The sequence below is a fragment of the Paenibacillus sp. JNUCC 35 genome (genome assembly GCF_058269095.1).
Map to the genome: position 1 here is coordinate 2,011,652 of NZ_CM177771.1, position 56,936 is coordinate 2,068,587.

The window sequence follows — 56,936 nt, forward strand, 5'->3', positions numbered from 1 at the left end:
CATGAAGGCAAAGGCAAGACTGCTGCTGGAAGATGGAACGCTTTTTACGGGTAAATCGTTCGGGGCCGAAGGGGATTCGGTCGGCGAGGTTGTATTCAATACGGGAATTACGGGGTACCAGGAGGTACTGTCCGACCCGTCCTACTGCGGACAAATCGTGACGATGACTTATCCGCTGATCGGGAATTACGGCATTTCGCGGGATGACTTCGAGTCCGTGAGACCGTTTGTCCACGGGTTCGTCGTACGCCGGCACGAAGAGGCGCCGAGCAACTGGCGCGCCCAGTACACCTTGGGCAATCTGCTCAAAGAATACGGCATCATCGGTATCAGCGATATCGACACGCGCATGTTGACCCGTAAAATCCGTCATCACGGCGTTATGAAAGGTCTGCTGACCACTTCTGACCGCTCGGTTGAAGAATTGAAGGAAATGCTGCAGACGACTCCGCTTATGACCACTCAAGTATCGACGGTATCGACGCCGCATGTATTCAGCGCGCCGGGCAACCGCGAGCGTGTAGTCCTTGTGGACTTCGGAGCGAAGAGCGGAATTGTCCGCGACCTGACGAAGCGCGACTGCGACGTGGTTGTCGTGCCTCAGGACTCGACAGCGGAGCAAATTATGCGCCTTGCGCCGGATGGTGTTCTGCTTTCCAACGGCCCTGGGGACCCTAAAGACGTTCCTCATGCGGTTGAAACCGTCCGTCAGCTTCTGGGTCAAGTGCCTGTCTTCGGAATCTGTCTGGGTCATCAGCTGTTTGCCCTGGCCTGCGGCGCGGACACCGAGAAGCTGAAGTTCGGCCATCGCGGCGGCAACCATCCGGTGAAAGATCTCATTTCCGGACGCTGCTACATCACTTCCCAGAACCACGGCTATACCGTTAAAGAAGAATCCATCGCCGGTACGGACTTGATCGTTACTCACATCAACAACAACGACCGTACGATCGAAGGACTTAAACATAACCAGTATCCGGCATTTTCGGTCCAATATCACCCTGAAGCGGCTCCGGGACCTTTCGATTCGAGCTACCTGTTCGACGATTTCCTGACCATGATCCGCTCGCATCAAACCGACAACCCGCAGGCTCCGCGTCAAGCGCAAATGCTTGCCGCCTGGAAAGCCGAGCAGTCTGACAACACGTCGAAAGGAGAACTTCACTATGCCCAAAAATGAGAAGCTCAAAAAAATTCTGGTGATTGGATCCGGACCGATTGTCATCGGCCAGGCTGCGGAGTTTGACTATGCCGGCACACAAGCGTGCCAGGCTCTTAAAGAAGAAGGCTTTGAAGTTGTCCTGATCAACAGCAACCCGGCAACAATCATGACCGATACAAACATGGCCGACAAAGTATACATCGAGCCGATCACGCTTGATTTCGTTACCCAGATCATCCGCCAGGAGCGCCCGGACGGACTTCTTCCGACACTCGGGGGACAAACGGGTCTGAACATGGCGGTTGAGCTTGCACGTGCAGGCGTCCTGGAACAGGAGAACGTGAAACTGCTCGGCACACAGCTAACGGCTATCGAGAAGGCCGAGGATCGTGACTTGTTCCGCGATTTGATGCGCGAGCTGGAACAGCCGGTACCGGACAGCACCATCGTAACGACCGTGCCGGAAGCCGTGGACTTCGCTAACGAAATCGGCTACCCGATTATCGTACGTCCGGCTTACACGCTAGGCGGTACGGGCGGCGGGATCTGCCACAGCGAGGAAGAACTCGTGGAAACCGTGGCATCGGGTATCCGCTACAGCCCGATTTCCCAGTGTCTCGTCGAGAAAAGCATCGCGGGCATGAAAGAAGTCGAGTACGAAGTCATGCGCGACGCCAACGATAACTGCATCGTCGTCTGCAACATGGAAAACTTCGACCCGGTCGGCGTTCATACAGGCGACAGCATCGTCGTAGCTCCGAGCCAGACGCTTTCGGACCGCGAGTACCAGATGCTCCGCTCGGCATCGCTGAAAATCATCCGCGCGCTGAACATCGAAGGCGGATGTAACGTTCAGTTCGCCCTGGATCCGTTCAGCTTCCAATATTACGTCATCGAAGTAAATCCGCGCGTAAGCCGCTCTTCGGCGCTCGCTTCCAAAGCGACAGGTTATCCGATCGCCAAAATGGCGGCTAAAATCGCAATCGGCTACACACTGGATGAGCTCGTTAACCCGGTTACCGGCCAAACATATGCCTGCTTCGAGCCGACGCTCGATTACATCGTTTCCAAAATTCCGCGCTGGCCGTTCGATAAATTCATCAACGCCAACCGTAAGTTGGGGACGCAGATGAAAGCGACGGGCGAAGTGATGGCGATCGGCCGTACATTCGAAGAATCGATCCACAAAGCGATCCGCTCCCTGGAAATCGGCGTACACCGCCTGTTCCTGAAGGAAACCGATCTGCTGGATCAAGAAACTCTTGAGCTGCGCCTGCAGAAGCCGGACGACGAGCGTCTCTTCTTGCTTGCCGAAGCTTTCCGCCGCGGCTACACCATCGAACAGCTTCAAGACTTGACCCAAATCGACTGGTGGTTCCTGCACAAGCTGGACGGCATGATCCGGTATGAAGAAGAAATCGCTTCGGAAGAGTTTGATAACGAAGTGCTTTACGACGCCAAACGGATGGGCTTCACGGATCGTGCCATCGCCGAAATCCGCAGTCTCGCCGGCCGCAGCACATTCGTCAAAGAAGCGGAAATCCGCGAGTACCGTCTGAACCAGAACATCAAACCGGTCTATAAAATGGTAGACACCTGCGCCGCGGAGTTCGAAGCGACTACACCGTACTACTACTCCACCTATGAGATGGAGGACGAAGTGCTGGAAACCGAGAAGCAAAAGGTGGTCGTTCTTGGCTCCGGACCTATCCGGATCGGTCAGGGAATCGAATTCGATTACTCCACCGTCCATGCGGTATGGGCCATCCAGGCTGCCGGATACGAAGCGGTCATTATCAATAATAACCCGGAGACGGTTTCCACCGACTTTAACACGTCGGATCGTCTGTACTTCGAGCCGCTCTTCTTCGAAGACGTCATGAACGTTATCGAACGCGAGAAGCCGATCGGCGTCATCGTCCAATTCGGGGGTCAGACGGCGATCAATCTGGCTGCTCCGCTTTCCAAAGCGGGCGTACGCATTCTGGGCAGCGACCTGGAAAGCATCGATAAAGCCGAAGACCGCAAAAAGTTCGAAGCTCTGCTCCGCAAGCTTGATATCGCACAACCGCCGGGCGGCACGGTTACTTCCGTGGACCAAGCAGTCGGAACGGCTGCGCAGTTCGGTTACCCGGTGCTTGTCCGTCCTTCCTATGTGCTCGGCGGGCGCGCTATGGAAATCGTCTACTCCGATGAAGAACTTCTCAGCTACATGGAGTACGCGGTGAAAATTAACCCGGAACATCCAGTCCTGATCGACCGCTATATGCTCGGCAAAGAAGTGGAAGTCGACGCGATCTGTGATAAAGAAACGGTACTCATTCCGGGTATTATGGAACATGTAGAGCGTGCAGGGGTTCACTCCGGTGACTCTATCGCGGTCTATCCGCCGCAGTCCCTTTCGGACGCGATCAAAAATCAGATTATCGATATCACGACAAAAATCGGACTTGAACTTCAAGTAGTCGGTCTGGTCAACATCCAGTTCGTTATCCATAACGAGCAGGTGTACGTGATCGAAGTGAATCCGCGCTCCTCGCGTACGGTTCCGTTCCTGAGCAAAGTGACGAACATTCCGATGGCCAATGTGGCTACTCGGGTGATCATGGGGCAGAAGCTTACCGAAATGGGCTACCAAAACGGCCTTTGGCCGGAAGATAGCTTCGTGTCGGTCAAAGTACCGGTGTTCTCCTTCGCCAAACTGCGCCGCGTAGATACGACGCTCGGACCGGAGATGAAATCGACGGGCGAGGTTATGGGACGCGACGTCAACTTTGCGAAAGCTCTTTACAAGGGTCTTATCGGCGCAGGAATGAAAATTCCGGCCGCGGGAGCCATCATCGCTACCGTCGCGGACAAAGACAAGGAAGAAGCCGTGGAAATTTTCGGCGGATTCCAGCGGCTCGGTTACAAAATCATCGCGACCGGCGGTACGGCTCAGGTGCTCGAAGCCGCGGGCGTTCCGGTCACAACTGTGAACAAGCTGAGCGAAGGCTCGCCGAATATTCTGGATCTGATCCGCAGCGGGGAAGCGCACTTTGTCGTCAACACGTTGACGAAGGGCAAAACGCCTCAGCGCGACGGATTCCGCATCCGCCGCGAAGCGGTGGAAAACGGCGTCGTCTGCATGACCTCGCTCGACACGGTCCGTGCTCTGCTTCATATGCTCGAAGCGATCAACTTCTCGTCCCGCTCTATGCCGGTATACGCGTAAGCGGACGGGTTCAAACCAAATCAGGGGATGTGCGCATAACCGGCCTGCAAAGGCCGGGAGCGTAACATCCCCTCCTTATGAACGCAGGAATGAAACAAGCCATTTGAGAGGGGAATGCCGGATGGAAACCGCAAGAGCACAATCTGCCGGACGGATCATGGTAGCGCTCGATTTTGCGTCAGCAGCCGAAGCGGAGACGCTCATTCAGGAACTTCGGGGAATTCCGTGTTACATAAAAGTGGGGATGCAGCTGTTTTACGCAGCCGGGCCCCGTTTCGTAGCGCGTTTGAAGGACGAGGGCTACAACGTATTTCTGGATGTGAAAATGCATGATATCCCGAACACGGTTAAAGGCGGCTCCGAAAGCGTGACGCGCCTTGGAGTGGATATGTTCAACGTCCATGCTGCCGGAGGCATCAAGATGATGGAAGGCGCCCTGGAGGGTGTGGACAAGGCCCTTGGCGGAGGCGCAGCGAAGCGTCCGCAGATCATTGCGGTTACACAGCTGACCAGCACCAGTCAAGCGATGCTGAACGAAGAAATCGGCATTGCCGGCCGGGTGGAGGATGCAGTCGTCCGTTACGCGCGTCTGGCTCGCCAGGCGGGGCTGCAGGGCGTCGTCGCGTCACCGCTGGAAGTGACCGCCGTTAAGGAAGCGTGCGGCGCCGATTTTATCACGGTGACTCCGGGAATCCGGCCCGCGGGGGCTGCATTGGGCGACCAGAGCCGGGTCATGACGCCTGCCGAAGCTTTCGCGGCCGGAACCGATTATGTGGTAATCGGCCGTCCGATAACGGCCGCACCGGACCCGCGCCAGGCGCTGGAACAGATTTTGGATTCGCTGGAGAGCTAAGATAAGCCTCTCATTATATAAACGCAAAACTTTTATACAAGAGGAACGGAGTGATTGGATATGAACACAGCACAATCGACAGAACGTGAAATAGCGGCTTCCCTGCTTAAGATCGGAGCGGTAGCTTTGCGTCCGCACGAGCCTTTTACCTGGACATCCGGAATCAAATCGCCGATCTACTGCGATAACCGTCTGACAATGTCGCACCCCGAAATCCGCGATGCTATCGCAGAAGCGTTTGCGGCCAAAATCCGCTCGGAATACCCGCAGGCCGAAGTAGTCGCAGGCACGGCGACGGCAGGTATACCGCACGCGGCATGGGTAGCCCAGAAACTCGGGCTTCCGATGATTTACGTAAGGGACAAGGCCAAGGGCCACGGCAAGCAAAACCAGATCGAAGGCGCTCTGGCAGCAGGGCAGAAGGTCATCGTGATCGAAGACCTGATTTCGACAGGCGGAAGCTCCCTCAAAGCGGCTCTGGCCGTCAATGAAGCCGGGGGTCAGGCGCTGGGCGTACTGGCTATTTTCTCCTATCAGCTGGTCAAAGGCATTCAGGCGTTTGCCGAAGCCGGTATTCCGCTGGATACGCTGACGAACTATTCCAAGCTGCTTGAAGTAGCCGTGGAACAAGGGGCCATCGCTCAGGAAGATCTGGAGCTGCTCCGCTCCTGGCGCGAAGACCCGGCTTCCTACGGCGTGTGAAGCGGTAAGGCAGGCAGCGGGCAAGTCGGGACAGCGGATAGGGATAAACCGAGGTCCCGTGAGCATCTGCCGGCATAAAGCCGGAAGAAGGCCAGCATACGCCGCGGCGCTGACGGGGATCTGGGATAGGCGCTTCCTGAAGCAAAAGGAACTGTCCGCGGTGACCACCGTCATGCGACGATACGGCGCATGGCGAGCTGTTCGCGGTGTGAAACCTGATCCAAACAAATAGACCTCCATCCGCCGTATTACGGCGTTGGAGGTCTATTTGTTATGGGCCGGATCCTTGTGCACGGCTGCGGCCTGCTCCACCGGTAAGGCCCATCCGGTGGAGCGGTTTACCTGCGTCATACGATACCGCGCCGCGCGGGTACCCGCTCTGGTTTCTACTGCCGGTCTTAGCCTATGCGTTTGCCCATAATGATCAGATCCCGTTCGATTCCGTCCAGCTCAGCAATCCGCGGAAGCTCGGCCCATTTGGCAAAGCCGTAACGGTCGAAGAGAGCAAGGCTGTGGGCATTGTGACCGAAAATAAAGCCGAGTACGGTTTTAATGCCGAGCTCCGGACAGGCGGCGATGGCTTTCTCCAGGAGATAACGTCCCAGACCGCGGCCGCGGCACTCCCCATCAAGGTAAATGCTTACCTCGGCGGTGCCGTTATAGGCAGGACGGCCGTAGAAAGACTGGAAGCTCAGCCAGCCCCAGATCTTGCCGTCTTTTTCAAGCACCCAAATCGGGCGGGTTTCCGGATTGTGCTCGGCAAACCAGTTTTCCCGGCTCTGGACGGTCACCGGTTCAAGGTCGGCCGTAACCATTCTTCCCGGAATGGTTGAATTGTAAATGTGTACGATGGCGGGGAGATCCGCCGGTACAGCGTCTCTGAGCTTGTAAGTATCCTGCTGCATACCTGTTCCTCCGTTTTCGAGTGCGATGATTTAATTTTATCATGGTTAACGGAGTTAGGCCGCATTTTTTATCGATTGGCTAACTTTTCCCAGAAGCCGCAAACGGCCTGCAAGCCCTTGTCGAAGTTGTCCAAATCGAAATGCTCGTTGGGAGCATGGAGATTTTCGTCCGGAAGCCCGAAGCCCATCATGACGACCGGAGCCTGAAGCAGGCGTTCGAAAACGTCCACGATCGGGATAGAGCCGCCGCCACGGGTGAGCGCCGTTTTCTCTCCGTAGGCTTCTTCCAGCGCCGCCGAGGCAGCCACCATAACCGGATGGTCGGCAGGCGTCAGGAAAGGGTTGCCCTGCAGCACTCTTTTGACCGAAGCCTTCAAACCGGCCGGTGTGTGGGCCGCTACATGACGCTCGATCAGCTCGAAAATTTCATCCGGGCGCTGATCCGCAACGAGACGGCAGGCAATTTTGGCGGACGCGCGCGCCGGAACGATCGGTTTAATACCTTCACCGGCAAAACCGCCGCTTATTCCCGTTACCTCCAAAGTCGGCCGCGCCGTCGTACGTTCGGTGAACGTATACCCTTTCTCGCCGAAGAGCTCGGAGAGACCGAGGTCCTCCCGGATCTTCGTTTCATCCTGCGAGACGCGGGCCAGTTCGCCGCGTTCCTGTTCCGTCAGATGGATGACACGGTCGTAAAAGCCCTCTATCGAGACGCGGCCTTCTTGGTCGTGAAAGGAATCCAGTAGGCCTGCGAGCGCATGAACGGCATTCGGCACGCCGCCGCCGTACAAGCCGGAGTGGAGATCGTTTCTGGCCGCGAGCATTTCGATCTCGACTCCGGCGACTCCGCGAAGCCCGTAAAGCAGAGCGGGTTTGCCTTTCTCCAGCATGGGCGTATCGGAGATAACGATAGCGTCCGCTTTTAGCTTCTCCGCATGCTCTTTTACGAACGGGGCGAGGGAAGGGCTCGTAATTTCTTCCTCGCCTTCGAGAATAAATTTGATGTTCAACGGAAGGCTTCCGACCGCTTGAAGGAACGTTTCCGCCGCTTTGACGTGAATCCAGAGCTGAGCTTTATCGTCCGTCGCTCCACGCGCGTAAATTTTGCCGTCCCGGATGACGGGTTCGAACGGTTCCGAATGCCATTCGTTCAAGGGATCGGCAGGCTGGACGTCATAATGGCCGTAGACGAGGATGGTCGGTTTGCCGGGCGCATGAAGCCAGTCCCCGTACACAATGGGAAGTCCTGCCGTCGGCATGATCTCCACATTTTCCAGACCGGCATGGGTCAAGGCGCCGGACAGCCATTCCGCGCAGCGGTGAACGTCTTTCTTGTGCTCGGACAATGTGCTGATGCTCGGAATTCGGAGCAGCTCTTTCAGTTCTTCAAGATGGCGTTCTCTATGCCGGGACGCATAAGATTCGGTTTTGGCTTGCATGGTGACAGGACTCCTTTTTTGACAATGGGTTAAAAAAGCTTATCCTCATAACTTCCCCATTTTCGCTTAAAATCCTGCAAACTCTTTCAATAACGAAAGGAACCGCCGGAACTGAGGCAGGAAAAATAATTTTTTGGCCTAAAAAGAAACTTCCTGGAGATTCAATCGTCTTACTAAGTGGAAGCAGGATGGAAATCTTTTCATCCGCGTTTTGGCAACAGACTTTTCGGCTGTATTTAAATCATGGGTTGAGGTGGAAACTATGCGCAACAAAATGGCAGCACGTGCGACCGCACTGGCGCTGATTTTAACTTTAAGCACAGGAGGAGTGCTTGCGGCGACCCCCGCTGCGGCAGCTTCCGGACAACCGGCACTGGGTTCGGTGGCGGCAGGGGCTTCCGGTTCGTTCGAGCTTCAAAATATCCAGCTGCTGCCGGATCAGGACGGCAATATCGTCACGTTCACGGTCGGCGTCCATAATAAAAGCGCTGCCGATTTATCGCTCGTGGACTATTGGGTCCGGCTCAAAAGCAAAACAGGCCATACATATACGGTTCGATTGATGCCCCTGGACAAAGAAGTGAAGAAGATCGGAGCCAACTCTTCGGGCCAGGTATCTTACTACGCCAAAGTCGGCAGCGGCGAGAAGCTTCAGGATCTTCAGGTGCAGTTTATCAAATGGGATTTCAGCCAGCCAAACTCCGAGCGCATTCTCGGACAAGTATCCGTGCCGGCTTCTTACACGGGTGTGACGCCGACGGGACAAAATGCCGACTTCCAAGTGGGAAGCAGCGAACTGCGCGCCTCCACGGAGAAGTTTACAAACGGAAAGAACGAGAAATATTACTTGCCCGCGATAAGCCTGCAGCTTGAAAATATCGGGGCGGCGGCGGTTACCCTGCCGGAAGTCGCGTTTTCGGTTCGAACGCCCGAAGGACTTTTGTATCCGCTGGATGCGAAGAACGCCAAGGATTTGAAAATCAGCCCGAAGGAGACGAAAACCGTTCAGCTTTCGGGGGCTATTCCGCTTAAAGCCGGAGAGAAGGGCTGGGAGCTTGTCATCACCCGGATCCATCCGGAACTGAAGTTCAACACGCTGCTGGCGGCTTACCAGCTTCCGGCCGTCAGTAAACCTGCGGGCGGCGAGGCCGGCAAGGAAACGCAGTTTATGAACAAGTCGGGACTCTACACGGCCAAGCTGGGAGGCATTTACCGTCTTCCGTGGGAGGATCAGGATATTTTGACCGCCAACGTCACGTTGTCGAACAAAGGGGAACAGTCGCTTCCGATTCCGGATATGACGGCTTACTTCCTGCTGGATAATGCCGTGAAAGTGGAGGCTAAGCTGGTCCGTACGGGCAAAGTGATCGGCATCGATCCGGGCTCCTCTCTTTCTGTCGAGGCGCTCGGTAAAATCCCGTATACGTATGCGTTTAAGGAAGTCAAGCTGGTCATCCAGGAAAAAGAAAGCGACACGCAGGTGAACGATCTGCTGGAGCTTACCGCGAAACCCGATCTGCAGCAGCTGCCTTTTGTGGGATTAGGCGCGAAGTACGCCCGCGAAGAAATCGGCCGCAAAGCGCAGTATACGGTTGCCGAAATCAATTCCTATGAGGGCTTGAGCGGGAGCATCGTTTCGGCCGAACTGGAGATTGAAAATGCGGAGAAACGGTTTGCGCCCGTCACCGGTCTAGTCGCTCATTTTCAGATGAAGGACGGCACCGTATTCCCGGCTTCCGTATCGGATATCAAGAAAACGGTAGCGCCAGGGGGCAAAGCGAGACTGAACGTGTGGGCCGCACTGCCGAAAGGCACGGATATGGAGAATGTCCGGCTGCTTATCGGTGATTCCGTAACGCTGGAAACCGGGGAAGGCAAGCAGGGAGAGGGTCAGCAGACCGTAAAAACCGATGCTTACGTAAGGCCCGTAACGTTCGCGCTGCCCAAAGAGAAAAAGGATGTCAAAGACAAGCTGAAAGACATCACGCTGTTCCCGTACACGGTTTCCATGAGCCGGATCAATACGTCCATCAACAACGATGTGCTGACGCTGAAATTCGATTATGATATCCGCAAGCAGCTTCTGACCGAAACGGCGCCGGAAGGGCATAAGCTGGTTCTCGTATTTGAAGACTATAAAGGCAACAAATCGTTCGAGAAAGCGTATGAGCTGAAAAATTGGGAGCCGCGCGACGGCAAATCGGCCGAGCAGGTGACCGACAATGAGCTGAGGATCGGCAAGAAGGAGAATTTCACCATTCAGCTCCAGGATGCGGACCTGATCTTTAAGCAGCGTTTTCTCGATAAGTACCATCTCAGCGTGTATCATGAATTCCAGGGACAGCGCAAGCTGCTGGCCAAGCAAAGTATCGATTGGTTTACTTATTCGGACTAAATTATATCGATAATAGAGGGTTTTACAGCAAAAGTTCCATCTCCGGATGGAACTTTTTTCACATTTATCCGTAATTGTTGAAGTGGACACCTCTTTTTTGTCGTCAAAACGGTAGGAGGCAGCGTGAAGGGAAAAAGTGCAGAGAAATAAGTCATTGAAAAAAAATAAAGCCAGTTTATATTTTTTTAACCTTTACCGTTTATGATGGGGAAAGAATGGGTACAGCTGCCAATTTCAAGAGAGATTGTTCAATCGGTGCGGAGGAGTAGAGTGGATGAACAAAATGACTAGTTTTTCAATGAAAAACGTGGCGGCGCTTTTTATTATTATGCTGCTGGTATTTGCAGGCGGCATTTTCGCCACGACTAAACTGAAGGTGGAAAGCATGCCGGATATTTCGTTTCCGATGGTGGTCATTTCCACCCAGTACACGGCACCGCCTAAAGATGTGCTTGACCAGGTTACAAAGCCGCTGGAGAAAGCGGTCGCCGGTTTTGACGGCATCAAAAATTTATCGTCTACGTCGAGCGATAATTATTCACAAATTACGATCGAACTCGATCAGGACATCAAGCCTAAGAATGCCAAGCAGGATCTTGAGGCGCTGGTTTCGAACGTCAAGCTGCCGCAGCAGGCTGAGAAGCCTAAGGTGCTGACGGAAGGATTCTCATCCCAGCCGGTTTATTACTTGGGGGTATACGGCAACGACGGGATGAACCAGGCGGAGCTTGATAAAATTTACAAAGACACGATTCTGCCGGGCTTTAACACGATCAAAGGCATTGACCATGTCGACTCCGTCGGCAACCAGGAAGCGACTCTTTCCATTAAGCTCAATGAAAACACGATCAACAGCTATGGATTGACGCCGACGGATGTCTCGAACAGCATCCGGGCCGCCTTGTCCGCGAGTCCTGCAGGAACCGTTGAATTCAACGGTACGACCCAGATGGTGCGGGTGACGGGCCAGATCGACACGATTTACAGCCTTGACAACCTGACGCTGACAACACCGAAAGGCAGCGTGCTCCAGCTTAAGGATCTCGGCAAAATCGAAGCCATCAGCGAATCCCAGTTTATCACCCGTCTGGACGGCAAACCGGCCATCGGCGTGCAGCTGTACAAAACGAAGTCGGCAAACGCGGTAAACTTCGCGGACGAAGCCGACGCTTTGATGGCAAACTGGGAAAAAACCCTGCCGGGCGTGAAATTTAAATCCGTTTATAATTCGGCGGTGGAAATCAAAAAGTCGATCCACGGCATGGTGCAGGAAGGCGGCATGGGCGCCCTGCTTGCTTCGGTTATGATTTTGCTCTTCCTCAGAAATATTCGGATGACCCTCATCGTTTTGGTCTCGATTCCATTATCCATTCTAATTACGCTATTGATGATGGTGCCGCTTAATATTTCACTCAATATCATGACACTCGGCGGTATGGCTATTGCGGTCGGACGCGTCGTGGATGATAGTATCGTTGTCATCGAAAATATTTACAGCCAGCTACAGAAAGCCCAGGAACGCGGAGAATCTGTCATTAAGCTGGCGACCGCTCAAGTAGCCGCGGCAATTACCTCTTCGACGATTACAACCGTCGGCGTATTCGGTCCGATTGCATTCGTTAGCGGAGTTATCGGCGAAGTGTTCCGTCCATTCGCCCTTACGCTGGTCGTTGCGCTTCTATCTTCGCTTCTCGTGGCGCTAACCGTCATTCCGATGCTGGCGAAACTACTGGTGCTGAAAAGCAAAAAACTCGGCAACCACGACGAGAATCATGTCGGCAAATTTGCGCTTGTTTACAAAAGAGCATTGGAGTGGTCCCTGAACAACCGGATCAAGACACTCTTGTTCTCCGGAATTCTCTTCATAGCCTCGCTGGTGTTGATCGTACCGCAGCTTGCCGTATCGTACATGCCGGAGGATCAGTCGGCCCGGCAGATGATTTTCCAGATTAAGATGCCGAACGACACATCGATCGAGACGATGGATGAAAAGTCCAAGCAGCTCGAGCAGATGATGAGGGAAGCGAAAGACGCTTCGGGCAATCCGCAGTTTACATACAATGAGTCAATGGTGGGCTACGCATTCAGCAAGGATGTAACGCCGTACCGGACGATGATGTTTACCGAAGCGAACGAAAACAGCAACGCCGAGCAGGTCTTCAAAGCTTACAAAGAGAAAATCTTATATGAACTTCCCAAAGGCTCCGAGGTCGACGGTTCACTGATTTCCGCGAGCGCCGGCGGAAGCAGCACGGATTTCTCTTACTCCCTGAAAGGCGACGACATGCTGTATCTGAAGCAGGCGGCCGCCCAGGTTAAAGAGAAAATGAAAGAATTCCCCGATCTGTATGAAGTCAAGGACAGCCTCAGCGATTCCAAGACGGAAGTCGAAGTCACGGTCGACCAGAACAAAGCGCGTTTGTACGGACTGAGCTCCGCCCAGGTGCTTGAGATGGTTAACTCTTGGATCGGAGTCAGCAAACTCGGCGACTTGAAGTTTGATAACGTTACTTATGAGACCAAAGTGGAGCTTGATCCCCAGTATAAAAATTCGGTGAATAAAATCGGCACGTTCCTGCTGAAATCACCGACGGGTCAGACGGTCCAACTGAATGAAATCGCCAAGATCACGCAGATTGAGGCTCCTACAGCCATCACCCGTGAAAATCAGATCCAAACGCTGAAAGTAACAGCCAAGATCAAAAGTGCGGATAAAGGCGGAGTCAGCGGCAAGGTGGCTGCAGAATTGAATGCGCTGGAGCTTCCTGCCGGCGTAAGCCGTGAGGTCAAAGGGGTATCCGACGATATCGCTTCCGGGTTCTCGGAAATGTTTGCTGCCATGGGCGCGTCCATCTTTATCGTCTATCTAGTCATGGTTCTCGCATTCGGGAACGCCAGCGCTCCTTTTGCCATTCTGTTCTCGCTGCCGCTGGCGGTCATCGGCGGATTGTTCGGCCTCCTGGTCACGGGAGAATCGCTCAATATTACTTCTCTCATCGGATTCCTGATGCTGATCGGAATCGTCGTGACGAACGCGATCGTTCTGATCGACCGGGTACAGCAGCTGCGCGATCAGGGAGTTGGGGTCAGAGAATCCCTTATCAGTGCGGGGTTGACTCGTCTTCGTCCCATCATTATGACCGCGGGAGCGACTGTGTTTGCGCTTATGCCGCTTGCGCTCGGTATGTCCAAGGGGACCATTATTTCCAAAGGATTGGCGGTCGTCGTTATCGGCGGGCTTGTCACTTCTACAGTACTTACGCTAGTTGTCGTACCTATCATTTATGAATTGATTGAATCCTTTAAACGCAGAAGTTCGAACGCGTTCCACCGTAAACCAAAGAAAAATAAGGTGGATACGGTCCCTGCGGCAAAATCCTGAGTCAAGCAAAGAGAAGAGGAGAGTACAACTGATGAAACGTCCTTTAGCTACGATCGTAAAGCAGAGCACGAAACTGGTAGGCATTGTCGCCCTCACTACGGCCTTGGCCGTCGGCTGTTCGAACAAACCGCTGGCTGGTCCGCAGGACACTGCACAGGGCCAGGAATCTCAGATTAAGACCGTAAAAACCGTCAAGGTGACGAAAGAAAAAATATCGGACCCGCTTGAGCAGGTTGCCAATGTCATCTCTTCCGTTCAATTGGAAGTTATTTCGAAAACAGGCGGCGACGTTCAGCAGGTCTACAAAAAGAGAGGCGACATGGTCAAAAAGGGAGAGCTTCTGTTCCGCATTGATCCATCCGATCTGCAGCTGCAGAAGGAACAGGGACAGCTCGGCATCAAGAGCGCCCAGGCCCAGTTGAAGCAGGCTAAGGAAGAGCTGGCCAACGCGAAGACGGACCTCGATAACAACATCGTAAAAGCGGAGCAGGGAATCCGGGATGCGGAGAAGAATTTTAATAAAATCCGTAACGATTATGATGAGGGCACCGTAACGAAGATCCAGCTGGAGCAGGAGGAAACAAAGTTCAACAGCCTTAAGCTTGATCTGAGCACTCTGAAGCAGAAGCGCAAAACGCTGGACAATACGGATTCGCTCGCCGCCGCTCAAGTAGCGATCGAAACGTCCGGCCTGTCTGTCAAGAAAGCGGAACGCGATCTGGGAAATACGGAGGTGAAGGCACCTGTAAGCGGAGTGCTCACGGACTTCCCGGTTGAGGCGGGGATGACGGTCGGGCAGGGATTCAAAGCCGGAGTCATCCAGCAGCTGAATCCGATCCTGATCAAGGCCGATTTGACGGAAGAAGCCGTTAATCTGGTGCGCGACAAGAAAGAACTGAATTTCTATGTGCCGGGCACGACGGAATTAACGAAAGCGCCGATTAAATATATTTCCGATGTGCTGGATTCACAGACGAAAGCTTACACGCTGGAGCTGGAAGTTTCAAACGCCGACCAAAAGCTGAAGCCCGGACAGAAAGTTCAGATTCAGCTGACCGATGAGGCGGAGCAGACAGTGGCGGCTATCCCGACGCTTAGTATCGTGAGAGAAGGCAGCGACTCATTTGTCTTCGTTCTGAACGGGGATACCGTTGAGAAACGCAAAATCCAGCTCGGCCGTTTGAAGGAAACGATGCAGGAAGTGATTTCCGGCGTAAGCGAAAACGAGCAGATCGTCATTTCCGGTCAGCATCAGCTGAAAGATAAAGAAAAAGTCACGACAGCAGCCGCAGCTAACTAACAAAGGAACACATGGAGGAGAATACCGTGAAGAGCCAATGGAAAACTACCGTATCGTCCGTCTTTCTGTCTGCCGCTCTGCTCGCAAGCGCCGTTCCGGCACTTGCGGCAGAACCGGGGAAGCCAGCACCCGCACAAGCATCGGCTTTAGCGCCGACCGCTTATAAATTAACGAACTATCTGCAAGTCGAAATGAAAAGTGTCTTAAACGAAAAAACAACGGACGGAACCCGTCTGGGTGCCGTTGTCCGCATGAAAAACACCAGTTCGAAAGTTGTACGCGTACCCGAGTACGAAGTGCGCATGAAAACGAAAGACGGTGTGGAACTCCGCTTGCAGGCAAGTCTGGGAAGCCCACGCTCCATTCAGCCCAAATCCCAGGTTGAGCTTAGCTACCTGGCGACGGTTGACAGCGGAGAAGGCGTAGAACTGAGCGAGCTTCGCTGGGTAGACATCGATGTTTACGTGTATCCGAAAAAAGAAACGCTTCAGCTCAGCGTTCCCGTGAGCGATCTGGTATGGAACGGAACGGAAACGTCCGAAATTCCTTCCGCTTCCGTGAAGAAATGGGGAGAAGCCTTCACCATTCCGTCTTTGCAGACGCCATTGGAATTCAAAACAACGAGTATCAGCCGTGATACGGTCGGAACGAAAACGAACTCGGTCGTTCAGATGCTCGTAACGAACCCGTCGGCCAAGCGCCAAGCCCTTCCGAACATTGCTCTGGAAGGCAAAAGCGGCCTCCAGACTTACGACAGCAACCCATCTGACGCCACGCTAACTCTGGAACCGGGCGAAAAGAAGTACATTCACTTTGTTATACCTACGGAACTGAACACAGAACTGCAATCTTTAAATGTGGTCACCGCAGAGAAATACATTGACGCGCAGGAGAAGCCAGTCATGTACAGCGTAGGCCGCGTTCATATTATGTTGCCGGCCAAGCAGGCCGATGCCCTGCCGGTTCATGGAGCTTATGCTTTCGGTGACGCCATGAAGATGGATCCGCTCAACGAGCTGGTTCACCCGAATATGGATGTTTCCCTCGTGGAGCTCCACATGCAGCAAAATGAGGACGACGCTTTTAATACCGCTATCGCCAAATTTAAGCTGACGAACAAATCCGGCGGTCCGCTTAACGTGCCTGCGTTTGCGACTGACCTCGTCAGCAGCGACGGCTACACGTATAACGGCAACAGACAAGGAACAACGACTCTGCGCGTGCTTCCGAACGCCTCCTATGTCGTAACTTACTCTTACATTCTTCCGGCTTCCGAGACGGGAGAAGGACTGAAGCTTGCCTTGTATGAAACTCACGGAGCATCCGGGGCCAAGTCTCAAGACACGAAGGCGCAAGAGGCGCCGGCGAGTGCTGCAGACACCGGTGCATCGTATAAATCTCTTCTGACGGCCTACAGCGTCAAACTTCAGCCGCAACCGGAATCGAAGAATGAACTGAAACTGTATCCTTTGACGGTGAAAGTGAATAATTGGGAAATTTCGGCGATGTTTAATCAACAGCAGAACTACAATTACCGCTTAAAACTTTTATTGGATATCGAACAGGAGAAAGACGTCCTTCTTGACCGTACGTTCTCCCAACTGCAATTTGATATGTATGATAACGGTGGCACTCTTATCAATTCGGTCAAAAGCCCGTTCGTAGGGGAAAATAAACTGCAAAAAGGCGCCAATGTCATTAATTTTAATGCGGATTCCATGCAATTGGATTTCCCTGTTACCGTCAAAGTCTATGAATCCTTCGTCAATGATAAAGGCGAGACGGCGAAGCGTCTTCTGACTACGTTTAAACAGTAGTTGAAGAGCTCGGCAACTGCTTCAGACGGAGCCGCGCGAGTCATGGCGGCTCTTTCCGCCGCACATCACCTAAAAAAGGCCTTTCCGGTTAAACCGGAAGGCCTTTTTTTATTGAAGCGTTCGTTACCCTTGGAGCGGGAATGAGCGGATAACGGACCATTCGCCGTTTTCCTGTTTTCCGAGCAGTTGAATACTGTCCGCATTGAAGGAAAAATCCACCGGCGTGTTTTTTACACTGGCCAGTACGTCGTGCAGCTCATCGGCTCCCAATTTCTGTCCGATGGTCAGATGGGGATGATAGTTGTAAGCTTTTTCCGTATCCACGAGAGGACCCGTACAAAGCTTGTCGTGAAGATCGATGACCGGTTCCGCTTGTTCCAGTGCCAGGTAGATAACGTTGTTAACCGGAAAATAAGAACTGAACCGGTTGAACGTAAGCTGGAATGGAGACACGGTGCGGCTCAGATCTTCCAAATGACGGATGGCAGCCTGAAGCTGCTCTTCGGTCCATTCTTCTTTTTCACGAACCGTAATGTGGGGCGAAATCACCCTATAATAAGGATCGAACCTTTTTCTATAACTGTTGGCAAATTCCTTAATCTCTGCGGATGGAAGAATGGCGATGCCGTACATCATATGGAATCCCTCCCTAAATTATGGTCGACTAGTTCTTATTATACCGTGTTTGTATCCCGCTCACAATTTCATTTTAAAACGATTCATTGTCCGCGTACGCCCATACCCGAAAATGTGTGAAGTCATATACTGAACATATCGTGGAAGTTTAAGGGGAGAAGACCGTGAAACGACAAGTTCACAGCCGGGAAATTAAAAAGGTCGTTATGCAAAGGCTGGCAGACCGGGGGGCGAGTCTGGAAGACATCGCAGAGATCGTATACGCCATGCAGGCGCCCTATCATCCCGGTTTATCGATGGATACGTGCATGCAGTCCATTCAGGCCGTATTGGGCAAAAGAGAGCTTCAGCACGCGATTCTGGTGGGAACCGAGCTGGATATGCTGGCCGAGCAGAAAAAGCTTACAGAGCCGCTCCAAACCATTCTGGACACGGATGAGAGTTTATTCGGATGCGACGAAACGCTTGCGATCGGTTCCGTTTTCGGCTACGGCAGCATTGCCATCACGACATTCGGTTATCTGGACAAGGAAAAACCCGGATTGATCAAACGGCTGGATACGAAGACCGGCGGCGCCGTGCATACCTTCCTGGACGATCTTGTAGCCGCCATAGCCTCGGCCGCATCGGGAAGAATCGCCCATAGAAGCAGGGATGAACTAGAACGGGGAGTACCCGATGAAGATAACGAATATGTATAAATTGCGCATCTCGATGCTTTTTTATGAAAAATTCCGCTGACCGTGTTGGCCTACAAATAAGCGAATGTCTTTTTGGATATGCTATTTCTAGGCCAATAACATCATCAACGGAGTGAGGACCATGCAGTGGGTATATTGGGTAAAGCTGTACGACAGTAAGTTTCAGGCAGGTGTCCTTGCCAAGCGGATGGAGGAGGACTGGTGGATTTACGGCTACGAATGCCCGTCCGAAGTTGAAGTCTTCAAATCCAAAAAAGGACGTTTCGGTGTCCGTTACTCGATTTATTAAAAAAAAGTGTTGACTTAACCGTACTTTGTATTGTATATTTATTTTTGTCGCTATACGACATTGCTAGTTACTGACGCGGGGTGGAGCAGCCCGGTAGCTCGTCGGGCTCATAACCCGAAGGCCGCAGGTTCAAATCCTGCCCCCGCAATTAATCAAATTTTTTTTGCCTGTTTTTAGCCATACATAACATATCCGGGCCCTTAGCTCAGTTGGTTAGAGCGGTCGGCTCATAACCGATTGGTCGGGGGTTCGAGTCCCTCAGGGCCCATTGTAAGCCGGAGTGGCGGAATTGGCAGACGCACAGGACTTAAAATCCTGCGGTAGGTGACTATCGTACCGGTTCGAGTCCGGTCTTCGGCATCTAGGCAACAACGAGGTAATAAACAGAAAACTCCCTTCTTTCACTTATGCGCACCGCAGAATGAGACAAGGGAGTTTTTTGCAGTTATTTTTTCCTGTTAAGAAATGCCTGTAAAACGGGTAAGGGTATATTAAAACAATAAGCGGGGAGGCGTTACCATGGCGATACCGTTTGAGATCGTAATGGATCAAAGCAATGTCATTCGTGGAGATTTTTATCCGGCGTCTTCTATAGCAAGGGGCGTTCTCATTGTCTCGCACGGTTTTAAGGGATTTAAGAACTGGGGAATGTTCCCTTACGCGGCGGCGAAACTGGCCCGGGATGTGGATGTCATTACTTTTGATTTTACACATAACGGAGTGGGAGAAGACGGGCAGTCATTCAGCGAACTGGAGAAATTTGCGAAGAATACGTACAGCTGCGAATTGGACGATTTGTCGACCTTGATCTCTGTGCTGACGGACGAGTGGGACTTTAAAAACAAGCTACTGAAATCGGATCGCTTGAAACCCGTTGTTTTTTATCCTCATCACAGCAGGGGGATCAATCTTTCGAACGAGGAGCATCAGCATAGGGGCTCCGCCAACCCGGTCAATAAGCTTCCGGTCTTTTTGCTCGGTCACAGCCGCGGAGCGGGCGTAAGTCTGATCTACGCGCTGGATCATCCCACAGAGATTGCGGGAGTCGTCAGCTGGAACGGAATTACGCAGGTGGACATTTTCGACGAAGCCTGCAAAGAGCAGATGCGCAGTGAAGGACGCGCCTATATCGCGAATGCGAGGACCAAGCAGCAGATGCCGCTCGATAAGGTCATCCTGGACGATCTGGAGGCCCGCAAGGAGGACTTCAACATCCTGGAACGGATGCGGGGGGCGGCGTTTCCGGTTGTGCTCATACAGGGCGAGGAAGATCACGCCAACTTGAGGGCAGGCTCGGAAAAGCTCGTTGAGAACCAGCCGAAAGTCCAGTGGATCCAAATTCCCGGTGCTAACCATACGTTCAATACGGTCCATCCGTTTGCGGGTACTTCCGCGGAGCTGGAGCAGGCTATTGAACACACGCTGCAATTTTTAAAAAGCAGAGTGGTGCCGACAGAGTAAACCGAAAGTTCACAGGTCCCGGAAGGGACCTTTTTTAATTCAGGGATAGGGTGTAGCGGTGTGGCTTGTTGTGCGTTTAAACAGCGAAAGACCCTTACAGGGTAGGGGGTTTTCTAGTATGACCTGAGTCGGGTTCGAACCGACGACCCCCATCCTGTCAAGATAGAGGAATGTTCATGGATTTTATTTCCTGCGTATCTACATTTGTTTCGTTTGCACTCGGGGCCGTGGCCATCTTTATTTCTGTAAGGGAGGCAACTAAGACAGATGATGTTAAGGCTGAGATGAATATAGTCTTAGGAGAACTAAGAGAACGAAAGTCAAATGTAACATTAACATGATGAAATAACAGGAATAGCCCCTACTGCGAGACAAACAGTAGGGGCTTCTTATAGTAGAAAATTTAATTGTTGAGTGTATAAGACCTTCAATGAATATTGACGAACTTGGGATGACAGACTGAGTTTTCCTCAGTCCATCGTATCAAAGACGGCATTCATAAAGTAGGCGACCTCTAGTTCTGCCCCAGCAGCATCGAAACCAATAAATATTAAAAAGCTTTTGTATCGATTATAAATATCTGGATCATCGTCAGCACGACGATGCTGGCGGTCATAGATCAAAAAATTATTAGTCATATTACTATACATGATTATCACCTCCGATTTTATTATATAAAACAGAATTTAGTATGTATAGCTAAATATTTCAAGTTTACGTCTCAAGACTATCAACTCCTCTCTTAGTGGATTAGCAATACAATATAGGAGGGTTGATTGACTTGTGACGCTTGTACTAAAAAAACCGAAAGGACTTAGTGTGAAAGTAAATAAGTTAGGCTTTGACATCCATTACAGCCAGCTATACCGAGCGTTTTCATGGCCCGACTAATCAGACAAGCGACCAGACGGCCAGCATTGCCGTGTACAATACGGATATGGTCAACATGAGAAAAGACTACTGCAATCGTATCGAGCAAGCTGTTAAACGGTTGCCGTGGCTGGAGCAACACCTGATTGAGTGCCGGTATACGGGTACAGATAGCGACTATATTACGGATTACAATGTTTATAATGAGCAGCTAAACCCATCAATGAGTGAAACGCGGTATAGTTCCATTAGAGGAAGAGCCTTTTATAAAATTGCTATTTATCTGATCGATTCAAAGGTTATTAAGCCGGAGGCTGTTTTTGTAGATAGTGATTCTATAGGAGGCTAATATACATGAGGGTAATAAACTGGGATGAAGTTCCCTGGACTATTAAACCAAAGGATGTAAAAGCGATTCTTGAAATTGGAGAGAAACAAACATATGAATTTTTGAATCAATCGCCTCCACCGTTCCATATGGTTAGGGTGGGAAGAAAGATTAAAATATCAAAGTACGTTTTCAGGCGGTGGTTCGAAGGATAAGAGGCTGTTGAACGATTCGAAAATTGGTCCAAAATTCAAAAGTATCCCAATTCAGCATTTTCGGCTTGGTATGGCTAAAAGTAAACACCCCGTAAACGGCGAAAAACCCTTACAAAGTAAGGGTTTTTCTAGTATGACCTGAGCCGGGCTCGAACCGACGACCCCCACCCTGTCAAGATGGTGCTCTCCCAGCTGAGCTATCAAGTCATGTTTGTAAAATCTTCAGTTTTCTTAGTGACAAGTAGTATAATATCAAGAATTTAAAACACTGTCAACAATTTTTTATAAAACAGTTATATATAATAAGCTTATGGAAAAAGACAAACGACTGCAGGGGACGTTATGAACGCATTAGACGGTTATTTGCATCACGCCTGCATGTACGGGAAGACGCAAGCTTTCCGTACATGCAGGCGGTAGGGGGGCTCTCCGGTCAGGGGAATTCGTATTTGACAGGCATGAAGTGTTTCCTGAACTTTCAGGTTCTTTTATAATCAGAGAAGGGCGGTCAAGATGCGGCCCGATTTACAAAGAGAAGGGAAGAAAGAGGATGGAACGCTGGGAATACCAGACGCTAAAATTTTTTACAAAAGGTTTTTTTGTGGGCGGAAAATTAGACCTTGACGAATTTGATCAGGACCTGAACGAAATGGGGGCTCAAGGCTGGGAATTGATTTCCTGTTTTGACACAAGCCAGCATCAAGGTTCTTCCAAAGAAGTGATCTGTGTATTTAAAAGAAAGCTATTCTAACCTGCTCATACGTTTATCTCCAAAAAGCCCTCCTGCCGCTTTAAAACGGTCGTGGAGGGCTTTTTTCAAAAACGTGAGGACAGTCAGCCGGGAGCTCGGCCGGTTAACGCTTGTCCGCCGGTTTGTCGGGGGAAGGATCAGTCGGATGCTCGCCGGAAAGATTGTCCATAATCTCCTCCACGATATCGCTCACGGGATCGGTTGCGGCTTTGTCCTCACGGTCCGGAGGGGTGTTGATGCCGCCCGCTGTATTCGAAGTTTCATTATATATGCTGACATCATCGTTTGATCGCTTGTCCATGTAAGAAAACTCCCTTCGCTATAAAATGAACGTACGGTTCTTCACCGTGACAAGCCGGGTAACCGGTTTCGTCTCTTTAAGTTAACCGTTCCGAAGCTAATTTAAACCGACTTGAATTAATTATCTAAATTTTCAGATAATTTTATTGCAATAAGCGGATTGGTATTTTATAATGAAAACAGAAGAAAGAACAAGAGAAAGGGTGAAAAATTATGATAATGCTAGTCTGGTTCGCCGTAATCGTCTTTATTGTCCTTAAATTGGCCACAAGCGTTTATAATCCGCCTAAGAAGCGTAAAAACAAGCATCACTATTCCGATTCCGGCAGCAGCGGTTACACGGATTCCAGTTGGAGTTTCTGGGGGGGCGGTTCCGATTCCAGTACCGATTGCGACAGCGGGAGCGGAGGAGGCAGCGATTGTTCCGGAGGAGGAGACGGGGGAGGCGGCGGTGGCGATTGAAGCGCACCGGGCGCTTTTTTTAATGTTTACGGACTTTTAACGATAAATCAAATAGCTCATGATGGAATCCGCTTAAAGAAGAAGCGGTTTTTTGCGCTGCGTAAAAATAACTAAGAAAATCAGGAGGAAAACTTGCTTCGTCTATTGTTTTGTCCCAAAATAAGGACAGAAAGAAGTTTATCATACCGAGAGGGGCAGAAGAGATGGCGGTTACAAAATTGGAACACGTGGGTGTAATGGTTACCGATATGGAAAAGTCGATTTCATTTTACGAATCCGTCGTAGGATTGAAGCTGAAAGATACTGTGACCAACGGGGCGATGAAGCTGGCGTTCCTTGGCATCGACGTAAAAGGCGAAACGGAAGTCGAGTTAATCGAAGGGTACGGCGGAAGCTTAACCGAAGAGGGCCGGGTTCATCATCTGGCTTTTACGGTTGACGATATCGTAGCGGAATTTGACCGGGTCCGCAAGACGGATGTCGTGATGATCGATACGGAAATTACAACGCTGCCGAACGGATCGCGTTATTTCTTTTTTCACGGGCCGGACGGCGAGTGGGTAGAATTTTTTCAAAGCACGAGAGCCTGATTTTCCATGCCTGGCCTAATTTAGTCACGGCGTTTTAAGAAAATCCGGAGAGTCGACCGGATGTTGACAGCGTTTTTATTCCGCGTTATGCTACAAGAAAGTTAATAGCTGTGACGGAGACTATGGAGATTCATACGAAGCATCGGATGTTGCAATCCGGTTGGTTTGTCGTGGATCTCTTTTTTTGCGGCCTATGGCCGGAGGTCTCCGCAGCTTTGCGAATGATGCGGCCGAAGGCCGACAAAAGGCTGTTCCGGCAGCCGGTAGGGAGGATCGGACTTATGTCATCCTATATTATGTCCATCGATCAGGGAACCACAAGTTCACGGGCGATTCTGTTTAATCACGAAGGTCAAATTGTCCATGCCGCCCAGCAGGAATTCCCCCAGTATTTCCCGAAACCGGGATGGGTCGAGCATAACGCCAACGAAATTTGGGCTTCGGTTCTGGCCGTCGTTGCAACCTGTCTGATCGAATCCGGAGTAAAGCCGGAGCAGGTGGCGGGCATCGGCATCACCAACCAGCGCGAAACCGCCGTCGTCTGGGACAAAAGAACGGGCGAGCCCGTGTATAATGCCATCGTCTGGCAGTCCAGACAAACCCAGCAAATCTGCGACGAACTCAAGCAGCGGGGACTGGAGGAGAAATTCCGCGATAAAACGGGACTCCTGCTGGACGCTTATTTTTCCGGGACCAAGGTGAAATGGATTCTCGACCATGTGGAAGGTGCCAGAGAGAAGGCGGAACGCGGAGAGCTGCTTTTCGGTACCATCGATACGTGGCTCATCTGGAGGCTGACGGTGGGAGAAGCTCACGTAACGGATTATACCAACGCATCGCGGACTCTGATGTTTAACATCCACGAGTTGCGTTGGGACGAAGAGCTGCTGGAGCTGCTGACGATTCCGGCGAGCATGCTGCCCGAAGTCCGTTCCTCCTCCGAAGTATACGCGCATACGAGCGAATCCCATTTCTTCGGCGCGAAAGTGCCGGTAGCGGGCGTCGCCGGTGACCAGCAGGCGGCTTTGTTCGGGCAGGCCTGTTTTGACAAAGGCATGGCCAAAAATACATACGGCACCGGCTGTTTTATGCTCATGAATACCGGAGAGCAGGCCGTTACATCCAGCCACGGGCTGCTGACGACGATTGCCTGGGGATTGGACGGCAAAGTTCAGTATGCCCTCGAAGGGAGCATCTTCGTTGCCGGCTCGGCCATCCAGTGGCTCCGTGACGGGCTGCGAATGATCAAGACGGCCAAAGACACCGAAACGTACGCGTCGCGCGTAGAATCGACGGACGGCGTTTACGTGGTCCCTGCTTTCGTGGGGCTGGGAACTCCCTATTGGGACAGCGATGTGAAAGGAGCCGTTTTCGGGCTGACGCGCGGCACGACCAAGGAACATTTTATCCGGGCGACTCTGGAAGCGCTCGCCTATCAGACGAAGGATGTGCTCGCGGCGATGGAGGCGGACGCCCATACGAAGCTGAAGAAGCTGCGCGTGGACGGCGGGGCCGTGTCCAACGACTTCCTGCTTCAGTTCCAGAGCGACATGCTGGGCGTGCCGGTCGAAAGGCCGCTTATCAATGAAACGACCGCGCTCGGAGCCGCTTACTTGGCGGGCCTGGCCGTCGGGTACTGGAAAGACTGCGCCGAAATCGCCGCGCAGTGGTCGGTCGGCGGCACGTTTGAACCGGAAATGCCGGCGCAGCGCAGCGGACAGCTGTACAGCGGCTGGCAGAAAGCGGTGCATGCCGCCATGGCTTTTAAATAAATTCCCGGTCTTGCGTTCTTCTTACTCCCTACAATAGGTCCTCCGGAGGTTGCGTCAGAATATCCGACACCGGAGAGACCTATTTGTGCTGCCCCGGAAAAGCCGGCGAGCTTCCGAACAAGGACGAATTTCCCGTTTTTTACCAGCGGGGTTTGACTCGGAAGACAAACCGGGTAAGAAAAAGGAAACTGCCGCGTTTAGGCAGAGACATGTTGGCATATCCTAAATTATCGGATCAGGAGGTTTCATAATGCGAAAACCAATTCTGTCCCTGCTGCTCTCTGCAGCCGCCGCAGCGGCGATGACCGGTTGCGGCAGCGGCAACAACAAAAACGCGGGCCCGAACTCCACTATTACCCCGGAAGCCCTGCCTACCGCCGCCACAGCGCCTTCCGCTTCGCCGGGCGCAACACCGTCCGGTACGCCGTCGTCCTCGTCCGGAGTCGAGATTGAGCTTAAGAACGGAGAGGGAAGCGTGGTAGGCACAGCACGGTTTACCCAAGAGAACAAAGGGGTCCGTGTCCAGGTTCAGGCTCCGAAACTTGCTCCCGGAGAACATGGCATCCATGTTCATGAAAGCGGCGTCTGCGCCGGGCCGGATTTCAAGTCGGCAGGGGGACACTTTAACCCGAACTCCAAAATGCACGGGATGGAAAATCCCCAGGGGCCTCATGTGGGAGACCTGCCGAATCTGAAAGCGGAGGCAAACGGAGAAGCGAAGCTGGATACGGTGTCGGAAGCTTTTACTCTGGAGAAGGACAAGCCGAATTCGTTGTTGAAGCAGGGAGGAACATCGCTGGTCATCCATGAAAAGCAGGATGATATGAAGTCCGATCCGGCCGGGAATTCGGGTAACCGCATCGCGTGCGGCACGATATCCGAAGGCAAATAGGCGATTAAGCTGGATGGAGGCAAGCAAGCATGATCAAGACCCAGGAACTTAAGCAGCAGATGGACGATCTGTCCAAGCAGAACGATATGCTTCTTGTGGAGTTTGAACAATTAAAAAAAATGATTATGAGCGGCGGATCTCAAAACTCCGGCGATAGCTCGGGCGGTTCGGGCAGTTCGGGCGGCGGCCAGTATGAATCGGGCCAAAGTACGGACAACGGGCAGCAGCAAAATCAGGATCAAAACCAGAATCAAGATCAATCGGGAACCGGAGGCAGCCAGTCCGCCAGACGCAGCGCTTCTTCCGGTAAAAGGCAGCAGTCCCAGGACGGCCAAAACCAGCAGGATTCTTCGTCCGGCGGCGCAAATCAGCAAGCCCGAGGCTCTTCCCAGCAGCAAAACGGGAGCTCCGGCAATAACGGAAGTTCTGCCGCCGTTTCGGACATGGCGGACGATCTTTACGTCATCAAAAACATGGTCGAACAGTTGGAGAGAAAGACGTCCCAATACGTTTCCGAGCAGACGAACCAGTCCTTGACGGAGAAGGATGTCGTTAATCTGGTCTTGTATCTGATGAACGGCATGATCGACTGGACCAGTGAATTTGTGGGAAAAAACCAGTCCTCATCGGGTTCGTCGGGGCCGGTGCAATAGTGTGAAAGCCGTGAGAACGGCTTTTTTTCTTGCCAGAAAACTGGGAAATTCATTGATTCATTCTTTAGAGAATTCGACAAGATACACTTATTTACAGTTATCGGAAGTCCATATAAAGTAATGATAGTGTTGTTTACTCACAGGGGCTTGACCCGCAAGAACCGGACTATTAGAGAGGATGAGCAGGGAGTATGAGAAACATCGATATTCGAGTCATGAGCAAGCAGCTTGGATTTGGCACCGAATCCTTGGAGTCTTGGCTGGCCAAAGAGCGGCAGCAGGAACCGGAGAAACAGCCGGCTTATCGTCCGGAAAGCCTTCGTCCTTGTTACGAGAACAGGCCGTCGGATGAGTTTGTCTCTCTTTCCGTTTAACACGGATGTCAGCAGGATTCGGACCTCAACCTTCCTACTCTACCATCTTCCTTCCTACACACTCCCCCCGTCTTAGTACATATTCGACTCCATACAAAAAGCCTCTCCTGTGAGGAGAGGCCGCGAACATCTTCATCCCGCAGCTTGCCGCTAAACGGGTGCCTGAAACATTTGCTTGGCACAGTATTCGATAATGTCACTGCGGCGCACAATTCCGATGAAATTACCTGCGTCATCCACGACCGGTACAAAGTTCTGCACCTTGGCAAGATCAATGAGATCTTCCATGTTCGCATGAATGTGTACCGGTTTATTTCTCATCCGGAGGGGAACCTCCTCCAAAGTATGCCTGTGGGCGTTATCGAAGGTAATGCCCGGAGAATTTTTCAAAAACCAGAGCAGATCGCCCTCGGTTACCGTTCCCATATATTTTCCATCCTCCGTAAGGATGGGAACCGCCGTATAGCGGTGATATTCCATTCTTTCCAAGGTTTGTCTTAGTGTGGCATCAATCGTCGTTGTGATCACTTCAAGTTTAGGCAAAAGAAAAAAGGCAATATTCATGAATAATACTCCTTTGCGTAATAAGCGCAATTTATCAGTTCTCACGATCTATTATACTATATCGGGGAGTCAGAAACGAATCCGCGGAAGTGGAAAGTTTGGAGTAACACCGGATGAGCCTATAGGAGAAACCGGCCGAGTGTGGGTATGTTCCGTCTGGACAAGGATGCGCGGATAAGCTATCATATCTCGTATCGTTTGGACGAAAGGGGAACAAAGGCAGATGGAAATTATTCGCGTTACGACAGACGAACAACTTAAAGAGTGCCTGAGCGTCCGCAAAGAAGTCTTCGTTGATGAGCAGAACGTGCCGCTGGAACTTGAAATAGACGAGCTGGATGCGTCTCACCATAGCGGCCATCATTTTCTGATCCGAGAAGAGGGGAAGGCAATCGCGGCTGCCAGGTGGAAGCCGTATGAAGAAAACCGGGCGAAACTGCAGCGTATCGCCGTCCTCAAGGCGAACCGGGGAAGCGGCCTCGGATCCGTACTCGTGCAAGCGATGGAAGCCCATGCCAAAGAACTCGGCTATAAGGGAGCGGTTCTTGATGCGCAGTGCCAAGCCGAGCCTTTTTACAAAAAAATCGGGTACGAAACGATTCCCGGGGAGCCGTTCGATGACGCCGGTATCCCTCACGTAAGAATGGTCAAATCTTTATAAGCCTCACACCGCGTCCTTGCGCCGGTTAAGCGGGTAGCAGGGAGACGATTCCGTTTCGGCCAGGGGAAAGGTCATAATGAACGTCGTGCCTCTGCCGATAAAGCTTTCCACTTCGATCGTACCGTTGTGATCCTGCACAATTTTGTGGCAGATGGACAGGCCAAGTCCCGTTCCGCTGTCTTTGGTCGTGAAAAAAGGATGGAAGATCTGGTCCAGCTGTTCCACGGGAATTCCGCTGCCCTGATCTTCGATTTCAAGTACGGCATGGTGATCGCGCTCATATAGGCGGATCGCCATTTTTTTATTGTCTTCCATAGATTCATACGCGTTTTTAAAGAGATTAATGAGCAGCTGCACCATTTTATCCGGGTCCATCCAAATGTTCATCGGTTTTTCCGGAGGATCATACACCCAGGTTTCGATGTTGTAACCGTTCGATTTCGAGATCTGCAGGAAACCCTTGATTGTGGTCAGGGGATTCCTGATTTCATGCGCCATACCGGAAGCGAGTTCACCGACGATTCTAAGCTTTTCCGAGCGAAGCATATGCTCCTCGCGCTTCAGCCACATTTCCCGCTTCATACTGAACAGGCTGTTTTCCGCGACGAGCACGAGATCGTCCTTCGAAGAACCGTCATCGGGCAGCACCGCGATGCCGTAAGTGATTTAAATCCCCGTCAATTTGGGAAGTTCGGATCCGAGCTGCTGATCCACATAGGCCCGCATCGTTTCTTTGTCCTCATACGCAACAGCTACCGCGAACTCGTCTCCTCCGTACCGGGAAATAAAAGCCGCCTGAGAAAACTTGATTTTCAGCAGAACCGCAATCTGCTTCAGGATCTGGTTGCCGGCTTGAAAGCCCTGCGTTTTGTTCATCGCCTTCAGATCCGTGCAGTCAATCAGGATAAACAGCAGCCGGCTTTCCTTATGGACCAGGTTATGGAGCATCGCGTGGCACGCTTCGAAATTGGGCAGTCCGGTCAGGGAGTCATGGGTCATCAGCTGCCTTCTTTCCCCGGCCAGTTTGTCTCTTTGTCTAAATGTGTTGAATACGGTCAAAGCGAGTCCCATAAAGATGGCGAAGTTGCTTAAGTAGAGCAGAATCATCCAGAGAGGCGGATACACGGAAAAGGCGGGAACGGTGATCAGCGCGATAACGGCAAAGGTGATGAGATTGAGCGTAACCAGCATCCAAACGGTTTTCCGCGACTTGGACTCGTAAACTTCCGATGCGAGCAGGAGCAAGTACAGGGTGAAGCACCAATCGGTTTGGCTGCTCCAGTGAAACAGCGTAAGCAGAACCAGTTTGACGGCTGAAAAGGTGACGGAGGATTTCTTAAGGCCGAGGACGGCGGCAGCGAGGAACAGCAGGCTGAGCGGGAGCCATCCGCTAACGGACAAACCGAGCTTCCACGAAGCGATGCTGATGACCGAGGCATAGAAGATAACGAACCATTTGTAAATCACACAATCCACCCCACTTGAAAAAGGCCGTGCCGCGCAGCGGAGCGAACGAACGGGGCCGGGCTCACAAGCGCGAAAGGCCAAAGTTTTTGGATTAGTACTTTAGTCCTGTCTTCATTAAAAAACACGAAAACCAGGCAGGTCACCTGGTTTCTTAATGCGATGCAGCTTTATAAAGTGTAAATTTGATGCTGCTTGATAAACGACATTTTTCCTGTTTTGCCGACATAAGCGGGCATACTGTCCCCATAGTGCATAAGCCGAATCCTGGACTGGACCGACTCGGGGAGCGTGAGCAGCTCTTCAAGCGCGGCGTGAACAACGCCGGGCCCTTCCAACTGGCAGTCGTGGAAAATATGGCGGCAGTCTCTTTGCCCGACGACTTCGTTTAAAATCAGCTCGGGCTGAAAAATCATATCCGCACTGTAGAAAATGGTGTCGTTAACGAATAGGGAGAAGCTGGGCTTACCGGCGATATGAGGCGTCCGGATAATTTCGATACGGAATCCCGCATGAATTTCAGAAGGCTGGCCTTCTTCGAGCAGTTCGACGTCGAAATAATCCGCCAAGCGGTTTAAATGTTCTCCGGTGTTCTCCATTCCGCCCTTCAAGGTGTGTTCCCAGATAGGAGCCTCCAGCGCTGCGGGCAGCAGCAGTCTGAGCTTACGCCCGTATATGTAACGCATTTGCAGGGCCAGCTCTTCAAGCCCGCCGACGTGATCGGAGTGAAGGTGCGTAATCAGGACAGCGTCCAGTTCATCCGGCTTCATATTCAGCTCATGCAGAGCGCGCGGTGCCGTATTCCCGGCATCGACCAGGAGAGTAAAACCGCTGCAAGTCCAAAGTGCATTGTTGTTAAAATATTTCTTGGCAAACGCACTGCCGGTTCCGATCATTTGCAGCTGCAAGCTCACAGAATAAGCCTCCGATCTGTAGAGTGACGTACTACCCACACTCTAGCACGGAAAAAGTTGGATTTCAACCGCTTTCATCTGTCAAATCCATGCAACATTCAAGTAAAACGGCTTCTTCCCGAAGCCAAGGAGTGGTATAATAAAGGGTGAAAGAATTGCAGCGATGTGAGGGAAGGAAGGGGAAGGAGTTGGCTTTCTCAGTGGGTTCGAATTTACACGCGATTTCCCTGTTCGGAACGCTCGGTATGGCGCTTCTCGTAATTGCCATCCGGATGAAAGCGTCCAAGCGGCCTATCAACGCGATGAAAATATTAATGCCGCCAATCGGCATGAGCACGGGGTTTCTTATGTTTGTCGCTCCGTTGACGCGAATACCGGTTACTTGGGGATTGATCGCTTTTGCGGTGGGAGCGGTCGTGTTCGCCTATCCGTTAATCCGGACATCCGGATTTTCCAAGCAGGGCGATCATGTGTATCTTCATCGTTCGAAAGCGTTTTTAATCATTTTGGTTGTCCTGCTTGCCATCCGCTTATTTCTTCATTCGTATGTGGAGGAATACGTGACGGTGTACCAAACGGCTTCCATATTCTTTATCCTGGCGTTCGGAATGCTGCTTCCTTGGCGGGTGGCCATGTACGTGCAGTACCGCAAACTGATGAACAGCTGAGTCCGGCGAGCCGCTTTACGGCCTGAATAAGGTTAGGAGGCGGCCCGTTTTTTCATTTGTTCCACAATGAGGCCGTCCAGCTGCTGGCTGACTTCGACGACACGCGGATGATTCAATTCGTATTTGTATTGCGCGGCCATATAAGTCAGGACGCTTTTGAGGTATTCGATTTCCAGGTCAAGTGATCGGTTCATGGTTTTGAGCACGGGAACTCCTCCTGCATGATCGGAATTTTATAAAGCCGGACAATTGAGGCTGCAGACTAGATAGGGTACGGAGAGTGAACGCATTGATATGGATCGTGTGGAGCGTCCTTCTGCTCCTTTTTGCCGGTTTTCTTGCTTCGGTCGGTATTGCCGCTTATGTGGGCTGGCAGCTGACGCATCCGAAAAGGCAGTCTGTCGACGACTCGCCCGCGAATTACGGGCTTGTTTTCGAAGAGGTGGAAATAGCCAGCCGTACGGGAGACATTGTGCTCAGCGGCTGGCATCTTCCTCCTCCCGATACGGCGGTCAGGCAGAACCCGATGACCGTCATTCTGTCCCACGGATACGCCGGAAATCGGCTCGAACGCGGGCTTCCGTCACTCGCGTTAGCGCGGGATCTCATTGCAGCGGGTTTCCGTGTGATTATGTTCGACTTCCGGAATTCCGGGAAGTCCCAGGGGAGCATGACCTCCGTCGGTTATTACGAAAAGCACGATCTGCTCGGCGTCATCGACTGGGTAACGGAAACGTACCCGCGGGAAGCCGTAAGTCTGATCGGGTTTTCGATGGGAGCAACGACTTCTCTTCTGGCGGCGGCCGAACACGAGAAGGTTGCCGCGGTAGTGGCGGACAGTCCTTTTCATCATCTCAAAAAATATTTGAAAACAAATTTGCCGGTATGGTCGGGTCTTCCGAACATTCCGTTTACTCCGCTTATCTTGCTTCTTTTTCCGCCGCTGCTTAAAATCGATCCCGAGGGAGTCGATGCGATTAAGGCGGTTGAAGCGATCTATCCGAGGCCCGTTCTTTTTATACACAGCAGCGACGATCGCGCTATTCCCCAAGCTTCATCCGAAGAAATGTGGAGACGCCATCCCGATGCGTTCGATTTCTGGCGGACGGCCGGAGCGCCTCATGTGGGCTCTTACCATTTAGAATCGGCAGAATATGCCTGTCGTGTTATAGCGTTTTTGGAGAAAACGGTTTCTGAAGAGACGGTATATCCCCGTAAAGCTGCTATATCCTATAATTCCCATTAACCTCAATTGATTCCTTTTGAATCGGGTTGTCGACAATTTTGCAAAGCATGGATTTATAAGGAAAAATCCGGTGCGGACGGGCGTTTGACCTGTTCCGCTTTCCGTGATACGATACCATCGAAAGATGCAAATTTAAAACGAAACGAGGTTCTACAATGAGCGATCACAAACACGATCAGGATTGCGGCTGCGGACACGATCACGACCATGAGCATGAAGAAAGCGTGTTTATTGTAACGGACGAAGAAGGCAAAGAGCATGAAATGGTCATGGTGTACACGTTTGACTCTCAGGATCAGCTGTATGCGGTACTGCTGGACAGAAACGATCCCGAAGCAGACGGTGTTATTTTCCGTATAGAAGAAGAAAACGATGACGCCTACCTGGTGAACATCGAAGATGAAGCTGAATGGGAGCGCGTCGTAGCGGTCTACAATCAGATTATCGAGGAAGAAAACCGCGAATAGGTTCCGTATCCGGCATACATACGTACGGCAAGCGTGCGTACGATAAAAAATCCCTTTTCCTGTATAAGGAGAAGGGATTTCTGCATTTCTCGTTTAAATTTGTTATTTGCGGGGATTGAAGTACATCGTACGGCCGTTGAACAGGTCCAGTCGGGCTTTCCAGTGGCGGGCCAAATATTTCCCGAGTTCGTTGGCCTTGGACTTATCCCCGTGTGTTGCGGTATCCGGAAGAACGATCTGGACGTAATGCTGAAGGCTGTCTTCCCGCACTTCGCTTCCGACACCGAGCACAATGCTGCGGTAACGGGGCGTGGTTCCTTTCAAATAGAACCATTTGCCTTCCCCTTCGGGCTTCGTCTCCACCGTATAAGGAAAGCCGGCCGAATCGTATTCCCAGCTCAGCTGGGCGCCGGTTCTAGAAAGCTGCTCGCGGTAATGCTCGAGCTGGCCCTTCAGTTCGTCCAGGGTGGGGGAAGTCAATGTGGAGCCTGTGACAAAACGGATAAATGCGCTTTGACTCATTGCTTGGCACCTCCAAAACTGCAATCCCCCACATCATAGCATCCGTGGACAATTTTGACAATCTTGCGCTGCTTCGAGCAGAATTAGAAAATCGGCTGCGTTTCCACGATGACTTTGACGAACTGGCAGCTGCGGTCTTCCGGCCCTTTTACAGGCAGCCCGACTTCCACGTGTTCCACGATGTAGTCGATGTTTTCCTGCGAGATGACTTCGCCCGGCAGCAGGATCGGAATACCCGGCGGGTATACGTAAATGAATTCGGCAATGATTCTTCCCGCCGATTCCTTTAACGGAACCACTTCCGTATCGCCGTAGAAGGCGTCGCGGGGGATCAGAGAAAGCTGCGGTATTTCCGGGATAATCACGATCAGATCGTCTTCGGCATTGCCGGTGTAGTGCTCGGCGGACAATTCGCGCAGCGCCTGCAGAAGCACGTCGATGTTATCGGCGGTGTCTCCCGGCGTGACAAGACAAAGAATATTGTACATGTCGCTCATCTCGACCTCGATGTTGTAACGGTCTCTGAGCCAGTTCTCCACATCGTAGCCGGTCAGTCCGAGATGACGGATATGAATCGTTACTTTGGTTGCGTCGTAAGCGTAAGTGGCTTCCGTGCCGAGAATTTCTTCCCCGAACGAATGCAGGCCGGGGATCTTGTTGATTTCGCTCCGCGCGTATTCGGCAAGGGCGATCGTGCGTTCCGCCAGTTCATGGCCGTTCAAGGCCAGATGACGGCGGGCGGTATCCAGTGAAGCGAGCAGGATATAAGAAGTCGAAGTCGTCGTCATCATACTCATGATCGTCTGAATGCGTTTCGGGTTTACGCGGTTACCCTGTACATTCAGCACGGAGCTTTGCGTTAAAGAGCCGCCGAGTTTATGTACGCTCGTAGCCGCCATATCGGCGCCGGCTTCCATTGCGGACATCGGAAGTTTATCATGGAAATGGATAAGCACTCCGTGCGCCTCGTCGACCAGAACGGGAATATCGTAACTGTGGACGAGATCGACAATCTCTTTCAAGTGCGTACATACGCCGTAGTAGGTAGGGTTGATTACCATGACCCCTTTGGCGTCCGGATGCTTCTCCAGCGCGCGGCGCACGGACTTGGTCGTAATTCCGTGGTCGATCCCGAGGTTCGCGTCACGGGCGGGCGATATGAAGACCGGTTTGATTCCGGCGAAAATGATAGCGGCCAGTACGGATTTATGCACATTCCGCGGTACAATGATTTTATCTCCTTGACCGGCTACCGACATAATCATGGTCATGATAGCGCCGCTCGTGCCCTGGACGGAGAAGTAGGTATGCTCTGCGCCGAAAGCCTGGGCGGCGAGTTTCTGGGCTTCTTCGATCACGCCTGTGGGCTGGTGAAGGTCATCCAGCGGTGCGATATTGATCAAATCGATGGACAGTGCGTTTTCGCCGAGAAATTCCCGGTACTCAGGGTCCATCCCGACTCCTTTTTTGTGACCTGGAATATGGAACTGGATCGGATTTTTCTCTGCATGCGTGCGCAAGGCCGAGAATAGGGGTGTGCGATGTTGATCCATCCGGCAATCCTTCCCTTCTGCGTGGAATTTCTGCGAATCGCTGATACGAATCACGAGATTGAACAAACAAAATAGAGTATAACAAAAACGGACGGGCATGCAAGTATATTTTTTGAAAATAGTTTGTCCATCCTGGGGAAAACCTAACAAAAGAACGCTGCAAGAGAGGGGCGAGAGATATCGTGATGAATCTGGCCGGTTGGAAAAACAAGGCGGGGGCGGCCGCGCCCTTTGTCGTACAACTGCTGGTTATTATGTTTGTGGTGGAATTCGTGAAGGGGGCACTCCTTCTGACGATTCTTCCCGTTTATATGAAAACGGTTCTGGGCGCGACGGCGTTCGTCGTAGGCTGGTCTCTGGCCGCTCAGTACATCGGGGACAACGTGTTCCGCACGCCGGTCGGATGGCTGATCGACAAAGCCGGCTACCGGTTGTCCATGCTGATCGGCATTCTGCTCTCGGGGAGCTCCGTGCTGATCATGGCGACCTTCACGCATCACGCTTGGATGGTAGCGGCATGCGCCATGCTCGGAGTCGGTACGGCTCCACTGTGGCCGGCCGTCATTGCGGGAACGACCGAGGTCGCGGGAGACAAGGCGAAAGGAACGATCATGAGCGTGGTCTACATGGCATGGCTCAGCGGTACGGGCCTCGGGCCGGTCGTGATCAATTTCTTTATTCACGGGTCCAATTACGGTCCGGCTTACCGGCTGCTGCTCATTTCCATGGGCGTTGTTTTGCTGATCGCCCTGTTTCTGCCACGCAAACCGCTGATTCGCGAAGACGGAGAAAAGAGGAAAGAGAGCCGGCGTGCTCCGGCCGGCGCCGCATTCCCGGCGGGCGCAGCGATGGAAGCGGGCGCCGATCCCCTCGGGGAGGCCGTCACCGCAGCCGGAGGAGGCGCGGCCGCTGCCATGCCGGCCGCGGACAAGAAGCCGCTCGGGGAGCGCGTGCGCCTTTATATGCGGGAAGTCCGCGCGTCTCTGCGGGAAATGAAAGTCAGCCGGCTGCTGTTTCCGGCCATGTTTATTCAGACGTTCGCGCTGGGAGTTCTGACTCCCATCCTCACGCTGTACGCCCGTGAAGTTCTGCATCTTTCGCCGGGTCAGTACAGCATGCTGCTCATTGTCGGGGGAGGAGCGGCAGTGGCCTTGCTCGTTCCGGTCGGGAAACTCGTGGACCGCAAGGGCATTAAGGGACTGCTGACCGCCGGGCTTATTTTCAGCTCGGTCGCCCTGCTGGCCCTCGGATTTATCAGGCAGCTTGCGGCCGTTTACGTAGTCGTCGGGCTGCTTGGAATCGGCTACGCGCTGATCATTCCGTCCTGGAATGCCCTGATCGCGTCTTGTGTGCCCAAGGAGAAGAGAGGCGCCGTCTGGGGCTTTTTCCTGACTATAGAAGGGCTCGGCATGATCGTGGGTCCCATCGTTTCGGGCAAGCTGTGGGATGCGTTCGGCCCGTCCGTGCCCTTTACGGTGAGCGGATCGGTGCTTCTGCTTCTGCTTGCGCTCCAGTGGAGAATTTTGGCGAAGAGCCGCGGAAATGCCGCGCCCCGGACAGGCTGAACCGGCCTGGATCGATTTCCTGCCGGAGCGCTTTCCCGAAAGTCCCGCACACGCTGCGGGACTTTTTTATGTAGAGGCAAGCGGATTCCCGAGGGCAAGTCCCGTGATGATTCTCCTCAGGAAGAGGTATATAAATCGGAGCAGATGCATGTAAATATCATAAGAAAACCCATCCAGTACCAGCGGGTCGCTGTGCTATACTGAAAGCAGATCGGAGAGGGGAGGTGGAGCAAAGAAGTGTATTAAACGCCAAAATTAAATCGTTTTAATTTTGAATCGCCCAATTAAAAGGAGGCTATTGTGATGAAAACCAGGTTAACCCCGACAAGGCTGCTGTGTAAAAGCCTGCTGTCCGCCGTCCTGCTCGGCGCCGCGTTTGCCCCCGCCATGTATGCCGCCGTGCCTCATGAATCCGGAGCCTCGGCGGATCAAGCAGCCGCCCGCATCAATGAAGAGGGCGCTGCCGCGCTTCGCACCGTATCGTGCTCGTCCGTATCGTGCCTCCAGAACGCCTTGAAAAACGCGCTGCCCGGGGACCGCATCCTGCTTGCGCCGGGTACGTACAAGGGGACGTTCTCCTCGACTGTCAACGGCACCCAATCGAATCCGATTACGATTGAAAGCCGGGACCCGGCCAATCAGGCCCTCATATCCGGCACTTCAGCGGGAGGCGGATACTGCCTGAAAATTACGGGTGACAACTGGGTGATCCAAAATCTCAAGTTTACGAACGCCCAGAAAGGCATTATTCTGGACAATTCGAACGATACGTTAATTTCCGGAGTCGAAGTGTACGGCATCGGCTATGAAGGTGTGCACTTCCGTGACGGAAGCTCGCGGGGCATTCTCGAAAATTCGTATATTCACGACACGGGTACCGTAAATAAAGGATTCGGAGAAGGCGTATATGTAGGGTCCGCCGAAGGAGCCGGCTACAACCAGACCGTAAACGATACGATTATCCGGGGCGTGCGTATCGGGCCCAATGTGACTGCCGAGCATATCGACATCAAGGAAAGAACGAGCGGAACGCTTGTCGAGAACTGTATATTCAACGGCACGGGCATCAGCGGCGAAAACTACGCGGACAGCTTTATCGACGTCAAAGGCAACCATGCCGTTATCCGCAACAACACGGGATGGAGAAACGGGAACACCGTGATTACCGACGCTTTTCAGCTTCACCAGATTGTGGCGGGCTGGGGCGTGAATAATGATTTTTCGGGCAATACCGTCAACCTGGATCAATCTTCGGCGTATGTCATTAACGCTTCTCAAGGGACAGAGGCCAAGGCGCACGACAATGTCAGGAATCCGGCGGGGAACCTGTACAAGGGCAATGTGACGACCTATTAAGAATCCCGAATCGGCAAAAGGGAGTGCCTCCTGCAGGCACTCCCTTTTATCGTATGGCGCTGAAGCGGTCGGGCAGTCCGCATACGGGACGGGCAAGAAGTCAGGATTCCCGCGCCGGAACGCGCTGCTCGACGTATTTTTCCAGGTCCGGAGCGAGCAGGGCCTGGATGCGGCTGATAAGCTGGCTTTTCGTAATGCCCTTGCTTTCGGCGATCTGCTGCAGCGATTTGCCCTGCCGGAGCTCGCGGTGGAGCTCTTCTTTGCTGATGCCGATGGCCTGGGCGAGTTTTTCCTGATCCGGCTTGAGGCTGTGACGCATTTTCCCGTGCTGGTGCCGGTTATGGTGGTTCAGCAGCGCCTTATCCTGCAGCATCCGCTTCAGGTGCTCCGCCATTTTCTGTTTCAGGGCAGCTGCGTGTTCCGCGTCGAGCCGTCCTTCTTTGACCGCCTGATCGATCTTTGAATCGCGGATCGCAAGCAGCTTAGCCGTCAGATCCTTTTCGCTGATTCCTTTCTCTTTGGCCACGTCGGAAAGGCTTTTGCCTTTGCCCAGCGATTCTTTCAAAGAAGGGACGGTGGTGCCGAGAATAGAGGCGGCTTCCTCAAGAATCGGAAGACCGGGGACGCTGCTGTCTTTCGGATTATGTGAGTCCTGGCGTCCGGGCACGCCCGCTGATGGGGTTGGCTGACTGAGGACGGCTTCGTCGGGCAGTTCCTCCGGAGAGCCGAAGGCGGCGGCCTGTCTGGCGCCTAGGGATACCGAACCGAGCAGAAAGGCGAGTGCCAGCGTACCGGCCCATTTTTTCTTGGATGGCTGTAAAAACATAGGAAGAACCTCCTTGTAGATCGGATGTCCTTCCTAGTATTTCCCAAACGGGAGCGGATTATTTGCGGGCTGCGTTTCTTTTTAAAATCGGTTCGGCGGGTTCATACTTTGTGCGGAATTGCCGATATAGGGGGTAGGAGCAGCCGGTGGCTTATCCCCGGGCCGTCCGGTAGAAAGGCATCAGGGACTCGAACGTTTCCTTCGCCATCCGGGTGAATGCGTCGCCCTTTTGCAAAATCGGGTCCTGCCGGTCAAAATGCCTTCCGACGAGAAACTCGGCTTTTTTTACATCCCGGAAGCGGGCAAGAGCGTCGCCGAACGTTTCGGCCGTCAGGTCGCCGGCGGGCACGCTGCGTTTTTGCATATGATCGAACGACAATACATAATGCTCCGGGATGCTCCGGTACAGCTCGTCTTGGCTCGCGAGAAGACGTCCGGCGATCGCCTGCTTGTCCGGCACCTCGTAGATCAGGGCAAACCAGAGGAAAACGTGATCGTCGAACAAGCCGATCTGGAAGTGAGGGTGTTGCTTATATCCGCGTTTATTGGCGGCGATAGCCAGCCAGGTGTCTTTGGGCGGATTTACGGTACGCCGGGCATGTTTGGCGATATGTAGGTGCATTTCGGTTCCGGCATGCAGGGCGATATCTTCGCATAGGGTTTCGCCGAGCATTTTGAATTTCGGCTGAATCCGTTCCTGGATCGCTTTCATGCGCTCGTCCAGACCTTCAATCGCAAACGTTTCGAAATCGGATGAATCAAACCCCCGGAAAGCGGGGCGAATGGTTGTGGAGTTGGACATGGGACCTCCCTAGGATGGATGCTTATAGAATTTAAGTAAGGCAAATGAAGCGTGCTTACGTAATTTACTATACCATAAACGCTTGACATGGCCATAACGGGGAAGGTGCGGCCTGATAACAGCTTGCAGGATTCAATTCAAAAGGAGAGAGAACCATGCACATTTCAAGCAAAAAAATGATAGCGGCGGCAGCCGGAGTGCTGATGAGCGTTTCGTTCGCGGCAGGCGTTTACGCCGATGACTGGATTCAGAAGGTGACGGCGTATGTCCGCAGCGATTTTAAGGTAGTCGTGAACGGGACACCGGCCAATTTGAGCAGCCCGGTTCTTATTTACGACAACAACAGCTATCTGCCGCTCAAGGAGATCGCTTCCCGCCTTAACGCGAACGTAAACTGGCAGGATTCCAACCAGACGATCTACGTGAATACCCGGTTGTATCCGCAGCAGCCTGAAACGGGCGATGTCGTGTACGATGAGATCATACTGGAAAATCCGACCGCTTATATCATGAAGTATTTGGGCGGGGATTATCCGGTGCTCGTGACGCTCAGCAAAGGGATGTACTACCGGCAGAGCGACGTGCAGAAGATGGGCATGGATACGAAGGGGCTCCGGAAAGCCAAAGAAAAGTACACGGGAGAGATCTACATCAACGAGACGGAACTCCGGAAGGTTTGGAAAGAAAATCCGATCCTCACGTATGGGGAGGAAATGCCTCCGATTATTGCCGGGGAGAAGGATGATTTCAAAATCCGCGCCCTTCGGGGATACGTTAAAGACATGTCGAATTACAAAATCGGCGATACGTACTTTTTCCACAATCCGATTTTTATCGAGAAGCTTGAAGAGGCCAATACGTACCGGTACCTGCTGACAGAAAACGGCCAGTATTATCAGGTTATCCTGAAACTGACCGAGATGCAGAAAGATCTTTATATCGTAGGCAGCTCTTCCAAACAGCTGCTGGGCAAAACCGCCGTAGACCCGTATTGACGGGAACGGATTCACCCACCGGAACCGGCCGGAGCATAAGATTAAGGCCGTGCCTGCTTCCAGTAGAAGATGGCGATTTGCGTCCGGTCTCTAAGCGCCAGCTTTCCTAAAATATCAGAAATGTAGTTTTTGACCGTCCCTTCGCTCAGGAATAATTCCTGGGCGATTTCTTTGTTTGAAAGGCCGTCCGCGATTTTGGTCACGATCGTCTGCTCGGTCTGAGTCAGACCGTGGGCAGACAATACCGGAGCGGGGGAAGCGGGAGCCGGGGAAACGGGCGCGGCGTGAATAAACCCCGTCAGCTTGCGGGCGATATCCGGATGGATCAGCATGTTGCCGTCTTTGACGGTTTTGATGCCCTGGATGATGCGGTCCGGGGGAATATTTTTGAGCAGATAGCCGCTCGCGCCGTTCTTGAGCGCTTCGATGATGAAGTCGTCGTCGTCAAATGTCGTGAGCACCAGAATTTGAATGGACGGGGCAAGCTGTTTCAGGCTCTTGGTGGCCTCGACGCCCCCGCATCCGGGCATCCGGATGTCCATGAGCATGACATCGGGCAGGCTGCCCTCCCGCACCGCTTCCAGCGCTTCCTCTCCGCTTCCGCTGGTGCCCGCCACTTCGATATCCGGGTCCATGGCCATCAGCAGCTTCAGGCTTTCCCGGATGAAGGGATCGTCATCGGTAATCCATAAATTAATCATCGCGCATTCTCCTGATTCTTCAGATGATTTGTTTCTTCCGGTAAGCCGGCAGCAGGGTAATCACGGTAAAAGGGGCCTGGCCGCGTACGGAAAGCGTACCGCCTACGAGTCTGGTTCTCTCCAGCATCCCGCTTAAACCGAGACCCGGTACGGGCGCCGCATTTTCCCCGGCAGGGAAAACGGCTCCGTTGTTGCTCACGGTCATGCGGACCTGTTCGCTTTCGTACTCCAGCTTAATCGCGACTTCCGTCGCATTCCCGTGCCGAACGGCGTTAGTCACCGCTTCACGGGCGTTTTTGTACAAAATGATCTCCAGGCTCGGGTACAAGGGATATGGGAGGCCCTCGATATCGAGTGTGATCCCGATACCCGTTTCTCGGCCGATTTCACGGATCAGCCGATCCAGGCTGTAGGAGCGCTCGCTCGCCCCGGGCTTCATTCTTTTGACCGTCGCGCGCATTTGATCCATGCTCTCGGCCAACTGGTCCCGGACGATTGTCAGCAGCTTCATGCCCTGCTCGGGATTGCCGGGCATCGTCTGGATAGCCGCCTCCATCATCATTTTGCTGCGGATCAGGCGGTGGCCCAGATCGTCGTGCAGTTCATGCGAGATACGGCTGCGTTCCTCGGCCTGTGCGGCGTTCTCCACCTTGCGGGCGTAATCGAGCAGCTGGTTTTTGGCCTCGTCGAGCTCGAAATGCTTCTTCCGCAGCTCGTCGTACAAATGGACGGCGGTATGCTGATCGGCGGCGGCCGCGTTCAATCTGTCCAGAAGCACCGCCGTAAGCAGAAGAGTGCCGTTCGCAGCGATCAAAAGCCTCGGGTCCAGGCCGTACAGAGCCGCGTTCAAGGCAAGCAGATGAATCCCGAGGAAAAGGGCGCGCATTCTCGGCAAGGGCAAGAAGGCGTACGAAAATACGGCCGAGAGCGCGCTGAAATACAGAATGCCCCCATACTGTCCGCACAGCCAGGCTCCATATCCGATTTCGGCGATCAGAAGGAGCCCCTGCAGACGCTGCGGCTTGGCAAACGGCCTCAGCACGACGAGCAGGAACAGCACCAGCACCAGCATCGTGTAGGTTCCGTAAGCGGTGAATTGTTCGAGATACATGGAAGCGACTGCCGGAACGAAAGTAAGGGTGTACCGGACTTTATTGAGCGATAAATGCGGCACGATAACCGTCCTTTTCCGGAAGGGATTTTTCCACAGTATAGCACAGAGGAGCAGAGCCGGATTCCGCTTCTTTGAAGAAATGACTTTCGTCACCCCGGATTGGTGACCCGGTGTACCTTTCAGCCGGCCGGTTTTCCTCTACAATACAAGTATCGAAACCAAAACTGGAACAGAAACAGGGGAGAAGACGATGAGTCTCATTGAAATGAAGGATGTCGTAAAAAGATACGGAGCGAACTTATCGGTCGACCATTTGAGCTTGTCTATCCGCGAAGGTGAAATTTTCGGCCTGCTCGGTCCGAACGGAGCCGGCAAGAGCACGACGATCAAAATGATCAGCGGCCTGCTGAAGATGGACCAGGGTGAAATTACCGTAGACGGAATTTCCGTCGCATCCAGGCCGCTTGAGGTCAAGAAGCGGATCGGGCTTGTTCCGCAGGACCTTGCTCTCTACGAAACGTTGTCCGCCGCAGACAACGTCACTTTTTTCGCACGGCTGTACGGGTTAAGGGGAAAGCTGCTGAAGGAGCGGGTGCAGGAAGCGCTGGAGTTCGTCGGCCTGCAGGACCGCGCGAAAGAAGAGCCTCGTACGTTCTCGGGCGGAATGAAACGCCGGCTGAACATCGCCTGCGCCATCATGCACCATCCGAAAGTGATTATCCTGGATGAACCTACGGTCGGGATCGACCCGCAGTCGCGCAATCATATCCTCGAATCCGTGCGCACGCTGAACAAAATGGGCTCCACGATCATTTATACGAGCCACTATATGGAAGAGGTGGCGGCTATCAGCGACCGTGTCGCTATCGTGGATAAAGGCCATGTGATCGTATGCGGAACTCAGGAGGAACTGCGCGAGAAAGTGGCCCAGGAGGAAGTGATCCGCATCCGGGTGCACGCAGTCGTGGACAGCGCGGTTGAAGAGCTGAAGCGGCATCCCCGGATCGGTCGGCTGAGTGTGGAAGGGACGCAGATCGATCTTCATGTACCCTCTTCCCAGACGGATCTGCAGGATATTTTATTCGTCTGCGCCAAGCACAATATGGGCATTCATTCGCTTACAATCGAAGAGCCCGATCTGGAGACGCTTTTCCTGAATCTGACCGGCCGCACGCTGAGAGATTAGGGGGAAGATGCCATGAACAGCTTGATCATTGCCGTATACGAAGTCCGGAGGCTGATCCGGAGCCGGGGCGTGCTGCTGAATTTGTTTCTGATGCCTCTGGTCATTATTTTTCTGCTGGGTTCGGCTTTATCGGGGATGTTTAATACGACGGAACTGTCGGGCGAGACCGTCAAGGTGGTCGTCGCTGCCGAGCAGACGGAACCTGCGCTCAAGATGCTGGAGACTTACGTCTCGAACCCCGAAGTCGCCAAGCGTATCCGTCTGGAAAAAGCCGCTTCCCGGCAGGAAGCGGAGGAGATGCTCCGCAGCGGGTCCGCGGATTATGCGGTCCTCTTCCCGGACGGCTTCGGCTCCGCCGTGCAGCGCGGGGATGAGGCGCGCGTGATGCTGCTGCCCGGCAAAGACCGGACGCTTAACAGGTCCGCAGGACTTGTGCTCGGCTCCTTCGTCGAGGAGATCAATTACCGGCAGGCGGCGGAAATCGCGATGGGCCCGGAAGCAGCCGGACAACCGGCTTCCGCACCGGGAGAGGCAAGCGCGGCGGAGGGACCGCGTTCGTATGTGCAGGCGGGACAGCTGGGCGCGGGAGTGAATACCTACTCCGCTTCCCAGTACTACGCAGCGGCGATGCTGATTATGTTCCTGTTTTATTCGGGGATGGCCGTCAATACTAGTCTCGACCTGGAAAAAAGCGGACACACCCTGCAGAGGATGCATTCGCTGCCCGTAACCTACTCGTCTGTTTTTGCCGGTAAATTGCTGGGGAACGGGTTCGTCGCGGTCATACAGGCGCTCGTTATCGTCGGGTTCTCCCGCTTTGTGTACGGGGTGGACTGGGGAAACCGTCTCCCGCTCGTTCTGCTGATTGCCGGCCTCGTGATTCTGGTCTCGATGTCGCTGTCCGTCGTGCTGTCTCTTCTCTTCCCGAACGGGGCAACCGCGAAAGCCCTGCTTCAGGTGCTCATCATCTCGATGACGTTTTTGAGCGGAGGATTCTCGCCCGTGCCGGGAGAGTTTATGCGGCAGTTGAGTCTGTTTACCGTTAATCACTGGGCGTTTCAAGGACTCCTGCGGAATATGCTGGCCGGAGAACTTCCCGGGGTTATGTCCAGCATTGTGCCTTTGTTTTGGATTGCGGCGGCGTGTCTGCTGCTGATGGTGGTCGTTTATCGGAAGGTGGGATACCGTGAATAGCTTTTATATCGCCTGGAATATGGTAAAGCGGACGCTCGGCAGCAAAAAAGGATGGTTGGCTTTTCTGCTTATACCTTCCCTGGTCGTATCCGTTGCGATCGGCTTTATCGGGAGAGAGGGAGGGCGTGTTACCGTTCTGGTCGTCAATGAAGATCAGGGGAGTTTTGGCGGGTATGTGTTAAAAGAAATGGCGGCCAGGCCGGAGTATACGGTCAAGCTGCTGGACAATGTCTGGGAGCTTAAGGAAGCGATTATCGAAAAACGGGGGCAGGCCGGCTTTGTTCTGCCCGCCGATTTCAGCCGGGAATTGATTGCGGGGGGCAGCCCCGTCATTCAATCGTATGAGCTTAACGTGAACGAAGCGACGGCGGTTATGAACGTTCATCTCGACGGGATTACGGGAAGGATGGTGTCCGCAGCGGCGGCGGCAAAAGCTTCTTCGGGCAGCGCGGACAGCCGCAGCATAGCGCTCGTAAACATCCTTGAGCAGGCCGGGAAGCATACGATAGGTGCGGAAACCGGCGATCTGAAGCTGGCTCCCAAGCCGGGCCTTACTACCATTACCGGCTTTACGCTGATGTTCCTGATGAGCCTCGTGCTCAGCACCGTGTCGCTTGTCATAGAAGACCGGACGAAAATGACGATGGCCCGCATGTATACGGCTCCGGTCAAGGCTGCCGAAATCGCCGCCGGGAATTTTTTAGGCAGCTTTGTCGTGGGAAGCCTTCAAATCTTTTTTGTGCTCGTGATCACCCGTTTAGTGATCGGCTACGACTACGGGGTTCCGTTCCTGTCCCAGTTCGCGGTGTTGGCCGCATTTATGCTCGTCAGCCTCGGACTGGCCAGTACGGTGGCCGGCCTTATCAAAAATCCGGGCAACGCGAGCATGATCAACTCGATGGTCGTGACGCCGACCTCGATGCTGGGCGGGTGCTTCTGGCCGATATCCATTATGCCGGACTACCTGCAGAAGCTGTCCAACTTCATGCCTCAGACGTGGACCATTCGAGCCATCGAGAAAATGGCTGCCGGAGCGTCTCTGGCCGATGTGCGTCTGCCTCTCGCGATTTTGGGTCTTATGGCGGTCGTGCTGCTCGCCGTCGGTTCGGCCATCTTGCAGCCGAGTGAGAACAAGGTGAGAATGTAGGCGGCAAACGGTTCAATCAAGTTTAAACGCGATACGCGGCATACCCGAAAAAGACGCTCTTTTCCCAACAATAAAAATTGATGGGGAGAGAGCGTTATTTTTGTTCGGAATTGGGGTAAAAAATTGTCAATATCCAAGTTGCGAAAACATATGAATCATAATAAGATAAAGTAAACTTGAAGTTGTCTGAAATTTCTGTCAAAGCAGCCAATCGAAGTCTTCGGGAGGGGATTGCCGTGAGCAAAAATCACGAAGTCGAATACTGCAATCTGGAATTAAGATTCGACCGCCGGCTCATCCGGCAGTTTATTAAAGCCTTGATTCAAGAGGGATATTCCCTTTATTGGAACGAAAACGACCACCAGTTTGTCATTTCTATCCGCTCCGGAAGAAAACTAGTCAAGCTGAAATTCGAACGCATAGGCGAACGGTATAAAATCGTCGGGAACTATTCTTTTAAAGATGAGAAGCTTGCCGAAATGATGGAAAAACTGATTGGAGACACACGCGGGCATGCAGTCGTCAAGCGTTTCAAAGACCGTCAGATCCTGATCGAAAACATCATGTTCGGCGAAATTATCCGCATGGTCGAAATTTCGGGAATCGAACATAAAGTGCTGTTTCAGAAAGAACCTGTCGTTACATTCGAGGAAATGCTTCAAGCTTTCCGCTCCAGACGTATCGAGGAACGGATTCCCGTCCTGCGGCTTGAGCTTGACTATGAGCTGGCCGTGTTGAACGAAGCGATTCAGAATGGCGATGTCCAGGCTGTAGTCGATTCCAAAGAGAAGCTGACCGAACTGCGCCAAGAGATGCTTCTGCTTGAATTGTAACGGTCTGGAACGGATGTTTATCCGAAATATAGGGGTGCTGGAAAATATTGTTGTCAGGACGGCCCGGGTATGCTATCTTAAAAAAGAACAGAATGAACCGGTGCGGAAGAACCGCCCATGAGTGTGCTTAAGTGCATGCCGTGGGCGGTTTTTTGTGCTGCGCCGGGAAAAAAACAGCAAAAGGAGAGACGGCAGCGGTGAAACCCGATCGAGGCCGGCTGTATGCGGGAGATATTCTCGGCAGTCGCTACAGAATCGTTTCAACCGTCGGCAGAGGCGGCATGGGAACCGTGTATCTGGCCGAAGATTTGAAACTGAAAGGAAAGCGCTGGGCGGTCAAAGAGACTCTTCAGCAGGTGCAGGATTATCAGCGGTTCGTAGACGAAGCGGAAATGCTGATCCGCCTTCATCACGCTCATTTGCCGGGCATTGTTGATTATTTCCCCCCGGACGACGCAGGCTTCAGCTACCTGGTGATGGATTATATCGCAGGGGAGACTCTGGCCGAGCGATTTAGACGCACGGGCGGACAAGTGGGAGTTGCGGCTGCGGTGAATTACGCGCTGCAGCTTTGCGATCTGTTCCACTACCTCCATGACGAGCTGCCGGTTCCGATGATCTATCGCGATCTGAAGCCTTCCAACATTATGATCGACGGCCAGGAACAAGTCAGGCTGATCGATTTCGGCATTGCCCGGCATTTCAAAAGCGGCAGACAAGCGGATACGGTCCAAATAGGAACGATCGGTTTTGCCGCCCCGGAACAGTTTCAGCAGCTTCAAACCGACCGCAGGACCGATCTGTATTCGCTGGGCGCGGTGCTGTACTACCTGCTGAGCGGAGGGAAGTATCCGTATTCCTCTGGCGTTTCGCTCGCGCGGTTGAATGAGGAAGTCCCGCACAGCTTGTCCGTCATCATCGAGAAGCTGCTGGAGCACGATCCGGACCACCGCTATCCGAACGCAAGAGAGCTGCGGGAAGCGCTGAGCGAGGTTTACGCGGCTTTGCGCGGCGGAGAGGGGCCGCCCGCACGTTCCGGCGGATTTCTCGGCCCGGTTGTGATTGCGGTCTGCGGGACGGGACGCGGTGTGGGCTGCACGCATACGGCCGTTCTGCTGGCCCATTTTCTAGCGCGTAAACGCCGCACCGTGGTGTTGGCCGAGGCTAACGCATCGGCGCATTTCAGCCGTATCGAGGCCGTTTACGAGGGCTCGGACGAGCCCCTTTGCGGCAGCGCCGCATTCGATTTGCGGGGAGTGCGGTATGCCAAAGCGGGCGACGGGCTGGACATGATCGGGACTTTGTCCGGATCGTACGATTTTGTCGTTCTGGATCTCGGAAGCTACGACGAAACGGAGTGGTTCGGGGAGTTTATGCGCGCCGCCGTCCAGGTCGTCGTTGGTACGGGCTGTGAATGGAAGCGCCGGGACATCGCAAAGTTCTTCCGCAGCCATCCCGTACCGGAGCCCTCCAAGTGCAGCTTGTTCGTGCCGCTTGCGTCCGCACAAATGCTGAGGGACATCCGCCGTATGCTGCCGGACGTGCGGCTGCTCGGCCTGCCGGCGCATCCGGACCCGTTCTGCCATCAGCAGGAGACGGCCGAGCTGCTCGACGGGTGGCTGGGGCTCCCGGAACCGCGCACGCAGGGGGCCGGCCCGTTTATGCGCCGATGGTTCCGTGCCCGAGTGCCGAAATAACGAAAGGAGAGAGAACGTGTCCATTATCCGCCAGAGAACGAAACATCTGATCTACTCGGGCTTGATAGGTGCCTTGACCGCAGGGCTGCTTGCTTCGGGGGGATTTGTTTATACGGGGCTTCAGCATCGTAAAAAGCTCAACGAGCTGGAGTATCGTTACCAGGCCGACCTGTCGGAGGCTAAATCTTCGACGGCCAAGACCGAAAGGAGGAAGGTGGTTGTGTTAGCCCGGGATATCGAAGCGGGAACAAGGCTTGAAGACGAAGACATTAAGTATCTGGAAATGAATGCGGCCGATGCGCCTGCCGGATCGGATCTTGATCTGCGGCAGGTCGCCGGCAGGACGTTCAAGCTTGCCGGCGTTAAAAACACGCCCGTACTGGCTTCCATGCTGTATGAGGAAGGCATGCTGCCCAAAGATGTCCGTCAGGAGGAGTTCAACGTAATCGGGCTGCCGAGTCTGCTGAAGAAAGACGATTTCGTCGATGTGCGCATCAGCTTTCCGACCGGTCAGGATTATATCGTACTGGCGAAGAAAAGAGTGGACAACGTCTCGGAAGGCACCGTGTGGCTTAAGCTCAGCGAGAAGGAGATCCTCGATATGTCGAGCGCCGTCGTCGATGCCTATCTTCATGGAGCGAAGCTCTATTCGCTTCCTTATGTGGATCCCCAGATGCAGGAAAAAGCCGAGCCTACTTACCCGGTCAACGCCAAGGTGCTTGAGCTGATTCGCACGGACCCGAATGTGCTGGAGACGGCTAAGCTGGATCTGATGAAAAGTATGAGGCTGCTGCTGGATAAGGATCTGCAGAATATGGACGATGCTTCGAAGCAGAAAATAAACGCCGGTATAAACGCCGGCCGAACAGGCGGTAACCCGGCCGGAATTGGCGCCGTTCAGGGAGAGGAGCCCCCTTCGGTCCTCGGGCCTTCTACCCGGCCGTCCGCCAAACCTGAGGTGAGCGCGAACCCGGGCGGCTTCTCGCCCGCGTTAACCGGATCACCCGATAAAATGCCGACGGAAAGCGCCGGGCCCGAAACGCCTCCCTCTGAAATCAGGGAGAGGCAGGAAGATATTTTCCGGGAAGCGGTACAGCCATGACCCGCCCGGCTTATAGAGGAGAGATACACCGATGAAGCTGCTTTGCGTTGGAGCGAAGGAACACAGTGACCTGCTGCTCGGCATTTGCCGATTGGCGGCGGTGGGGGGAAGACGCGTACTGCTTATAGACGGAACGGCATCCCGCAGGCTAAGCTGCCTCGTCGCCCCCGGACCTGAACCTGAACTGGTTCAGTATGATGAAATTGATGTGGCCTGCCATTTCGCCAGCTTGGATGAAGCCTTGGAGCATACTGCCGCAAGCGGATCGGTTTTGGAAGAATACGACATCGTGATGGTCGATACGGACCGGACTGATTTTCCGGGGGCCGCAGGCGCTTATCCGTTCGAAGGTCTCTTCCTGACAACGGCCTACGATAAATATACGATGCGGAGAACGGCGGAACTGATCCGTTCATTGAATGATGTCTGCCAGGTGAACACCCTCACAAGTACGGTCGTCATACGAGATGCGGTGGAATGCGGCATTGACGAAGCATATGTGGATAAGGTGCTGGCTCCGCTGCCATTCATAACGCCTGACGAATATCACAAGCTGCCGTTCGATGAAGTGGACCTCGCTGTGCGCATCGACAGTGAATACCAGGGAAAGGTCGGAATCAGGCGCATGTCCAGAGCGTACAGGAATGTGCTGCTGGCTGTTACGAACGAAATAACCGGAGAGGATAGAAGTGTTCTCAAACGGATGATCAAACAAGCCATGAGGAGGAAAACAGGATGAGTCAGGTAGCGTTTTGGGCGCCCGTACGGGGGCATGGAGCCGCAACATCGAATGTGCTCGCGGTCTCTACGATGATCGCGCTCGATTATTACGCACGGATTATGATTACTCATACGAAAAGAACAAGAACGGCGCTGGAGAACGCCTTCGGTCGGCCTTCTTCGGACGGCAATCTGCTGTCGTTCAGCGAGTACGGGCTGGATGCGCTGGAACGGCTGCTTCAAAGCGACAAGATGACGCCCGAGACGATCCAAGATTACACGAAACCGATCGTCAAGGACAGGCTGGACCTGCTTCCCGGTTCGAGGAAGCCGCTTGCAGACCCGGATTGTTTCCGGGAAGAAACACTGCCGTACATCGTAAACAGTGCCAGCCGTTACTATGACCTTACCTTTGTCGACGTCGGAGACGGGTATAAGGAAGGCAGCTCGGAGGCTATTCTGCGTAATTCGGATTTGATCGTCGTCAATCTCAGTCAAAACCTTGAGCTGCTGGAGCGCTATTTCAACAAGGAACTCTGGACGGAATCTCTGCAAAATAAACCGCTTCTCCTCGTGCTGGGCGATTATGACGGAAACTCCCGCTTTAATGCCGTTAATCTGGCCCGGAAATTCAAATGGAGGCAGCCGCTCTATACCGTTCCGCACTGCACCGGTTATTTGGATGCCTGCAGCGATAAAAATATGCTTGAGTTTTTTTTGAGGAGCCGAAATGCGGGCCCGGGTCATCCTTCGTATGCATTCATTACGGAGATCAGGAAGCTGACCAAAGCTCTCCTTAACCGGCTGGGCCTGGATTCGAAGCTTATGCAGGAAAGGGGAGCCTAGCCCTCCATGCCCACGGACAGGTTAAATCTTGCTTTGATCCTCATGGTGGTTATTTTTACGGCAGCGTGGTTCTTTACCAAAACGGGAGGCTGGCGCGGCAGAACTTCCACTTCGAAAACCGCAAAAAGTTACTCTATTGAGGCAATGACTGCCTTCATTAAAGAAGCTTTTGCCGAGATAACGGCGGGCGGAGGCAGCGAACTCCGGTTGTCCGAGGAGGAATACCGGCGCAGCCGGAACAAAAGACTTCAGCTGAAAAGAGCTCTAAAGGGCTGCGGACACGGCGATCTGCAGGACAAACGGTACATAAAATCCGTCATGATGGACCTGCTGACCGGTGTCTACGGACTTGGTGAAACAACGATTCACCTCTCTCTGCCTTTTCATAAGCCCGAGCAGCTCACGGCACAGGACCGGTTTGACATTCTGCTTCATCTGTATCGGAAAAAGTACGGTTTCGACGGCCTTCATGAATTAATCCGGAGGCATAAGCTGGATGCCGTTAAACATGTGATTGAAGACGGCCGCACGCCTTCTTATATCGTAACGGCGGAAGAGATTGCGCACGTATTCCGCAAGGAAGCCGGGCTGCTGTCGTTTCAGGATAAGCTGGAAATTGTCGTGCAGCGGATCTATCAGCATTACAAAGGCTTCGGCGTGATCGATGCCATCCGCGAGATGAACATCGACGGTGTATCGGGAGGAGTTTCCGGAGCGCTTCCGGACAGTACCGGGCATCGTGGAGCTCCGCTTGCGGAGAGAGAGGCTGACGGGAATCACCGGCATAGGAAAGAAACCGCGTCTTACGATAGCGTTTGGATTTTCTACCGGGGTAAACCCATCCACTTTTCGTTCCTGAGTTTCGGCAGTAGTGAAGAGCTGCGGCGGGTCTGTCAAAACATCTACAAGTATAATTATCCGGGTCAGCTTTCCGAAACGAACGGCTATAAAGTGAACGATATGAAGGACGGATCCCGTGTCGTTGTGGTCCGGCCCCCCTTTTCGGAATCCTGGGCGTTTTTCGTCCGCAAGTTCGATCTGCCCAACGCTTTGCTGGACCAGCTTGTCCAAGGCGGCAATGCCGGGCTGGCTGTGGAACTCATTCGTCACCTTGTCAAAGGGTGCCGGATAACGGCCGTGACGGGTGCGCAGGGCAGCGGAAAAACAACCCTGCTGATGGCTATGGTCCAATCTATCTCCGCGACCTTGACGCTTCGCGTACAAGAAATGGCGTACGAGCTGCATCTGAGGAATTTATACCCGCAGCGCAATATCTTAAGTTTCCGGGAGACGGATCACATTACGGGACAGCAGGGTCTCGACGTGCAGAAAAAAACGGACGGAGCCGTCCATATCCTGGGGGAAGTGGCAACCGACACGGTCGCCGCCTGGATGATTCAAATGGCTCAGGTAGCCAGCTTGTTCACCCTTTTTACCCATCATGCCAAAACGTTTGCCAGCTTGATCGACTCGCTTCGCAACTCACTGCTCAAAACGGGAATCTTCCAAGATGAAGTCATGGCCGAAAAGCAGGTTATCCGCGTGATTCATTTTGACATCCATCTGCGTAAACGTGCCGACGGAACGCGTTTTATAGAACGGATAACGGAATGCGTTCCGCTGGATAGCGATTTATATCCGAGCGAAAAAGCGGGCATGACCGACAAGGATAGGGTTGAACTCCCGGGCTTTCTGGACGATGCCTCCGAATTTTTTCGGAGGACAACGGACCGTAAACTTTACGAACAACGAAACATTGTGGAATACCGGGACGGTGCCTACCGGGTTTGCCGGCCGATCAGTCTCCGCAATACCGAGGAAATGCTGGATCATATGACACCCGCGGATGCCCGGGCATTCGAAAGATTTTTGGAAACGCATTGGGGAGGCGATGTTATTGCCGCTTCGTGATTGGTTGCTTGCGGTCGCTTTATTCAGTGGGGGCGTCGCATGCGTAATTTGGTTTCTGTACGTATACGCGGTTAAAAGGCGGGCCAAACTGAGCGGTTACGGGGAGGACGAGCTTCAGAAGCTGTTCTCTCCTTTAAAAGGAAATGGAAGAAAACAGATCGAACGGCTGTACGGGAAATGTTACGAAATTATAAGCAAAACTCCCGGGATTTCCCGTTATACACAGCGTATACGCCGGAGGATTGCTCCTTTATACTCCTACGACGAGAGCGTGATCCGAATGGAAACCGGGCGAATTACGCTACTTGCTCTCCTGATCGGCTGGCTCACCGCGGGATTTGTTTTTCTTTTTTACCCGGATGTTTCTTACATGCTCATGATTTTGCTCGGAAGTCTTGTTCTCCACGGCATCCTCATCGATACGCTCGTCCACCGGGCCGAAGACCGGCTGCTCCGGCAAATGACCGAGTTTTTATCGGATGTCCGGCACTTTTATCATCAGCACGGGATGGTGGATGAGGCGGTTTATGACGCCGCTCAGATCGCGCCCAGGCAGTTGTCGCTCCATGCGGAAGCAGTATACGGCACTTTGACCTCCGACCATCCGGAGAGCAGTCTGGAAATCTACTACGAGCATGCACCGAACCGTTTTTTGAAAAGCTTTGCGGGCGTCTCCTTTTTAGTTAGGGAATTCGGAGACAAACTGCTTCCGCATGGCTCCATGTATTTGCATGCCCTCAGCAAAATCACCTCTGAAATCCGCCTTGAAATACTCCGTAAGGAAAAACTCCATTATCTTTTAAAAGGACTCTCTATTATTGCCATCTCCCCGATTTTGGCTGCCAAGCCCATTGAAACGTGGGCGCGCAATAACTTCCCGGCTATGGATGAATTTTATACGGGGGCAGCGGGATTTGCAGTCAAAACAGGCATTTTCGTGCTGATCATCGTCTGCTTTATCCTACTCAGAAAGCTTCAGGATACTGCAGAGGAAGCAGGTAACCGCAGAGCAGGCTGGAGACCGCCCGAGCAAAAATGGCTGGGTAACCGGCTTGTCAACGCGGTCACGCAAAGATTCGTCCCCGCAGTGCATTCCATGGAACGGGGCAGGCTGCAAAAGCTTCTCAGGGAAGCCAATTCCCCTTTGCTGCTTGAATGGCTTACCCTCCGCCGCCTGCTTACGGGGCTCGCTTGTTTTCTTCTCGTGCTGGGAATGTTTCTGATTATGCAAAGACTGACCCTGCAGCAGGTTTACTTTTCGCCGACCCGCAATCAGGCGATGTTCGGCAGCCTTTCTCCGCAGGAAAAACGGAAAGCGCTGGAAGCTGCGGCCTTTGACCGGAACGTCATTCAGAAATTGGAGCGGTCCGGCAGAGAGCTTCGTGAAATGATAGCCGAAGAAATGCGGCAGCAGGGATTCCAGCCCGATCCTGCCGCCCTCAACACCGCGGGCGAACGGATTAAGGCAAAACTGGACAGTATTGCGGGGGCATATTTAAGCTGGCGGGAGCTTTTGTGCTGTTTTATTTCCGCTTGGGCGGGCTACCACAGTCCGGTTTGGCTGCTGCATATGCAGAAACGAATGCGCAGGATGGAAATGAAAAACGAGGTGGACCAGTTTTATACGTTGTTGACCATCCTCGCTCATTTCGAAAGAATGTCCGTCGAGCACATGCTGGAATGGCTGGAACGTTTTGCAGTCTTGTTTCAGCCCCCGCTGTCCGCATGTCTGCTCGACTACGAAGCGGGGGCGGAGGAGGCGCTGGAAAAGCTGAAGGAGGAAGCCGCCTATGCTCCCTTTGTCCGTCTGGTTGAACGGCTCCAGGCTGCCGTTAACCATATTCCGGTCAAGCAGGCGTTTGACGATCTGGAAGCGGAGCAGCAGTATCACTTCGAGCAGCGCAAGCAGGACTATGAGCGGATGATCGAAACCAAAGCCGGCTGGGGGCGCTGGATCGGTTTTGCCCCTATGTATGCACTTGTTTTCCTCTATCTGGTCATTCCGCTCGTTTATATGAGCATGCAGCAGATGAATTTGTATTATCAGCAGATCGGTAAAATTTCTTAATCATAAAGGAGCTGGATTACAATGGGAAACGCACAGAAGGCACTAATCATGGCGGCAGGTTTTTTTCTGGCCATTGCTCTGATTACGATAGCGGTTGTGATGTTTATTTCCGCACAGGATGCCACGAAAGCGGCGCAGAACAATTTTTCGGATATTCAGACGGAACTTTCCCAGACGGCTTTCACCGTATACGATAATACCGTGGTTTCGGGGAGTCAGGTTGTAAACGCGCTGCGTAAATTCGCCGACAAGGAGCAGTTCGGGATTCAGGTTCAAACGGGAAAAAATCCGGTCGGCTCCTGGTATACGAACAAGATCGATACCACATCACCGTCAAGCAGCAATTACGGTACGGTAATCGCCTCGATATCCAGGGATGCTGTTGCGAACGCCACCTTGGAGTCTCATATGGATTACGTGAATCCGAGCGGTAAATTCAAAGCGCACATCATTAAGGATAAAAGCAATGTGATCCGTGCGATTGAATTTATGCAGCAGTAGACGAAGCGATGAATCATGCGACTCGCTCCATGCTGTTTGCCGGTGTTTCGGTCTGCATGTTCGTCTCGGCTTTAGTCACGGGCATGATGCTGCTTCAAAACGTACGGGGAGCCATTGCGGACACTTATTTATCCCGGAAGCTTCTCGATTACAATCAGCAGCCCGCAAATGTCGAGCTCGAAGAGGTTTTGGTAAAAGGATCTGATCTGATCATGTCCATGTATTTAAATGCCGGAGAACCTTACGACATTATGGTAAACGGCAAACGCTATCCGGGCGGCCGGCAGAAAGAAGAAACGGACCCAGCCGGCATAGATCCGGCTGCAGCTTATCGTTTTTATGCGGTGCGCGATACCGGGGGAACGTTAAAAAGAATCGTATATACGACGCCTTGAATTGTCAGGCGTAAACGGGGAGGGAGCAGGTGGATACGCTCAGCAAGGCCTTTGTCCTCATTTTAGCGGTTTTGCTGCTGTACATTTATCCGCTGTCGGATTCGGCGGCCAGAGAGGATGATCTTTCTCGGGTGATCGCTTTCGAGACGATGACACGTTTTGTCGACAACGTGCGCGATAAAGGACGGTTGACGCCGGCTATGTACGAACAATTTCAAAAGGAGCTGACAACCTCCGGCCAGGAGTTTGATGTCAAATTGGAGCATAAGCACAAACGGTACGTGCCCGTATATGACGACCAAGGGCGGTTCGCGGAGAAATATACGGTGGAGGACGAAGCTTTCTATAACGCCCAGATTCTTCCCGTGCTGTTTCCCGAAAACTCGCTTCCGCCGGACCATGCGGATCGTACCTACAAACTTGGCGCCGGTGACTATTTCACTGTGACCGTGCGC

The 56,936-nt window shown here is 52.9% G+C and carries 56 protein-coding genes and 4 tRNA genes (1 of these 60 cut by a window edge); 43 read left to right on the plus strand and 17 right to left on the minus strand.

From position 1 onward, the window contains the following. Window position 1: 1 nt before the first annotated feature. From carA to pyrE, 4 genes are all read left to right on the plus strand, one after another. Window positions 2-1,180 (plus strand): glutamine-hydrolyzing carbamoyl-phosphate synthase small subunit, encoded by a 1,179-nt coding sequence (gene carA, locus AC2TF6_RS09200; protein WP_491310775.1) that lies wholly within the window; start codon window positions 2-4, stop codon window positions 1,178-1,180. Beyond that, complete coding sequence (gene carB / locus AC2TF6_RS09205; RefSeq protein ID WP_491310776.1) at window positions 1,167-4,376, plus strand: carbamoyl-phosphate synthase large subunit; 3,210 nt, start codon at window positions 1,167-1,169, stop codon at window positions 4,374-4,376. Before carA ends, carB begins: the two co-directional genes overlap by 14 nt. A gap of 121 nt (window positions 4,377-4,497) precedes the next feature. Further along, a complete protein-coding gene (gene pyrF / locus AC2TF6_RS09210) occupies window positions 4,498-5,229 on the plus strand; it encodes an orotidine-5'-phosphate decarboxylase (protein WP_491310777.1) in 732 nt (243 codons plus the stop codon). A 60-nt stretch (window positions 5,230-5,289) separates the two neighbouring features. Beyond that, window positions 5,290-5,931, plus strand: coding sequence for an orotate phosphoribosyltransferase (pyrE, locus tag AC2TF6_RS09215; protein ID WP_491310778.1), 642 nt, complete (start codon window positions 5,290-5,292; stop codon window positions 5,929-5,931). A 398-nt stretch (window positions 5,932-6,329) separates the two neighbouring features. Here the strand turns inward: pyrE and AC2TF6_RS09220 are convergent, their stop codons facing one another. Together AC2TF6_RS09220 and AC2TF6_RS09225 are read right to left on the minus strand one after the other, a co-directional pair. Continuing rightward, entirely contained in the window at window positions 6,330-6,836 is a 507-nt protein-coding gene (locus AC2TF6_RS09220) for a GNAT family N-acetyltransferase (protein WP_491310779.1), read from the minus strand. 68 nt (window positions 6,837-6,904) lie between these two features. Then, complete coding sequence (locus AC2TF6_RS09225; protein WP_491310780.1) at window positions 6,905-8,275, minus strand: dipeptidase; 1,371 nt, start codon at window positions 8,273-8,275, stop codon at window positions 6,905-6,907. Window positions 8,276-8,537: 262 nt separating this feature from the next. Here AC2TF6_RS09225 and AC2TF6_RS09230 point away from each other — a divergent pair, with 262 nt between their 5' ends. From AC2TF6_RS09230 to AC2TF6_RS09245, 4 genes are all read left to right on the plus strand, one after another. Next, the gene (locus AC2TF6_RS09230; RefSeq protein WP_491310781.1) at window positions 8,538-10,670 is read left to right on the plus strand and encodes a hypothetical protein; all 2,133 of its coding nucleotides are present in this window, start codon (window positions 8,538-8,540) and stop codon (window positions 10,668-10,670) included. Between the two features lie 274 nt (window positions 10,671-10,944). After that, on the plus strand, window positions 10,945-14,052 hold the full coding sequence (locus tag AC2TF6_RS09235) for an efflux RND transporter permease subunit (protein ID WP_491310782.1): 3,108 nt from the start codon (window positions 10,945-10,947) through the stop codon (window positions 14,050-14,052). Between the two features lie 31 nt (window positions 14,053-14,083). Continuing rightward, window positions 14,084-15,352, plus strand: coding sequence for an efflux RND transporter periplasmic adaptor subunit (locus AC2TF6_RS09240; RefSeq protein WP_491310783.1), 1,269 nt, complete (start codon window positions 14,084-14,086; stop codon window positions 15,350-15,352). Window positions 15,353-15,378: 26 nt separating this feature from the next. Continuing rightward, on the plus strand, window positions 15,379-17,169 hold the full coding sequence (locus AC2TF6_RS09245; protein ID WP_491310784.1) for a hypothetical protein: 1,791 nt from the start codon (window positions 15,379-15,381) through the stop codon (window positions 17,167-17,169). Between the two features lie 123 nt (window positions 17,170-17,292). Here AC2TF6_RS09245 and AC2TF6_RS09250 read toward each other — a convergent pair whose 3' ends face one another. Further along, window positions 17,293-17,805, minus strand: a complete 513-nt coding sequence (locus AC2TF6_RS09250; protein WP_491310785.1) for a 2'-5' RNA ligase family protein — start codon at window positions 17,803-17,805, stop codon at window positions 17,293-17,295. 164 nt (window positions 17,806-17,969) lie between these two features. Between AC2TF6_RS09250 and AC2TF6_RS09255 the strand changes: the two genes are divergently transcribed. The 6 genes from AC2TF6_RS09255 (at window position 17,970) to AC2TF6_RS09280 (ending at window position 20,256) form a co-directional block, all read left to right on the plus strand. Further along, window positions 17,970-18,506, plus strand: coding sequence for a phosphatidylglycerophosphatase A family protein (locus AC2TF6_RS09255; RefSeq protein WP_491310786.1), 537 nt, complete (start codon window positions 17,970-17,972; stop codon window positions 18,504-18,506). 121 nt (window positions 18,507-18,627) lie between these two features. Next, window positions 18,628-18,795, plus strand: a complete 168-nt coding sequence (locus AC2TF6_RS09260; protein WP_317954947.1) for a hypothetical protein — start codon at window positions 18,628-18,630, stop codon at window positions 18,793-18,795. A gap of 74 nt (window positions 18,796-18,869) precedes the next feature. After that, window positions 18,870-18,943, plus strand: a tRNA-Met gene (locus tag AC2TF6_RS09265). A gap of 46 nt (window positions 18,944-18,989) precedes the next feature. After that, window positions 18,990-19,063: transfer RNA gene (locus AC2TF6_RS09270), tRNA-Ile, on the plus strand. Window positions 19,064-19,069: 6 nt separating this feature from the next. Next, window positions 19,070-19,155: transfer RNA gene (locus AC2TF6_RS09275), tRNA-Leu, on the plus strand. Between the two features lie 159 nt (window positions 19,156-19,314). After that, a complete protein-coding gene (locus AC2TF6_RS09280; RefSeq protein WP_491310787.1) occupies window positions 19,315-20,256 on the plus strand; it encodes an alpha/beta fold hydrolase in 942 nt (313 codons plus the stop codon). A 470-nt stretch (window positions 20,257-20,726) separates the two neighbouring features. Here the strand turns inward: AC2TF6_RS09280 and AC2TF6_RS09285 are convergent, their stop codons facing one another. Next, window positions 20,727-20,906, minus strand: coding sequence for a hypothetical protein (locus AC2TF6_RS09285; protein WP_491310788.1), 180 nt, complete (start codon window positions 20,904-20,906; stop codon window positions 20,727-20,729). 296 nt (window positions 20,907-21,202) lie between these two features. Here AC2TF6_RS09285 and AC2TF6_RS09290 point away from each other — a divergent pair, with 296 nt between their 5' ends. After that, on the plus strand, window positions 21,203-21,475 hold the full coding sequence (locus AC2TF6_RS09290) for a hypothetical protein (protein WP_491310789.1): 273 nt from the start codon (window positions 21,203-21,205) through the stop codon (window positions 21,473-21,475). A gap of 5 nt (window positions 21,476-21,480) precedes the next feature. Then, a complete protein-coding gene (locus AC2TF6_RS09295) occupies window positions 21,481-21,669 on the plus strand; it encodes a helix-turn-helix domain-containing protein (protein ID WP_491310790.1) in 189 nt (62 codons plus the stop codon). A gap of 134 nt (window positions 21,670-21,803) precedes the next feature. On the opposite strand, the gene AC2TF6_RS09300 is transcribed toward AC2TF6_RS09295, so the two are convergent. Beyond that, window positions 21,804-21,876, minus strand: a tRNA-Val gene (locus tag AC2TF6_RS09300). 343 nt (window positions 21,877-22,219) lie between these two features. On the opposite strand from AC2TF6_RS09300, the gene AC2TF6_RS09305 reads away from it, so the two are divergent. Then, window positions 22,220-22,420, plus strand: coding sequence for a DUF4177 domain-containing protein (locus AC2TF6_RS09305; protein ID WP_042232542.1), 201 nt, complete (start codon window positions 22,220-22,222; stop codon window positions 22,418-22,420). A gap of 103 nt (window positions 22,421-22,523) precedes the next feature. Here AC2TF6_RS09305 and AC2TF6_RS09310 read toward each other — a convergent pair whose 3' ends face one another. After that, window positions 22,524-22,721 (minus strand): hypothetical protein, encoded by a 198-nt coding sequence (locus tag AC2TF6_RS09310; protein WP_491310791.1) that lies wholly within the window; start codon window positions 22,719-22,721, stop codon window positions 22,524-22,526. A gap of 212 nt (window positions 22,722-22,933) precedes the next feature. On the opposite strand from AC2TF6_RS09310, the gene AC2TF6_RS09315 reads away from it, so the two are divergent. The 6 genes from AC2TF6_RS09315 to AC2TF6_RS09340 all read left to right on the plus strand — a co-directional run bounded on the left by AC2TF6_RS09315 (window position 22,934) and on the right by AC2TF6_RS09340 (window position 27,463). Beyond that, window positions 22,934-23,182, plus strand: a complete 249-nt coding sequence (locus AC2TF6_RS09315) for a hypothetical protein (RefSeq protein WP_491310792.1) — start codon at window positions 22,934-22,936, stop codon at window positions 23,180-23,182. A 203-nt stretch (window positions 23,183-23,385) separates the two neighbouring features. Next, window positions 23,386-23,772: a VOC family protein gene (locus tag AC2TF6_RS09320; protein ID WP_491310793.1), complete on the plus strand. Its 387-nt coding sequence runs from the start codon at window positions 23,386-23,388 to the stop codon at window positions 23,770-23,772. A 281-nt stretch (window positions 23,773-24,053) separates the two neighbouring features. Further along, the gene (gene glpK / locus AC2TF6_RS09325; RefSeq protein WP_491310794.1) at window positions 24,054-25,544 is read left to right on the plus strand and encodes a glycerol kinase GlpK; all 1,491 of its coding nucleotides are present in this window, start codon (window positions 24,054-24,056) and stop codon (window positions 25,542-25,544) included. Window positions 25,545-25,794: 250 nt separating this feature from the next. Beyond that, entirely contained in the window at window positions 25,795-26,436 is a 642-nt protein-coding gene (locus AC2TF6_RS09330) for a superoxide dismutase family protein (protein ID WP_491310795.1), read from the plus strand. A 29-nt stretch (window positions 26,437-26,465) separates the two neighbouring features. Further along, window positions 26,466-27,089: a hypothetical protein gene (locus AC2TF6_RS09335; protein ID WP_491310796.1), complete on the plus strand. Its 624-nt coding sequence runs from the start codon at window positions 26,466-26,468 to the stop codon at window positions 27,087-27,089. 191 nt (window positions 27,090-27,280) lie between these two features. Continuing rightward, the gene (locus AC2TF6_RS09340) at window positions 27,281-27,463 is read left to right on the plus strand and encodes a hypothetical protein (RefSeq protein WP_491310797.1); all 183 of its coding nucleotides are present in this window, start codon (window positions 27,281-27,283) and stop codon (window positions 27,461-27,463) included. A 150-nt stretch (window positions 27,464-27,613) separates the two neighbouring features. Here AC2TF6_RS09340 and AC2TF6_RS09345 read toward each other — a convergent pair whose 3' ends face one another. Continuing rightward, a complete protein-coding gene (locus AC2TF6_RS09345; protein WP_009671848.1) occupies window positions 27,614-28,027 on the minus strand; it encodes a CBS domain-containing protein in 414 nt (137 codons plus the stop codon). A gap of 223 nt (window positions 28,028-28,250) precedes the next feature. Between AC2TF6_RS09345 and AC2TF6_RS09350 the strand changes: the two genes are divergently transcribed. Further along, window positions 28,251-28,688: a GNAT family N-acetyltransferase gene (locus AC2TF6_RS09350; RefSeq protein ID WP_491310798.1), complete on the plus strand. Its 438-nt coding sequence runs from the start codon at window positions 28,251-28,253 to the stop codon at window positions 28,686-28,688. A 3-nt stretch (window positions 28,689-28,691) separates the two neighbouring features. Here AC2TF6_RS09350 and AC2TF6_RS09355 read toward each other — a convergent pair whose 3' ends face one another. From AC2TF6_RS09355 to AC2TF6_RS09365, 3 genes are all read right to left on the minus strand, one after another. Then, on the minus strand, window positions 28,692-29,300 hold the full coding sequence (locus tag AC2TF6_RS09355) for a two-component system sensor histidine kinase NtrB (protein ID WP_491310799.1): 609 nt from the start codon (window positions 29,298-29,300) through the stop codon (window positions 28,692-28,694). 54 nt (window positions 29,301-29,354) lie between these two features. Beyond that, a complete protein-coding gene (locus tag AC2TF6_RS09360; RefSeq protein WP_491310800.1) occupies window positions 29,355-30,155 on the minus strand; it encodes a GGDEF domain-containing protein in 801 nt (266 codons plus the stop codon). A gap of 167 nt (window positions 30,156-30,322) precedes the next feature. Next, on the minus strand, window positions 30,323-31,066 hold the full coding sequence (locus AC2TF6_RS09365; RefSeq protein ID WP_491310801.1) for an MBL fold metallo-hydrolase: 744 nt from the start codon (window positions 31,064-31,066) through the stop codon (window positions 30,323-30,325). A gap of 200 nt (window positions 31,067-31,266) precedes the next feature. On the opposite strand from AC2TF6_RS09365, the gene AC2TF6_RS09370 reads away from it, so the two are divergent. Next, window positions 31,267-31,734, plus strand: a complete 468-nt coding sequence (locus AC2TF6_RS09370) for a CcdC family protein (RefSeq protein ID WP_009671771.1) — start codon at window positions 31,267-31,269, stop codon at window positions 31,732-31,734. Between the two features lie 32 nt (window positions 31,735-31,766). On the opposite strand, the gene AC2TF6_RS09375 is transcribed toward AC2TF6_RS09370, so the two are convergent. Continuing rightward, window positions 31,767-31,940, minus strand: coding sequence for an aspartyl-phosphate phosphatase Spo0E family protein (locus AC2TF6_RS09375; protein WP_009671838.1), 174 nt, complete (start codon window positions 31,938-31,940; stop codon window positions 31,767-31,769). 74 nt (window positions 31,941-32,014) lie between these two features. Here AC2TF6_RS09375 and AC2TF6_RS09380 point away from each other — a divergent pair, with 74 nt between their 5' ends. Then, window positions 32,015-32,980, plus strand: a complete 966-nt coding sequence (locus AC2TF6_RS09380; RefSeq protein WP_491310802.1) for an alpha/beta hydrolase — start codon at window positions 32,015-32,017, stop codon at window positions 32,978-32,980. Between the two features lie 155 nt (window positions 32,981-33,135). After that, complete coding sequence (locus tag AC2TF6_RS09385; protein ID WP_413005014.1) at window positions 33,136-33,447, plus strand: DUF1292 domain-containing protein; 312 nt, start codon at window positions 33,136-33,138, stop codon at window positions 33,445-33,447. Between the two features lie 102 nt (window positions 33,448-33,549). Here AC2TF6_RS09385 and AC2TF6_RS09390 read toward each other — a convergent pair whose 3' ends face one another. Together AC2TF6_RS09390 and AC2TF6_RS09395 are read right to left on the minus strand one after the other, a co-directional pair. Continuing rightward, window positions 33,550-33,969: a DUF1885 family protein gene (locus AC2TF6_RS09390; RefSeq protein WP_491310803.1), complete on the minus strand. Its 420-nt coding sequence runs from the start codon at window positions 33,967-33,969 to the stop codon at window positions 33,550-33,552. An 83-nt stretch (window positions 33,970-34,052) separates the two neighbouring features. After that, complete coding sequence (locus AC2TF6_RS09395) at window positions 34,053-35,522, minus strand: aminotransferase class I/II-fold pyridoxal phosphate-dependent enzyme (protein ID WP_491310804.1); 1,470 nt, start codon at window positions 35,520-35,522, stop codon at window positions 34,053-34,055. Between the two features lie 185 nt (window positions 35,523-35,707). Between AC2TF6_RS09395 and AC2TF6_RS09400 the strand changes: the two genes are divergently transcribed. Together AC2TF6_RS09400 and AC2TF6_RS09405 are read left to right on the plus strand one after the other, a co-directional pair. Next, window positions 35,708-37,087, plus strand: a complete 1,380-nt coding sequence (locus tag AC2TF6_RS09400) for an MFS transporter (RefSeq protein WP_491310805.1) — start codon at window positions 35,708-35,710, stop codon at window positions 37,085-37,087. A 303-nt stretch (window positions 37,088-37,390) separates the two neighbouring features. Next, window positions 37,391-38,443, plus strand: coding sequence for a right-handed parallel beta-helix repeat-containing protein (locus AC2TF6_RS09405; RefSeq protein ID WP_491310806.1), 1,053 nt, complete (start codon window positions 37,391-37,393; stop codon window positions 38,441-38,443). Between the two features lie 100 nt (window positions 38,444-38,543). Here AC2TF6_RS09405 and AC2TF6_RS09410 read toward each other — a convergent pair whose 3' ends face one another. Continuing rightward, a complete protein-coding gene (locus AC2TF6_RS09410) occupies window positions 38,544-39,269 on the minus strand; it encodes a hypothetical protein (RefSeq protein WP_491310807.1) in 726 nt (241 codons plus the stop codon). Window positions 39,270-39,420: 151 nt separating this feature from the next. After that, window positions 39,421-40,071 carry a YktB family protein gene (locus tag AC2TF6_RS09415; protein WP_218228444.1) on the minus strand — a complete coding sequence of 217 codons (651 nt, stop codon included), beginning with the start codon at window positions 40,069-40,071 and terminating at the stop codon, window positions 39,421-39,423. Between the two features lie 155 nt (window positions 40,072-40,226). On the opposite strand from AC2TF6_RS09415, the gene AC2TF6_RS09420 reads away from it, so the two are divergent. Beyond that, the gene (locus tag AC2TF6_RS09420; protein WP_491310808.1) at window positions 40,227-41,066 is read left to right on the plus strand and encodes a stalk domain-containing protein; all 840 of its coding nucleotides are present in this window, start codon (window positions 40,227-40,229) and stop codon (window positions 41,064-41,066) included. 41 nt (window positions 41,067-41,107) lie between these two features. On the opposite strand, the gene AC2TF6_RS09425 is transcribed toward AC2TF6_RS09420, so the two are convergent. Next, a complete protein-coding gene (locus AC2TF6_RS09425; RefSeq protein WP_491310809.1) occupies window positions 41,108-41,767 on the minus strand; it encodes a response regulator in 660 nt (219 codons plus the stop codon). 19 nt (window positions 41,768-41,786) lie between these two features. Further along, window positions 41,787-42,941, minus strand: coding sequence for a sensor histidine kinase (locus AC2TF6_RS09430; RefSeq protein WP_491310810.1), 1,155 nt, complete (start codon window positions 42,939-42,941; stop codon window positions 41,787-41,789). A 190-nt stretch (window positions 42,942-43,131) separates the two neighbouring features. Between AC2TF6_RS09430 and AC2TF6_RS09435 the strand changes: the two genes are divergently transcribed. The 13 genes from AC2TF6_RS09435 to AC2TF6_RS09495 all read left to right on the plus strand — a co-directional run. After that, window positions 43,132-44,067 (plus strand): ABC transporter ATP-binding protein, encoded by a 936-nt coding sequence (locus tag AC2TF6_RS09435; RefSeq protein WP_491310811.1) that lies wholly within the window; start codon window positions 43,132-43,134, stop codon window positions 44,065-44,067. A 12-nt stretch (window positions 44,068-44,079) separates the two neighbouring features. Further along, complete coding sequence (locus tag AC2TF6_RS09440; RefSeq protein ID WP_491310812.1) at window positions 44,080-45,261, plus strand: ABC transporter permease; 1,182 nt, start codon at window positions 44,080-44,082, stop codon at window positions 45,259-45,261. Continuing rightward, a complete protein-coding gene (locus tag AC2TF6_RS09445; protein ID WP_491310813.1) occupies window positions 45,254-46,408 on the plus strand; it encodes an ABC transporter permease in 1,155 nt (384 codons plus the stop codon). The genes AC2TF6_RS09440 and AC2TF6_RS09445 overlap by 8 nt, the downstream gene beginning before the upstream one ends. A gap of 236 nt (window positions 46,409-46,644) precedes the next feature. Next, on the plus strand, window positions 46,645-47,241 hold the full coding sequence (locus AC2TF6_RS09450; protein WP_491310814.1) for a YkzI domain-containing protein: 597 nt from the start codon (window positions 46,645-46,647) through the stop codon (window positions 47,239-47,241). A 197-nt stretch (window positions 47,242-47,438) separates the two neighbouring features. Continuing rightward, window positions 47,439-48,938, plus strand: coding sequence for a protein kinase domain-containing protein (locus AC2TF6_RS09455; protein ID WP_491310815.1), 1,500 nt, complete (start codon window positions 47,439-47,441; stop codon window positions 48,936-48,938). 16 nt (window positions 48,939-48,954) lie between these two features. Next, the gene (locus tag AC2TF6_RS09460; RefSeq protein ID WP_491310816.1) at window positions 48,955-50,040 is read left to right on the plus strand and encodes an SAF domain-containing protein; all 1,086 of its coding nucleotides are present in this window, start codon (window positions 48,955-48,957) and stop codon (window positions 50,038-50,040) included. Between the two features lie 31 nt (window positions 50,041-50,071). Then, window positions 50,072-50,779: a hypothetical protein gene (locus AC2TF6_RS09465; RefSeq protein WP_491310817.1), complete on the plus strand. Its 708-nt coding sequence runs from the start codon at window positions 50,072-50,074 to the stop codon at window positions 50,777-50,779. Next, window positions 50,776-51,606, plus strand: coding sequence for a CpaE/TadZ family protein (locus tag AC2TF6_RS09470; RefSeq protein WP_491310818.1), 831 nt, complete (start codon window positions 50,776-50,778; stop codon window positions 51,604-51,606). The genes AC2TF6_RS09465 and AC2TF6_RS09470 overlap by 4 nt, the downstream gene beginning before the upstream one ends. Before the next feature lie 6 nt (window positions 51,607-51,612). After that, window positions 51,613-53,517, plus strand: a complete 1,905-nt coding sequence (locus AC2TF6_RS09475) for a pilus assembly protein CpaF (protein WP_491310819.1) — start codon at window positions 51,613-51,615, stop codon at window positions 53,515-53,517. Continuing rightward, complete coding sequence (locus AC2TF6_RS09480; protein ID WP_491310820.1) at window positions 53,498-55,585, plus strand: hypothetical protein; 2,088 nt, start codon at window positions 53,498-53,500, stop codon at window positions 55,583-55,585. The genes AC2TF6_RS09475 and AC2TF6_RS09480 overlap by 20 nt, the downstream gene beginning before the upstream one ends. Before the next feature lie 21 nt (window positions 55,586-55,606). Further along, entirely contained in the window at window positions 55,607-56,086 is a 480-nt protein-coding gene (locus AC2TF6_RS09485) for a hypothetical protein (protein ID WP_009672600.1), read from the plus strand. An 8-nt stretch (window positions 56,087-56,094) separates the two neighbouring features. Beyond that, window positions 56,095-56,481, plus strand: coding sequence for a hypothetical protein (locus AC2TF6_RS09490; RefSeq protein ID WP_491310821.1), 387 nt, complete (start codon window positions 56,095-56,097; stop codon window positions 56,479-56,481). Window positions 56,482-56,510: 29 nt separating this feature from the next. Next, window positions 56,511-56,936 carry the 5' portion of a hypothetical protein gene (locus tag AC2TF6_RS09495; protein WP_491310822.1) on the plus strand. 114 nt of this gene lie beyond the right edge of the window, so 426 of the gene's 540 nt are visible here — the first part of the coding sequence; its start codon is at window positions 56,511-56,513; its stop codon lies beyond the right edge, outside the window.

Excerpts from the sequence above, each read along its gene's own strand:
- AC2TF6_RS09350 (WP_491310798.1), top strand. The coding sequence starts at position 28,251 with ATGGAAATTATTCGCGTTACGACAGACGAACAACTTAAAGAGTGCCTG.
- pyrF (WP_491310777.1), top strand. The coding sequence starts at position 4,498 with ATGGAAACCGCAAGAGCACAATCTGCCGGACGGATCATGGTAGCGCTC.
- AC2TF6_RS09485 (WP_009672600.1), top strand. The coding sequence starts at position 55,607 with ATGGGAAACGCACAGAAGGCACTAATCATGGCGGCAGGTTTTTTTCTG.
- AC2TF6_RS09425 (WP_491310809.1), bottom strand. The coding sequence starts at position 41,767 with ATGATTAATTTATGGATTACCGATGACGATCCCTTCATCCGGGAAAGC.
- AC2TF6_RS09220 (WP_491310779.1), bottom strand. The coding sequence starts at position 6,836 with ATGCAGCAGGATACTTACAAGCTCAGAGACGCTGTACCGGCGGATCTC.
- AC2TF6_RS09490 (WP_491310821.1), top strand. The coding sequence starts at position 56,095 with ATGAATCATGCGACTCGCTCCATGCTGTTTGCCGGTGTTTCGGTCTGC.
- AC2TF6_RS09405 (WP_491310806.1), top strand. The coding sequence starts at position 37,391 with ATGAAAACCAGGTTAACCCCGACAAGGCTGCTGTGTAAAAGCCTGCTG.
- AC2TF6_RS09475 (WP_491310819.1), top strand. The coding sequence starts at position 51,613 with ATGCCCACGGACAGGTTAAATCTTGCTTTGATCCTCATGGTGGTTATT.
- AC2TF6_RS09385 (WP_413005014.1), top strand. The coding sequence starts at position 33,136 with ATGAGCGATCACAAACACGATCAGGATTGCGGCTGCGGACACGATCAC.
- AC2TF6_RS09440 (WP_491310812.1), top strand. The coding sequence starts at position 44,080 with ATGAACAGCTTGATCATTGCCGTATACGAAGTCCGGAGGCTGATCCGG.
- AC2TF6_RS09315 (WP_491310792.1), top strand. The coding sequence starts at position 22,934 with ATGATAATGCTAGTCTGGTTCGCCGTAATCGTCTTTATTGTCCTTAAA.
- AC2TF6_RS09390 (WP_491310803.1), bottom strand. The coding sequence starts at position 33,969 with ATGAGTCAAAGCGCATTTATCCGTTTTGTCACAGGCTCCACATTGACT.
- AC2TF6_RS09420 (WP_491310808.1), top strand. The coding sequence starts at position 40,227 with ATGCACATTTCAAGCAAAAAAATGATAGCGGCGGCAGCCGGAGTGCTG.
- AC2TF6_RS09400 (WP_491310805.1), top strand. The coding sequence starts at position 35,708 with ATGAATCTGGCCGGTTGGAAAAACAAGGCGGGGGCGGCCGCGCCCTTT.
- AC2TF6_RS09310 (WP_491310791.1), bottom strand. The coding sequence starts at position 22,721 with ATGGACAAGCGATCAAACGATGATGTCAGCATATATAATGAAACTTCG.
- AC2TF6_RS09250 (WP_491310785.1), bottom strand. The coding sequence starts at position 17,805 with ATGATGTACGGCATCGCCATTCTTCCATCCGCAGAGATTAAGGAATTT.
- AC2TF6_RS09235 (WP_491310782.1), top strand. The coding sequence starts at position 10,945 with ATGAACAAAATGACTAGTTTTTCAATGAAAAACGTGGCGGCGCTTTTT.
- pyrE (WP_491310778.1), top strand. The coding sequence starts at position 5,290 with ATGAACACAGCACAATCGACAGAACGTGAAATAGCGGCTTCCCTGCTT.
- AC2TF6_RS09335 (WP_491310796.1), top strand. The coding sequence starts at position 26,466 with ATGATCAAGACCCAGGAACTTAAGCAGCAGATGGACGATCTGTCCAAG.
- AC2TF6_RS09345 (WP_009671848.1), bottom strand. The coding sequence starts at position 28,027 with ATGAATATTGCCTTTTTTCTTTTGCCTAAACTTGAAGTGATCACAACG.
- AC2TF6_RS09330 (WP_491310795.1), top strand. The coding sequence starts at position 25,795 with ATGCGAAAACCAATTCTGTCCCTGCTGCTCTCTGCAGCCGCCGCAGCG.
- carA (WP_491310775.1), top strand. The coding sequence starts at position 2 with ATGAAGGCAAAGGCAAGACTGCTGCTGGAAGATGGAACGCTTTTTACG.
- AC2TF6_RS09465 (WP_491310817.1), top strand. The coding sequence starts at position 50,072 with ATGAAGCTGCTTTGCGTTGGAGCGAAGGAACACAGTGACCTGCTGCTC.
- AC2TF6_RS09480 (WP_491310820.1), top strand. The coding sequence starts at position 53,498 with ATGTTATTGCCGCTTCGTGATTGGTTGCTTGCGGTCGCTTTATTCAGT.
- AC2TF6_RS09395 (WP_491310804.1), bottom strand. The coding sequence starts at position 35,522 with ATGGATCAACATCGCACACCCCTATTCTCGGCCTTGCGCACGCATGCA.
- AC2TF6_RS09240 (WP_491310783.1), top strand. The coding sequence starts at position 14,084 with ATGAAACGTCCTTTAGCTACGATCGTAAAGCAGAGCACGAAACTGGTA.
- AC2TF6_RS09295 (WP_491310790.1), top strand. The coding sequence starts at position 21,481 with ATGAGGGTAATAAACTGGGATGAAGTTCCCTGGACTATTAAACCAAAG.
- AC2TF6_RS09230 (WP_491310781.1), top strand. The coding sequence starts at position 8,538 with ATGCGCAACAAAATGGCAGCACGTGCGACCGCACTGGCGCTGATTTTA.
- glpK (WP_491310794.1), top strand. The coding sequence starts at position 24,054 with ATGTCATCCTATATTATGTCCATCGATCAGGGAACCACAAGTTCACGG.
- AC2TF6_RS09320 (WP_491310793.1), top strand. The coding sequence starts at position 23,386 with ATGGCGGTTACAAAATTGGAACACGTGGGTGTAATGGTTACCGATATG.
- AC2TF6_RS09415 (WP_218228444.1), bottom strand. The coding sequence starts at position 40,071 with ATGTCCAACTCCACAACCATTCGCCCCGCTTTCCGGGGGTTTGATTCA.
- AC2TF6_RS09435 (WP_491310811.1), top strand. The coding sequence starts at position 43,132 with ATGAGTCTCATTGAAATGAAGGATGTCGTAAAAAGATACGGAGCGAAC.
- AC2TF6_RS09305 (WP_042232542.1), top strand. The coding sequence starts at position 22,220 with ATGGAACGCTGGGAATACCAGACGCTAAAATTTTTTACAAAAGGTTTT.
- carB (WP_491310776.1), top strand. The coding sequence starts at position 1,167 with ATGCCCAAAAATGAGAAGCTCAAAAAAATTCTGGTGATTGGATCCGGA.
- AC2TF6_RS09260 (WP_317954947.1), top strand. The coding sequence starts at position 18,628 with ATGCAGTGGGTATATTGGGTAAAGCTGTACGACAGTAAGTTTCAGGCA.
- AC2TF6_RS09285 (WP_491310788.1), bottom strand. The coding sequence starts at position 20,906 with ATGTATAGTAATATGACTAATAATTTTTTGATCTATGACCGCCAGCAT.
- AC2TF6_RS09470 (WP_491310818.1), top strand. The coding sequence starts at position 50,776 with ATGAGTCAGGTAGCGTTTTGGGCGCCCGTACGGGGGCATGGAGCCGCA.
- AC2TF6_RS09410 (WP_491310807.1), bottom strand. The coding sequence starts at position 39,269 with ATGTTTTTACAGCCATCCAAGAAAAAATGGGCCGGTACGCTGGCACTC.
- AC2TF6_RS09340 (WP_491310797.1), top strand. The coding sequence starts at position 27,281 with ATGAGAAACATCGATATTCGAGTCATGAGCAAGCAGCTTGGATTTGGC.
- AC2TF6_RS09280 (WP_491310787.1), top strand. The coding sequence starts at position 19,315 with ATGGCGATACCGTTTGAGATCGTAATGGATCAAAGCAATGTCATTCGT.
- AC2TF6_RS09225 (WP_491310780.1), bottom strand. The coding sequence starts at position 8,275 with ATGCAAGCCAAAACCGAATCTTATGCGTCCCGGCATAGAGAACGCCAT.
- AC2TF6_RS09290 (WP_491310789.1), top strand. The coding sequence starts at position 21,203 with ATGAGAAAAGACTACTGCAATCGTATCGAGCAAGCTGTTAAACGGTTG.